We start from the raw sequence: 56939 nt of genomic DNA on the forward strand, positions 1-56939 counted from the left end.
CTGCACCACCCGCACCACACCACCTCCTCCAACCCGACACCCGGCAGTATCACCCCCGGCGACGCGGCCCGGCGACGCGGCCCGGCGAGGCGGCCCGGCGAGGCGGCCCGGCGAGGCGGAACAACCTGGTGGATCCCTGCAACCCGGTGGATCCCTGTCGTGCTGACGTCACCAATCCACCGGGTTGGCGGAACCGTCCCCGCCGAAGGCGCCGAACAAGCGAAGCGCTCCGCAGCAGCGCTGTTCACGCGTACCACCTGCGGCTGGCAGGACGGCCAACAGGCTGGCCGGGTTGCGCTGGGCGCGGCACGTGCCCTCCTCGGGCTTCAGCAGCCGCACGACATCGGCGACGGCGAGGCTGGCGTCCGTCGCCGATGTCGTATGGGACCGGCCGGCAGCAGGGCGGCGGTTGCGGCGATCGGGTGCTGGCCGTCTGAACGGGCGGGCGGGCGGCAGTGTCGGGCACATGATCGCGGGAGGGTGGGGTGAGGGGTTAGCGTCCCGGGCATGTTCGGATTCGGCCGGAAACCCGGCGCCAACGCGGTCACCGCTCGCGGGGAGATCGCCCACGTCGACTTCGGTCTGCAGAGTGTCGACCAGCACGGGCAGACGCGGGCGGCGAGTTACACCGTCGGGGTGCACGTGTTTCCCGACGGGGCGGCGCCGTTTCTGGCTTCGATCAGGGTGAAGCTGCGGGGGACGGCGGGGCCGATGATCGGGGAGGAGACCTGGGTGCGCTACCAGCCGAAAGACAGGGAGCGCATCGACTTCGACCGGGACCGGATCAAGCTGCGGGCATACGACCGGGTCAGGGCCAACCCGGGGCTGAAGCTGGTCGTGGACACCCTCTACACGCACGGCGACCCGCCGGTCAGCGTCATCGCGACCGCGCGCTGAAGACCCGGCGTAAGGCGGCGGCCAGCCGAAGACCGTCGGCCGGCCAGCCGCAGGCCGGAGCGCGACCGGTCACAGCCACCAAAAAAGCGAAGAACGAAGAGCGAAAACAGGCCGCTACGACAGCGACTTGGCGACCTCGGCGGCGCGGGCGGCGGCGCTGGCCTTCATGTCGCGCTTGAGCTCCTGCGGCAGGGAGAAGACCAGCTTCTCCTGGGCCGTGGTGATCTCGGCAACGTCGGTGAAGTCGCGGGCGGCCAGGTGGTCGAGGACCTCCATGACCAGCTCCTCGGGGACCGAGGCGCCGGAGGTGACGCCGACGGTGGTGGCGCCGGCGAGCCACTCGTCCTGGATCTCGGTGGCGTAGTCGATGAGGTAGCCGGCGCGGGCGCCCGCGTCGACGGCGACCTCGCGGAGGCGCTGCGAGTTGGACGAGTTCTGCGAGCCGACGACGAGGACGACGTCGCAGCTGGGGGCCATGGCCTTGACGGCGTCCTGCCGGTTGGACGTGGCGTAGCAGATGTCGTCGCTGGGCGGGGACATCAGCAGGGGCAGCTTGGTCTTGAGCCGGGCGACGGTCTCCAGGGTCTCGTCGACCGAGAGCGTGGTCTGGGAGAGCCAGACCACCTTGGACGGGTCGCGGACGGTGACCTTGTCGACGCCGTCGGGGCCGTCGACCAGCTGGATGTGGGCCGGGGCCTCGCCGGCCGTGCCGATGACCTCCTCGTGCCCCTCGTGACCGATGAGCAGGATGTCGTAGTCCTCGGCGGCGAACCGGCGGGCCTCCTGGTGGACCTTGGTGACCAGCGGGCAGGTCGCGTCGATGGCCTTGAGCGAGCGGGCGGCGGCCTGCTCGTGGACCTCGGGGGCGACGCCGTGGGCGGAGAAGACGACGGTGGCACCCTCGGGCACCTCCTCGTTCTCCTCCACGAAGATGGCACCCTTGGCCTGCAGCGTGCCGACGACGTGCTTGTTGTGCACGATCTCCTTGCGGACATAGATCGGCGCGCCGTAGAGCTTCAGCGCCTCCTCGACCGTCTGGACGGCACGGTCGACACCGGCGCAGTAGCCGCGGGGCTTGGCGAGCAGGACGCGCTTCGAACCAGTCACCCCGCCATGGTACGTGCCCCCACCGACAACATCCCCCGCCGCAGAAACGGCAGCGTGCCGGCGCAGGCCGCGAGCAGCGCGCAGCCGCCCGCCACCGCGGCCAGGGTCGCCCACGGCATGACGAGGGTCACAGGCGCGCCGATCTCGTCCTGCAGCCCGGCCCGGGCCTCGAACAGCGCCGGCACGGCCACGGCGAGGCCCAGGGCCACGCCGAGCACGACGGCGAGGAGTGACTCGACGACCACGACGCGTATGGTCTGGCCGGCCGTCGCGCCGGTGCGGTGCAGGGTGACGAGCTCCTGCCGCCGGGCGTGGGTGGCCATGAGCACCGTGTTGGCCACCGCGAGGGCCGTGTAGCCGACGGAGATCCCGAGCAGCACCGCCAGGAACAGGTCGATCAGGTCGTTCTCGGCGGATGCCTCGCGTTCGACATACGCGCGGGCGGTCATCGCGGTGGCGCCCGGCGACGGCACGAACGGCCCCGACAGGTGCACGACCGGGGTCAGGGCATTGGGGTCGTGCCGGCGGACCAGGTCCCGGGGCAGCTCCATCGCCGACAAAGGTGATGAAACCGCCGAAACCGTCAGCATGTGTACCGTGCCGTCGGCGAACCGCAGCGGCACCTCCTGGCCGGCGCGCAGACCCAGCGCCGGCGGGGCCGTGAACGCCGTGCCGGTGCCGACCGCGGAAACGGGCTCGCCGGACGGCAGGTACACGACGGTGGGCAGCGACGACGCGCCCGGCTGCAGGCGCACGGCGGCCTCCGACAGGCCCGGCACGGCGGAGGAGCCGGCCGCGACCGTGGTGGCCGGGATGGCCGCCGCGTCCTCGATGTCGACGGCCTCCGAGGCGGTCTGGAACGTGCCGACCAGCAGCACCGCGAAGCCGACCGCGGCGAGCACCGGCGCCGCGACGGAGGCCAGCCGCCGCGCGGCGACCGCCGCCGCGCCGCGCACCAGGACGCCGGTGGCGCCCCGGCCGGCCGGCAGCAGCCGTACGAGTGGCACGACGAGGACCGGGGCGAGCAGCGCGGCGGCGACCAGCAGCGTCATCGCCGACAGCAGCACGATCGTGGGCTTGTCCTGGGCGGTAGCGCCGGGCAGCAGCAGCGCGAGGCCGCCACCGCCGAGGGCGGCGAGCACGCCGGTCACCCAGCGGGTGCGGGTCATCGGGCGCTGCTCCACGGCCGCGTCGCGCAGCGCGTCCAGCGGGGACACCCGGCCGGCGCGGCGCGCGGACAGCCACACCCCGGCGGCGCCGACGACGAGCCCGGCGAGGACCGAGCCGCCGAGCGCCCACCAGGACAGGCCGACGGTGAACCCGGCCGGCTCCAGCCCGACGGCCACGAACGGGCCGGCCAGCAGCGGCGCGGTGAGCGCGCCGAGCAGCGCGCCGGGCACCCCGGCGACCAGGGCGACCAGGACGATCTCGGTCAGCAGCAGCCGCCGGACCTGCCCGGGGGTGGCGCCGACGGCGCGCAGCAGGGCGAGCTCGCGGCGGCGGGACGCGACGGCGAACGCGCACGTCGAGGACACCACGAACACGGCGACGAACCCGCCGACGAAGACGGTGGCGATGATGAGCTGCGCCCCGATCCACCGGGTCCGGGTGTCCCGCTCCCACTCCACCGCCGAACGCGCGTCACCGGTCAGGACGGTGCCCAGCGCCCCTGCGTCGAGCGCGGCCGAGGCGCCCGGAGCGAGGCGCACGCCCATCACCCGTACACCATCCGCCAGGGCGACCGCGGTGGCGTCGTCGACGTAGAGGCCCGGCCCGTCGCTCACCCCGGTGACGGTCCAGGTCACGGGGCCGGCGGCGGTGAGCACGGGCAGCGTGGACCCGACCGGCACGCCCGCCGCGACGGGCACGACGACCTCGCCGGAGGCGGCCGGTGGATTGCCGCCGCGGATGGTGTACCCCCCGAGCCCGGCCGACGACCACGACTGCCCAACGTGGACGGCGCCGGAGGGGTCACCGACCGGCTCGCCACCGACCAGCCGCTGCGCGTAGAACGTGCGGACGGGCACCGCGGACAGCACGCCGGGCGTGGCCGACAGCCGGCGCACGAGCGTGTCGAGCTCGTCCGGCGACCACGGCCGGTACACCGGGAAACCACCGTCGCGGGGCTCGAACCTCGGCGACGCGACCACGGCGTCGGCGGCCGCGAGGTGGTCGGGGACGCGCGGCTGGGCGGCGGCCCACAGGGTGAGGCTGCCGGAGATGACGGCGACGCCGAGCAGCAGCGCCACGAACGTGCCGAGGAACCCGGCCCACCGGTGCCGGATCGATGCGAGGGTCATGCCGTCACCTCCGCTGCGCTCCGGCGCCGGCCTGACCGAAGAACTGCGCCCATGATGTCCGGCTCCTCGCTCCGCTGCGGGCCGGTCATGACAGCGCCGCCATCCGGGTCGCGATCTGCTCGGCGCCGCGCGGCTCGGGCAGGTCCTCGACGATCGCGCCGTCGGCCAGGAAGAGCACCCGGTCGGCGTACGCCGCGGCGAGCGGGTCGTGGGTGACCATGACGACGGTCTGGGCGTGCCGGTCGACGGCGGCCCGCAGCAGCCGCAGCACCTCCCGCGACGCGGTCGCGTCCAGGGCGCCGGTCGGCTCGTCGGCGAACACGACGACGGGCCGGGTGGCGAGGGCGCGGGCGATCGCGACCCGCTGCTGCTGGCCGCCGGACAGCTCGCCCGGCCGGTGCCCGGCCCGGCCGGCGAGGCCGACCTCGGCGAGCATCGCCTCGACCTGCCCGGGCGCGGCGCGCCGGCCGGCCAGGCGCAGCGGCAGCTCCACGTTCTGCGCCGCGGTCAGCGCCCCGACCAGGTTGAACGCCTGGAACACGAAGCCGATCCGGTCGCGCCGCAGCCGCGTGCGGGCCTTCTCCCGCAGCGGGCCGAGCTCGACGCCGTCGACAAGGACGCGGCCCTCGCTGACCCGGTCGAGGCCGGCCGCGCAGTGCAGCAGGGTCGACTTGCCGGAGCCGGACGGGCCCATCACGGCGGTGAAGCTGGCCGGGGCGAAGCCGACGCAGATGCGGTCGAGGGCGGTCACGGCCTGCTCGCCGGTGCCGAACCGGCGGGTGACCCCGTGCAGCTCGACGGCCTGGCGGGTGTGCAATGTCGTCGTCACCCCACTGAGCCAACCGGTCCGCGGGCGCCGGCACAGTCGCGCTGCGGGGACAGTCGGAGGTAACGCCAGCCTTACCGTCCCCGGGCCGCGGTGGCGGTAGCCTCACCGGCGTGCAGGTCCGATCCGCGTTGGAGTCGCTGACGCTGCCACCGGCGAAGTTCCTGACCTCGTCGTGGCCGTGGCGGTCGCTGCTGTACCTGGGCAGCGGCGCCGTCCTGGGCATCGCCACCGGCGCGGCGCTGGTGGCGCTGATGCTGTTCGGCGTGGCCCTGACGCTGGCCGTGGTCGGCCTGGCGGCGCTGCTGGCGTTCGCGCTGTCCGGGATCGCGGTCGCGCGGATCGAGCGGTGGCGGCTGCGCCTGGTCGACACCGTCGCGCTGCCGGACCAGCACCGTCCCGTCGCCAAGCCGGGCCTGAAGGCGTGGGTCGGGACCCGGCTGCGGGAGCAGGCGACCTGGCGGGAGCTGGGGTACACGATCGTGCTCACGTCGATCCTGACCTGGCTGGACCTGATCGTGTTCGGCGGCGCCACCTGGACGGTGACCGCGCTGCTGTGCGGGCCGGTCTACATCAGCGACGAGCCGCTGTACATCACGATGGCCGGCAGCGCCGCCGGGCTCGTGCTCGGCGTGGTCGCGCTGTACCCGGTGACGGCCTGGGCGGCGGCCCGCGCGGCGATGACCCGCTCGATCCTGGCGCCGCGCGCCGAGCAGGACCCGCAGCTGGTCGAGCTGACCCGGTCCCGGGCGCGGCTCGTCGACGCGTTCGAGGTCGAGCGCCGCCGCATCGAGCGCGACCTGCACGACGGCGCGCAGCAGCGGCTCGTGGCGCTGAGCATGCAGCTGGGCCTGGCCCGCCTGGAGCTGCCGGACGGTTCGCCCGCCGCCGATCCGGTACGCCGTGCTCACGACCTCGCGAAGGAGGCGCTCGCGGAGCTGCGTGAGCTGATCCGGGGCGTACACCCGAAAATTCTCACGGACCGGGGACTCGCGGCGGCCGTCCGGGAGGTCTCCGACCGCGCGCCGCTGCCCGTCGACATCGACATCGCCCTGCCGGCGCGGCTGCCCGGGGCGGTGGAGGTGACCGCGTACTTCGTCGTGGTGGAGGCCCTGGCGAACGTCGCCAAGCACAGCGGTGCGAGCCGGGCCAGGGTCGTCGCGTCGGTCGCGTTCGACCGGCTCACCGTGCAGATCCGCGACGACGGGCGGGGCGGCGCCGACCCGGCCCGCGGCACCGGCCTGGCCGGCCTCGTCGACCGGGTCGCCGCCGTCGGTGGGACCGTCGCGCTCGCCAGCCCGCACGGAGGGCCTACGGTGGTCCACGTGGAGCTGCCGTGCGGGTCGTGATCGCCGAGGACGGAATCCTGATCCGGGAGGGGATCGCGGGCCTGCTGCGCCGCTTCGGCCATGAGGTCGTCGCGGCCGTCGGCACCGCGGACGAGCTCGTCGCGGCGGTCCGCTCGGCGCGCCCCGACCTGGTGGTGACCGACGTGCGGATGCCGCCCGCATTCACCGACGAGGGGCTGCAGGCGGCGATCACCCTGCGGGCGGAGCACCCTCTGCTGCCGGTGCTGGTGCTGAGCCAGTACGTGGAGCAGACGTACGCCGCCGAGCTGCTGGACTCCGGCCGCAACGGTTACGTCGGGTACCTGCTGAAGGACCGCATCGGTGACGTGACGGAGTTCGTGGATGCCGTCGACCGGGTCGCGGCCGGGCACACCGTCGTGGACCCGGAGGTCGTGATGCAGCTGCTGGGCCGCCGCCGGGATCCCCTGCAGCGGCTGACGCCACGGGAGCGCGACGTCCTGGCGCTCATGGCCGAGGGCCGCTCCAACGCGGCGATCGCCCGGGCCCTGGTGGTGTCGGAGGCCGCGGTGTCCAAGCACATCAACAGTCTGCTGGCGAAGCTCGACCTGCCCCCGGACGAGGATGACCACCGCCGGGTGCGGGCGGTGCTGACGTACCTGCGCGGCTAGGGTGTCTGGATGACCACGCCCGGACCGTCCTCGGCCGCCGCCGCCTCGCCGGGCGCCGCCGGGGCTGCCGCGGTCTCTTCCGCAGACGCGCCGTGGCCGGTGCGGGTGGTGTCGCAGAAGATCGGCGCCTGGATCGGCCGGCTCGGCTGGATCTGGGTCGACGGCCAGGTCGCGCAGATCACCCGCCGGCCGGGCACCAACACCGTGTTCCTGACGCTGCGCGACCCGTCCGCGGACCTGAGCCTCACCGTCACCACCAACCGCGACGTCGTCGACCTCGGCGCGCCCGGGCTCAGCGACGGCGCCCGGATCGTCGTGCACGCCAGGCCCGAGTTCTACGCCGCCCGCGGCTCGCTGAGCCTGCGCGCCGACGAGATCCGCCAGGTCGGCCTCGGCGAGCTGCTCGCCCGGCTCGAGCAACTCAAGAAGCTCCTCGCCGCCGAGGGCCTGTTCGACCGGGCCCGCAAGCGGCGGCTGCCGTTCCTGCCCGCCAAGGTGGGCCTGATCACCGGCCGGGCCAGCGCCGCCGAGCGCGACGTGCTGACCAATGCCCGGCGCCGCTGGCCGGCCGTCGAGTTCCGGGTCGTCAACGTCGCCGTGCAGGGCACGTCGGCGGTGCCGCAGATCATCGACGCGCTCGCCGTCCTCGACCGCGACGAGACGGTCGACGTCATCGTCCTGGCCCGCGGCGGCGGCTCGACCGAGGACCTGCTGCCGTTCTCCGACGAGGCGCTGTGCCGGGCCGTGTTCGCGTGCCGGACCCCGGTCGTGTCCGCTGTCGGGCACGAGACCGACGTGCCGCTGGTCGACTTCGTCGCCGACGTCCGCGCCTCGACGCCCACCGACGCGGCGAAGCGGATCGTGCCCGACCTCGCCGACGAGTTCCGCCTCATCGGGCAGGCCCGGCAGCGCCTCGACCGGGCGCTGCTCACCCGGCTCGACCGCGAGCAGCAGCGCCTCGACGCGATCCGGTCCCGCCCGTCGATCGCCCGGCCGCTGAGCATGATCGAGCAGCGGGCGGCGGACGTGACCCAGCTGCGCGACCGGGCCGCGCGCAACCTGAGCCACCGCCTCGACCGCGCCGGCACCGAGCTCGCGCACACCCTCGCCCGGCTGCGGACACTGTCGCCCGCGGCGACGTTGCAGCGCGGGTACGCGATCGTCCAGCGCGCCGACGGCGCCGTGGTCCGCGCCGCCGCCGACGTGTCCCCTGGCGAGGCGCTGCGGATCCGGCTGGCGGAGGGCGAGTTGGCCGCGACCGCTGCCGACCCGGCCGCCGGGGACGCAGAGGGCCCGGCCGCGGGAGGCCCAGGCGGCCCGGCCGCTCAGGGCGCCACCGCTCCAGCCGTCGCGGAGCAGGCCGCCGCTCCCGGAACAGCCGCAGGGCGGCCCGCCGCCGGTACAGCCGCCACCACCGGCCCGAAGCGGGCCGCGCCCAAGCGGGCCGCGCCCAAGCGGGCCGCCGACGTCTCACAGGAGTGACGTGTCCCAGCGCATCCAGGACTACATGCTCGCCAGCGCCGTCCGTGGCCGGGAGGTGGTGCGGGCGGGCCCGTTCACGGTGACCATCAGCGCCCACGACCCGCTGGTCTACATCAACTACGCGATCCCCGCCGCCGGCGCTGACCCGACCCCGCAGGACATCGCCGCGCTGGAGGAGGCGTTCACCAGCCGGTCGCGGACGCCGCGGCTGGAGTACCTGCCCGGCCTGGCCCCGCTCGTCGAGCCCGCGCTCGTCGCCGCCGGCTTCACCGTCACCGACCGCCTGCCGCTGATGGAGTGCCCGCCCGGCGCCGAGGTCAACCAGCCGCTGCCGGACGGCATCGAGCTGGTCACCCCCGCCACCGAGGACGAGTTCCGCGACATGGTCGCCGCGCAGCACGAGGCGTTCGGCGAGCCGCCGCCGTCCGCCGAGCACGTCGCCAAGGCCCGCGCGAGCGGCAACATCCACCTGTTCGCCCGCACCACCGACGGCGAGCCCGCCGGCGGTGGTGCCGCCGTTGCGGTCAGGGACGGCATCAGCGAGGTCGCCGGCATCGCGGTGCGCCCGAAGTTCGAGCGCTGCGGCGTCGGCGGCGCCATCACCCTGCACCTGACCCGGGCCGCCCGCGCCGCCGGCGCCGGCCTCGTCTACCTGACCCCGGCCGGCGACGCCCAGGAGCGCGTCTACGCCCGCGTCGGCTACCGGCGCACCGACTCGGTGCTCTTCCTGACGAAGGAGACCTCGTGACCGACCTGTCCTACGAGCAGGCCCGAGCCGAGCTTGCCACGGTCGTGGAGAAGCTCGAGTCGGGCGGCACCACGCTCGAGGAGTCCCTCGCCCTGTGGGAGCGCGGCGAGGAGCTCGCCGTCATCTGCCAGCGCTGGCTCGACAACGCCCGCGCCCGCCTCACCGCCGACCGCGGCTGACCCGCGGCGGCCCGGCCGCGCACCGCACACCGGCAACGCGACGCCCGCGAGGGCGGCCCGGGTCAGCGCAGGGACGCGGCCAGGCGCTGCAACTGCGAGTCGGTGGCGCGGCCGAAGATGATGACGGTGCGGCCGCCGGTGGTCTGGATCAGGGCGCGCTCGCCGGGGCGGCCGTCATTGTGCCGCTGCCAGTCGGTGCCGTTGATCGAGACCGGGTCACCCGCCTTGCCGCCGGCGCCGATGATCGACGGGACCAGGGTGGCGGCGGGCTGGGCGCTCTCGACGAGTTGCATCGCGCCGTCGGAGGGGGCGGTCACGCCGATGCGCAGGACGCCGTCGGTGAAGGTGGCGGAGGCGATCCGCCAGCCCTGCGGCAGGTCGGTCGGCTTGAGCGGGGTGAACTGGCCGGCGCGCCCGACCGAGCCGTACACCTCGGTCGTGTCGACGGCAGGCGGGTCCTCGTGGCCGAGGTAGCGGTAGAAGCCCACGAGCAGGAACACCGGCACCAGCAGGACCAGCATCGACAGCGCCATGTCGCGCGGGCGCCGGCCGGCGCGCTCGGAGGCGGGTGCGGCAGCGTCGGGAGCAGCGGTTTCCACCCTCCCATCGTGAACCATCCGATGGAAGATGCCACAACCGGCCGGTGCGCGCACCGCAGGGCTGTGGCGCCTGCCACGATGAAGGTGGCCCGCCCGCCCACGCAACGCCGCGCGAGGAGAGCACACATGAGTCGTGAGATGGACCGGAATCTGGCCCTCGACCTGGTACGAGTCACGGAGGCCGCAGCGATGGCCGCCGGGCGGTGGGTCGGACGGGGCGACAAGAACGGCGGTGACGGCGCGGCCGTCGACGCGATGCGCCTGCTGATCAACTCGGTGCCGATGCAGGGCGTCGTGGTGATCGGCGAGGGTGAGAAGGACAACGCGCCGATGCTGTACAACGGCGAGCAGGTCGGCGACGGCACCGGGCCGGAGGTGGACGTGGCGGTCGACCCGGTCGACGGCACCACGCTGATGAGCAAGGGGATGCCCAACGCGGTCGCGGTGCTGGCCGTCGCCGAGCGCGGGGCGATGTTCGACCCGAGTGCCGTGTTCTACATGGAGAAGCTGGCCGTCGGGCCGGACTACGCCGACGTGATCGACATCAACGCCGGCGTGGAGGAGAACCTGCGGCGCATCGCGCAGGCGAAGCGCTCCAGCGTGTCGGAGGTCACGGTCTGCGTCCTGGACCGGCCCCGGCACAAGCAGCTCATCCAGGAGGTGCGGCGGACCGGGGCACGGATCCGGTTCATCTCCGACGGCGACATCGCCGGGGCGATCAGCGCCGCCCGTGAGGGTTCGGAGACCGACGTGCTCATGGGCATCGGCGGTACACCGGAGGGCATCGTCGCCGCCGTGGCGCTGAAGTGCATGGGCGGGGCGATCCAGGCGAAGCTGTGGCCGCAGGACGACGCCGAGCGCGAGAAGGCCGTCGCCGCCGGCCACGACCTCGATCGCGTGCTGCACACCGACGACCTGGTCAGCGGCGACAACATGTTCTTCTGCGCGACCGGCGTGACCAGCGGCGACCTGCTCAAGGGCGTCCGCTACCGGCGGGGCGGCGCGGAGACGCAGTCGATCGTGATGCGCTCCCGCTCGGGCACGATCCGGGTGATCGACTCGTTCCACCGGCTGGAGAAGCTGCGCGCCTACTCGCTGGTCGACTTCGACGGCACCCTGCCGCCGCTGGCCATCGAGGCGGAGGGCGCGCTGCCCAGCACCGACTGAACGGCCTCGTCGACCGGCGTGTGGGTCAGGCCGAAGGTCGCGGTGACCCGCGAGGAGTCCAGCACGAACGGTTTGACGTGCTGGTGGCGCACCTCGCGGAACTCCTTGGCGAACCTGTCGGTGAGCCCGGCGGCCCACACGGCCGGCAGCGGGTAGGAACGCAGGCGCGGGGCGGGCAGGCCGGCGATGCGGGCGACGGTGCGCAGCAGTGACCGGCTCGTCATCGGCGGTGGCGACGGCACGTGCCACGCCCGCCCCCACGCCCGCTCGTCGGTCGCGAGGGTGATCAGGGTCTGCGCGACGTCGCCGATGTACGTGTAGCTGTGCGGCACGTCCAAGGCGCCGGGCAGCCATACGGTCTTCCCGGCCCGCAGCGCCGGCAGCGCCATCTCGATGACCGACGAGGTGGGGCTGATGTAGTCCGACGCGCGGGCCTCGAAGGTGCGGATGCCCGCGGCCAGGGCCTCCTGCCACATCGCGACACGGACCCGGCCCTTGCGCCCGGTGGCCGCGAGGGGCGTGTCCTCGGTCATGGGGCGGTCGACGCGGCCGTACCCGTACAGGTTGCCGGTGATGGCGAGGACCGCGTCGTTCGCCGCGGCGGCGTCGACCAGAGCCCGGTTGATCGGCGGCCAGTCGGTGGGCCAGGCGTGGTACTGCGGGTTGACGCAGTTGTAGATGACGCTCGCGCCGGCCGTGATCGTGCGCAGCGCGGCCGCGTCGGCGGCGTCGGCGGCGACCCGCTCGATCAGCGGGTGCGCCGGCCCGCCGCCGGAGCGGCTGACGATCTTGACGGGCTCACCGTCCGCAGCGAGCCGGGTGGCGATGATGGTGCCGACCGCGCCGGCGCCGACGATGACCTGCATGACTGCCTCCAGTACGAGAACTTCGAGAGCACTGCTCTCTCAGTAGAGCATGGGTCGCTGGCACAAGCAAGAGCAGTGCTCTCTGTTGTGAGCATGCGACCATGTACGGCATGAAGGCGACCAACATCCGGGCCCGCGTCCGCGCGGAGATGACCGAAGAGATCAAGCGCATCGCCCGCCGGCACCTGGCCACCGACGGGGCGAACCTGTCGCTGCGCGCGGTGGCCCGCGACCTCGGCGTCGTCTCCTCGGCCATCTACCGGTACTTCGCCAGCCGCGACGAGCTGCTGACGGCGCTGATCCTGGACGCGTACAACTCCCTGGGCCAGGCGGTCGAGGACCGGGAGGGCGCGGTCGCCCGCGACGACCTCACCGGGCGCTGGATGGCGGTCTGCGACGCGGTGCGGGACTGGGCACTGCAGCGGCCGCACGAGTACGCGCTGATCTACGGCAGCCCGGTCCCCGGCTACCAGGCGCCGCAGGACACCGTGGCCGCGGCCACCAGGGCGGTCACCGTGCTCGGCACGGTCATCCAGGACGCGGCCGTGGCGCGGCGGGTCCGGCACGACCCGTTGGAGACGCTGCCGGACAAGGTGGCGCAGGACGTGCGCCGGGCCGGGTCGGTGATCGCGCCGGACGTGCCCGACGCCGTGACCGCCCGCGCGCTGTCGGCCTGGGTGACGCTCTTCGGGCTGGTGAGCTTCGAGCTGTTCGGGCAGCTCAACAGGGTCGTGGAGCACCGCGACGAGTTCTTCGCCCACCAGATGCGGGCCCAGGCGAGGTTCGTGGGGATCTGACGGTCACGGGGTCGGCAGGCCGAAGCCGACGGTCGTGCCGTTGCCCTCGACCGACTCCAGGGCGATCCAGCCGCCGTGCGCCTCGACGATCGCCTTGCTGATCGCCAGGCCGAGCCCGCTGCCCTTGATGGCCCGCCTCTGGGCGTCGGCGGTGCGGAAGAAGCGGGTGAACAGCAGGCCCTGCTCGTGCTCCGGGATGCCGACCCCGGTGTCGCGGACCCACACGACGACCTCGCCGTCGCGTTCCCGGCCGGTGACGGTGATCGAGCCGCCGGGGTCGGAGAACTTGACGGCGTTGGTCAGCAGGTTGAGCACGACCCGTTCGAGCTGCTCGCCGTCGCCCTGCACGACCGGGATGTGCTCGTCGATGTCCAGGGTGACGTTGAGCCCGGCGGTCTCCACCGACGGCCGGATGGCCTCGTACGCGGCGTCGATGATGTGCCTGACCTTGACCGGGCCGACCGACAGCGTCAGCGTGCCGGACTCGATCCGGGAGAACGTGAGCAGGTCCTCGATCAGGTCGAGCAGCCGGCGGCCGTTGCGGTCGATGATGCCGACGATCTTGCGTTCGGTCGCGCCGAGGGAGCTGGCGTGCGCGTCGGCGAGGATCTCGGTGTACCCGCGGATGCTGGTCAGCGGGGTGCGCAGCTCGTGGGAGACGGTGGCGACGAACTCGCTCTTGAGCCGGTCGAGCTCCTGCAGGTCGCTGTTGGTGCGGGCGAGCTTCGCCGCCTGCCGCTGCAGCGCCTCCTCGGCGCGGCGGCGGTCGGTGACGTCGGCGATCTGGTGCACGACGTGGTGCGCGCCGTTGCGGGAGCCGCCGATGAGCGACGCCGAGTACTGCCCCCACAGCGCGCCGCCGCCGGCGCGGCACAGCCGCAGCTCCTTGCTGACCTTCTCCGCCTCGCCGGCGACCAGGCGTTTCATCGTGTCCGCGACGATCGCCCGGTCCTCCTCGGCGACCATGTCGGGCAGCAGCTGCGCCGGTTGCAGGCCGGTCATGCGGGCCAGCTCCTGGTTGACCTGCAGCACGCGGCCGTCGAGGTCGGTGACGGCCATGCCGACCGGGGCGTGGTCGAACGCGGCCCGGAACGTCTCCTCCGCGCGGCGCTGGTCGGCGGCGAGGCGCTGCTGCGACAGGGCGTGCTGCACGGCGGAGCCGAGCCGGCTGAGCCGGTCCTTGAGCAGGTAGTCCACCGCGCCGTGGCGCAGCGCGTCGACGCACGACTCCTCGCTCATCGCGCCGCTGACCACGATGGCCGGGATGTCGTACCCGCCGATGCGCAGCATGTGCAGCGCCTCCAGGGCGTTGAACTGCGGCAGCGAGTAGTCGGCGAGGATCACCTCGGGCCGTCCCGCCGGGTCGTCGAGCGCGGCCTGGAAGTCCTCGCCGGACTCGACCCGCCGCCACTCGGGCGCGAAGCCGGCCCGCCGCAGCTCGAAGACGAGCATCTCGGCGTCGTCCGGGCTGTCCTCCAGCAGCAGGATCCTCATGAGTGCGCGTCGGTCAGGTTCAGGCCCAGCCAGTACCCGCCGATGCTGTTGACGGCGGACATGAACTGCTCCATGTCGACGGGTTTGACGATGTAGCTGTTGGCCCCGAGCTCGTAGCAGGCATGCAGGTCACGGTCCTGCGCCGACGAGGTGAGCATGACGACGGGGATGTGCCTGGTGCGCCGGTCAGCCTTGACCCGGCGCAGCACGTCGATGCCGTCGACCAGCGGCAGCTTGATGTCGAGCAGCACGACCTGCGGCGGGTCCGCCGCGCCGGGGCCGAACAGGTAGTCCAGCGCCTCGGCGCCGTCGCGGGCGACGTCGACGCTGCGGGCGAACCTGCCCCGTTCGAACGCGAGCCGGGCCAGCTCCAGGTCGTCGGGGTTGTCCTCGACGAGCAGGACCCTGTGCGACAGCGGTTTCACCCGCCCACCTCCAACAGCGTCGGTACCGTGTGCTCGAAGGCCGGAAGGGTGAAGTAGAAGGTGGCGCCCTCGCCGGGCGCCGCGTCGGCCCAGATCTGGCCGCCGTGCCGCTGCACGATGCGGTGCGTGAGGGCCAGCCCGATGCCGGTGCCCTCGTAGTCCTCGGCCCGGTGCAGCCGCTGGAACACCTTGAACAGCTTGTCGGCGTAGCGCATGTCGAAGCCGGCGCCGTTGTCCTTGACGAAGTAGGTGGCCTCGCCGCCGGCGGTCACCCGGTGCCCGACCTCGATGCGGGCCGGGGACACGTCCCGGGTGTACTTCACCGCGTTGCCGACGAGGTTGGCCACGACGTGCCGGATCAGCCGCGGGTCGCCCTGCGCGTCGGGCAGGTCCCCGACGGTGAGGACGATGTCGCGGGTACCGCGGTCGACGCTGAGCTCGTCCCACACGTCGGCGACCAGCTGGTCGACGTGCACGCGCAGGCTGGCCAGCTCCTGCCGCTGCAGCCTGGAGAAGGCGAGCAGCCCGTCGATCAGGTCGCCCATGTGCTGGGCGCCCGCGCGGATGCGGCCGAGGTACCGCCGCCCCTGCTCGTCCAGCGCGTCGCCGTGGTCCAGGGCGAGCATCTTGGCGAAGCCGTCGACGGCCCGCAGCGGCGCCCGCAGGTCGTGCGAGACGCTGTAGGAGAAGGACTCCAGCTCGGCGTTGGCCTCGCGCAGGTCTGCGGTGCGCTCCGCGACGCGCAGTTCCAGCTCGGCGTTGAGCTGCTCGACGGCCAGCTCGGCCGCCTTGCGGTCGCTGACGTCCTGGCTGACCTTGACGAAGCCGCGGACCGAGCCGTCGGGGTTGCGCACGGCGGTGAGCAGGCCGTGCGCCCAGAAGCGGCTGTCGTCGCGGCGCACCCGGGGGCCGTCGATCTCGACCCGGCCCCGCTGCGCCGCCTCGGCCAGGATGCGCTGCGGCAGGCCGGCGGCGGCGTCCTCGGCGGTGAAGAACTTCGCGTACGAGTGGCCGATGACCTCCTCGGCGCGGTACCCCTTGAGCCGCTCCGCGTTGGCCGACCAGCTGACGATCAGCCCCTGCCGGTCGAGCATGTAGATGGCGTAGTCGCGGGCGCCGTCCAGCAGCAGCTGCAGCAGCTCCTCCGAGGCGCGGACCTTCTCATCGGCGTCGTGCAGCTCGGTGATGTCGCGCAGGACGGCGACCGCGCCGTCGGGGCCGTCGTGCCGGGCCAGGTTGCGCAGCCGCACGTCGAGCCGGCGCCCGCGCACCCCCAGCTCGGCCTGCGCCTCCTGGTGCCGGCGGACCAGGTCGTACAGCGGGAACGGGGTGGTGCCGCCGGCCTCGTGCACCTCCAGCAGCTGCGGCCACCACCCCGGCGGGTGCCGGTCGATGTCGGGGCCGAGCAGCTCGCGGGCGGTCGGGTTGACCCACATGGCGGCGCCGCCGGCGTCGAAGACGACCACGCCGTCGCCGATCGTGTTCATCACCGCGGACAGCAGGGTCGCCTGGCGCCGCAGGTCGGCGGTGGCCTGGGCGACCCGGTCCTCGGCCCGGCGGCGCGACGTCGCGAGGGTGTAGACGAGCAGCGCGGTGACGAGCGTGAGCGCGAGCCCGCCGAAGAGCATGCCCTCGTCGAGGTGGCCGTCGGCGCCGATCAGCGCCGTGCCGTCGGTGCCGGCCGCCAGCTGCCACTGCTGGTCGGCGACCTGCACCAGGACGGTCCGGCGCAGGTCGCCCGGGCCGGCGCCGCGCCGTTCGAGGCGGGCCATGGGCCGCCACGCGTTGTCCTCGACCGCGGACAGCGTCACGTGCTGCAGCTCGCGGGACGGCTGCAGCATCGTGTCGGTGAAGAAGTCCTGCATCCGCACCGCCATCTCGACGAAGCCGCGCAGCTCGCCGGTGTCGCGGGCGAGGACCCGCTGCAGGAGCACCACCGCCTGCTGCTGCCGCTGCGCCGGCAGGCCCGCGTCGCGCAGCAGCACGTACGGGTCGGAGATGGCGGGCAGGCCGACGCGCTGCGCGCGCTCCAGCGCCGCGGTCGCCGCCGGCGCCGAGGTCAGGTCCTGCCCGACGGCGTCGTCGACCGCGTCGCCGGTGAGCGGGCGCTGCAGCACGGTGAAGTAGTGCCTGGTGTCGCCGGCGCCGGGGCGCAGGGTCAGCCCCGTCGCGCCGCGGGCCCGCCAGTCGGCCTGCGCGGCCGCGACGGACGGGTCCGGCACCGCGACGACGAAGTCGATCGAGGCGGCACCCGGCAGCCACAGCCGGCCGAGCGGGGCGGTGGCCGTGGCGAACGACGCGGCGTCGATCTCCGGCAGGGCCTCCAGGCTGCCGGCGATCAGCTGGACCGCGTCGACGTAGCGCTGGGCGGTGGACGCCACCGACTCCTGCGCCGCGGCGACCCGCCGGTCGAGGGCCTGCCCGGCGTTGTCCAGCTCGACGCGGCGCATCAGCAGCCCCGCCCCGCCGGAGACCAGCAGGCCGAGGAGGACCACCCCGAACACCTGGAGACGGACGCCCACCACGCATCTCAGATCGGCGGTGCTCTCAAGTTATTGAGGAGTTGCTCATCCGTTGTCGGAGGAGTGCCCGGGGAAGAGATGGGCGGCCGGGTCGATGATCACGGCGGCGTTGTTGACGGCGGTCGCGGCCTCGCCGAACCCGACCGCGATCAGCCGGACCTTGCCCGGATACTCGCTGATGTCGCCGGCGGCGAACACCCGCGGCAGGTTGGTCGCGGTGGTCGAGTCGACCTTGATGTGGCGCTTGTCCAGCTCCAGGCCCCAGCCCGCGAGAGGGCCGAGGTCGGCGGTGAAGCCGAGGGCGGCCACGACCGTGTCCGCGGGCAGCGTGCGCGGCCCGGCGCCGCGGACGGTGACCTCGACGCCGGTGCAGCGCCGGGCGCCACCGTCGCCGGCCCCGTCACCGGCATGGATGCGGGTGACCTCGGCGTTGACGATGATCTCGATCGGCAGCGCCTGCACGCGGGCGACGGTGGAGGCGTGCGCGCGGAACTTCTCCCGGCGGTGCACCAGGGTCACCGACCTGGCGACGGGCTGCAGGGCGAGGGCCCAGTCGAAGGCGGAGTCGCCGCCGCCGACGATGACGACGTCGTGGCCGGCGAGGTCGGCCAGGTGCGGCACGAAGAAGACCAGGCCGGTGCCGGTGAAGCCTTCGGCGGCGGGCAGCGGGCGGGCCGTGAAGCTGCCCAGGCCGCCGGTGATGAGCACGGCACCGCAGCGCACCACGGTGCCGTCGGAGAGGGTGAGCACGGGCCGGTCGCAGTCGTAGGCGAGCCCGTCGGCGCGCACGCCCAGCAGGTACTGCGGGTGGAACGGGGCGGCCTGCTCGACCAGGTTGGCCACCAGGTCCCGGCCGCGGATGCCCGGGAAGCCCGCCACATCGAAGATCATTTTCTCCGGGTACATGGCCGTGACCTGCCCGCCGGGCTCCGGCAGGGCGTCGATCACCGCCGTGCTGAGCCCCCGGAAGCCGGCGTAGTACGCACCGAAGAGGCCGGCCGGTCCCGCGCCGACGATGGCCAGATCGACTTCCCTCATATGGGAACGCTATGCGGCATCGGTGCCGATGGCCAGAGGATCGTCGGAGCGCCGCGGGCGCCGGCGGCGGAACAGCACCGCCGCGACGAGCCCGCCGATGAACCCGCACAGGTGCCCCTGCCAGGAGACACCCTCCTCGCCGGGGAGCACGCCGAAGAGCTGCCAGCCGTACAGCAGCCCGATGAGCACCCCGACGGCGATGTGCCACCAGCTGCGCTCGACGACGCCCCGCATCAGGATCACCCCGAGGTAGCCGAAAATCACCCCGCTGGCGCCGACGACCACGGTGTCCGGGTCGCCGATGAACCACACCCCGACCCCGGCGACGAGCGCGATGAAGGCCGTGGTCAGCAGGAAGCGGGTGGTGCCGGCGGCGAGGACGAACGTGCCGAGCAGGATCAGCGGGATGCTGTTGGCCAGCACGTGCCCGAAGCCGGCGTGCAGGAACGGCGAGAACAGGATGCCGTCGAGCCCGTCGAGGTGGTGCGGCCGGATGCCGCCGTCCTGGTCGAGCCGCTCACCGGTCAGCCGGTCGAGGAACTCGATCGCGAACAGCACCGGCACGAACGCGCACATGGCGACGAAGGCCCTGCCCACGGAGGCGTAGAAGGCCTCCGTGCCGAAGCGCGTGGGGTCGGTGTGGCGGGTCTCGTCGAGAGTCACGCCACTGTGGTAACAGGTCCGCGGCGAACCCGCCACCCGTGCTCGACGCGGTGGCGGGTTTGCCGGGATATGTCAGTACCAGCCGCTGGACTGGCTGTGCGCCCAGGCGGCGCACGGCGTCTTGTAGCGGCCCTTGATGTAGTTCAGGCCCCACTTGATCTGGGTCTCGGGGTTCCACGACCAGTCGCCGGCGACCGAGGCCATCTTCGAGCCGGGCAGCGCCTGGGGGATGCCGTACGCCCCGGAGCTCTTGTTCTTCGCCGTGGTGTTCCAGTGGCTCTCCTTGTCCCAGAGCTTCTCCAGGCAGGGGCCCATCTGGTCGATACCGAAGCCGGCGACGTGCAGCAGCCCGCAGCCGCGCCACTTGTTGTCGTTCTTGCCCTTGTAGATGTCGCACGCGGCGGGGATCGGGTAGGTCGGCGGGCCCAGGGTGCGCGTGACGGACCGGCTCGCCTCCTCTTCCTTCTTCTTGCGCGCGGCGTCCTCGGCGGCCTTGGCCTGCGCGGCGGCGGCCGACGCGGCGTCCTGCGCCTTGCTCTGGGCGGCCGCTTCCGTGCTGGGCTGCGCCGAGGCACCGGGGTCCGGCGCGCTGCCGGTCGCCCGCGGCAGGGCGGCGTCGGCGGCGGTGTTGACCGGGTCGACCTTCTTGCCGCTGTCCCACGTGGCGACGACCACGCCGGCGGCGAGGGCGGCGACCAGCGCGAGGACGGCGAGGGCGCGGATCTTGCCGACCCGGCGCCACAACAGGGTCACGACGTCCATGGCTAATACCACCCTGTGCTCTGGCTATGACCCCACGCGGCGCACGGCGTCTTGTACCGGGGCTTGATGTAGCCGTTCAGGCCCCACTTGATCTGCGTTGTGGCGTCGGTCTCCCACAGTGGCCCGTAGGCGGCCATCTTCTTGCCGGGCACCGCCTGCGGGATGCCGTGCGCGCCGCTGCTGTTGTTGTGGGCCTTCGGGTTCCACCCGCTCTCTTTCGTCCACAACTTGTCCAGGCAGGGCATCTGGTCGAGGCCGAACCCGGCGGCGAGCAGCTCGGCGCAACCGGTGTTGCGGTGACCCTTGTACACGTCGCACGAGGCCGGAGCGGGGTAGGACGGCGGGCCCGCGGAACGGGTGGACCGGCTCGCCTCCTCTTCCTTCTTCTTGCGCGCGGCGTCCTCGGCGGCCTTGGCCTGCGCGGCGGCGGCCGACGCGGCGTCCTGCGCCTTCGTCTGCGCGGACGCCTGGTCGGACGAGGCCGGCGCGGCGGACGGGCTGGCGCCCGACCGCGGGAGGGAAGCGGCGTCGGCGGCCTTGACCGGCTCTGCCGTCGCGTTGTGCTGGGTCTGTCGGTCGGCGATCACGTAACCACCGGCGAGTCCCGCAACCAGTACGAGAACCGCGAGTGCCCGGACCTTGCCGACCCGCTGCCACAGCCGGATCACGAAGGTATCCATTCGTCGGGGACATGGCTCGGTGCACGGCCCGGACGGGCATCCGCTGCGCTGAGCGGACACCCCGTCCGGGCCGGTGACGCACCGTGAGCGCCTGATGCCGAGATGCTTGGAAGCTGGCCGGCGTCACGCGCTCGTCCCCCACCATCGCTTAGTGCATTCGTGGGTGAGAACCCAAACGGTACCTTCTGTGATCTTAATCACGTGACAATTGGGACTCTTTTCCTCAAGTCACCGCTCGAACGTGAGGTCCTCCAGCAGGTCTGTGACAACTTCGGCGATCGGTGAGCGCTCCGACCGGGTCAAGGTCACGTGCGCGAAGATCGGATGACCCTTGAGCGCCTCGATCACCGCGGCGATGCCGTCGTGCCGGCCGACCCGCAGGTTGTCACGCTGAGCAACGTCGTGGGTCAGCACGACCCGCGAGTTGCTGCCGATGCGCGACAGCACGGTCAGCAGGACGCCGCGCTCCAGCGACTGCGCCTCGTCGACGATCACGAACGCGTCGTGCAGGCTGCGGCCGCGGATGTGGGTCAGCGGCAGGACCTCGAGCATGCCCCGGGCCGCCACCTCCTCCATCACGTTGTCGTGCACCAGCGAGCCGAGGGTGTCGAAGACCGCCTGCGCCCAGGGCGACATCTTCTCCGCCGCGTCGCCGGGCAGGTAGCCCAGTTCCTGGCCGCCGACCGCGTACAGGGGGCGGAAGACGATGACCTTCTTGTGCTTGCGCCGCTCCATGACCTGCTCCAGGCCCGCGCAGAGGGCCAGCGCGGACTTGCCCGTGCCGGCCCGGCCGCCCAGCGAGACGATGCCGATCGACTCGTCCAGCAGCAGGTCCAGCGCGATGCGCTGCTCGGCGGAGCGGCCCCGCACGCCGAACGCCTCCCGGTCGCCGCGCACCAGCCGCACCGACTTGTCCACGCAGACCCGGCCCAGCGCGGAGCCGTTCTGCGAGGTCAGGACCAGCCCCGTGTGCACCGGCAGGTCGCCGGCGCCGTCCAGGTCGAGCGCCTCACCCGCGTACAGGCGCTTCACCTCGTCCTCGGCCACGCCCAGTTCGACCATGCCCGTGTAGCTCTGGTTGGTCGCCGGCCCGGGCTGGTACTCGTCGGCGGCCAGGCCGACCGAACCGGCCTTGACCCGCAGCGGCATGTCCTTGGTGACCAGCAGGACGTCCTTGCCCTCGGCCGCCAGCGCGAGCGCCACGGCGAGGATGCGGGCGTCGTCGGTGTCGGCCCGGAAGCCGGCCGGCAGCACGTTCTGGTTGGCGTGGTTGAGCTCGACCCAGAGGGTGCCGCCCGCGTCGGTCAGCGGCAGCGGCTGGTCGAGCCGGCCGTGCTTGGCCCGCAGGTCGTCCAGGAACCGCAGCGAACGCCGCGCGAAGTAGCCGAGCTCGGGGTGGTGCCGCTTGCCCTCCAATTCGGAGATGACGACCAGGGGCAGGACCACGTCGTGCTCCCCGAAGCGCAGGAACGCGCCGGGGTCGGCCAGCAGCACCGACGTGTCCAGCACGAACGTGCGGCGCGCGGGGGCGGCCTCCCGCTTGCGGGTGCGGCGGACCGGCGCGGCGGTCTCCGCCTGCGGGTCCTCCGGTTGGACGGCCTTGGTCGCGCGTTTGCGCGGAGCGGGGGTGGGCTCAGAGGGACTGCGGCGAACGGTCACGGGATCTCCGGGGACGGGCACCTCGCCGCCCGCACTCGCGTCCTCCGACGCCCGCACGGGGTCGGGTGCTTGGCCCCGTGGCTTCACAGTGATCGCTCGGTCCGGGCCTCGGATGGCCGGGAAAACCCCAAGCCACAGCACAGACGCTAACCGCTGCGCGCGGAATCCACTAGATCGAGTCGTCGATTGCCCCGCTTGTGAGGTACGCCCCTGCCATCCACACGGAATGCAAAATGTTCAGTACGCTGAGAACATGGCGGCCCCAGACACTGCACGCTCCCGCGCGGCCATCCTCAAGCTGACCGCTGAGCGGGCCGGGCACTGCGCCTTCTTCTTCGACTTCGACGGCACCCTCGCCCCGATCCAGGAGGACCCGGAGACGGTCCTGCCGGCCGCCGGCATCGTCGAGATCCTCGCCGAGGTCAACCGCCGCCTCGGCAAGGTGGTCATCGTCTCCGCGCGCCCCGCCGACTTCCTGCGCCAGCGCTTCGCGGCCCTGCCCGACGTGGCGGTCTTCGGCCTCTACGGCCTGGAGGTCCAGCGCCCCGGCGGCCTGGTCGAGACCGACCCGAGCGCCGCGCCCTTCGTGCAGGTCATGAGCGACCTGGCCGGCCGCGCCCGAGCCGAGCTGCCGGCAGGCACTCGGGTGGAGTACAAGCGGCTGTCCGTGGCCGTGCACTACCGCAACGCCCCGCACCTCGCCCCCGAGGTCGAGCAGTGGGGCAAGGAGCGCGCCAGCGAGCTGGGCCTGCGTCTGCAGGCGGGCCGCATGGTCCTGGAGCTCAAGCCCCCCGGCCAGCGCGACAAGGGCAGTGTCCTGCGTGAGGAGACCGAGGGCCACAGCTGCGCCTGGTACTTCGGCGACGACGTCGCCGACCTGCGGGCGTTCGACGCGCTGAAGGCCCGCCAGGAGGCCGATCCCGACTTCGTGGGGGTCCGGGTGGCGGTGGCGAACGCGGAGAGCGGCCACGCCCTGATCGACGCGGCCGACATCCACGTCGACCGCCCCGAGGACGTCCCGGCCCTGCTGCGCGCGCTCCTCGACCAGGCCCCCTGACGGACGTCGCTCCACCGACCGGCCGGCCTCGCCCCTCGACCGGGGGGCTTCCAGCGCCTCGATCACGCCTCGCGCAGCTCCAACAGCGATCGCGGCAGCCCAGCACTCCGACTGGCACGCCCGGCCGTTCATCCGGAACCGGACGCCCACCGCCGACCAACCCGGTTACGACCGCAATCCGAGCCGCCCAAACAGTGATCGCCTGACGGCGTCGATCACGATCCCCACACTGCAAACCGCGACCTCCCGGCCTCGATCGCGGCCTGCCCACCCCAAACAGCGATCGCCACACCCCGCCGACAGCAACCCGCACCCCGCCGACAGCAACCCCGAACCCCGAACCCGAGCACGACCCGCACCTCGAACCGCGGCCTCCGGTCCTGATCGCGGCCTGTGCTCCGGCCACGAACGTTCACGGTGCTGACCAGGCCGTTGCCCGGGTGGCTGTCGACGCCGGCCCACTTATGATCTTGTCCAGTTGATCGAAGTCGCGTCGTGGTCGTCCGGGCGACCGGGACGCGACTTCGATCGCCACACTGGACCGGGCGGCGACTTGGATCACCATGGTGGACCGGGCGACCACCATTGCCCGCGCTAGCGCGGAAGCTGCCGCGCCCCCGGCGCAGGCAGTGCGAGCGCAGCGAGCATGGGGGGTGCGGGGTGGGAACCCCCCGGCGCGGCGGCGTCAGCCGCCGGTGAGGAAGTACAGCTCAGGCCCCGTAGCGGCGCTGGCGGTTGGCGTACGAGCGCAGGGCGCGCAGGAAGTCCACCCTGCGGAAGCTGGGCCAGTGCACGTCGCAGAAGTAGAACTCCGAGTGGGCGCTCTGCCAGAGCAGGAAGCCCGACAGCCGCTGCTCGCCGCTGGTGCGGATGACCAGGTCGGGGTCGGGCAGGCCGCGGGTGTACAGGTGGTCGGAGATGTGGTCGACGTCGAGGATCTCGGCGAGCTCCTCGATGGAGGTGCCGGCCTTGGCGTGCTCGTGCAGCAGCGAGCGGACCGCGTCGGCGATCTCGCGCCGGCCGCCGTAGCCGACGGCGAGGCTGACCTGGGCGCCGCCGGTGCGGTTGACGGTGCGCTCCTCGGCGGCCTTCAGGGACTGGGCGCTGGCGGTGGGCAGCAGGTCCAGGGCGCCGACCATGCGCAGCTGCCAGGGGTTGCCCTCGGCGGCGAGCTCGGCGGCGAGGTTCTCGATGATCTGCAGGAGCGGGTCGAGCTCGGCGGAGGGGCGGGAGAGGTTGTCGGTCGACAGCAGCCACAGCGTGACGTGCGCGACCGTGGCGCCGTCGCACCAGCGCAGGAGCTCCTTGATCCGCTCGGCGCCGACGCGGTGGCCGTCGTTGGGGTCGACGTAGCCCATCTCGCGCGCCCAGCGCCGGTTGCCGTCGACGATGACCCCGACGTGTCGCGGCTGAGGTTTGCCGTGCAGCCGTCGGGCGAGACGCTGCTCGTACAACGAATACACCACGTCACGCAGGCCCACGGTCGAGAAGAGTAGCGACCTACCGGGCAAAGCGACACCGTCAGCCGTGCACCGGACAGTGCTGAACGGCGGGTGCGTGGGCGGCCGATCTGCCGACAGACCGGCCGCCGACCAGCCACTATGCGACGTCGAGGCGGGCCTTCAACGCGTCGAGCTCGGACCAGAGCACGCCGGGCAGTTTGTCGCCGAACCGCTCGAACCACTCCACCACCTGGGGGATCTCCTCCCGCCACTCGGCTGCGTCGACCCGCAACGCGAGCTCCAGGTCCTCGGCCGGGATGTCCAGGCCGGAGACGTCGAGCGCGCCGGGCGCCGGCACCCGGCCGATGGGGGTGTCGACCGCCTCGGCGGTGCCCTCGATGCGCTCGACGACCCACTTCAGGACGCGGGAGTTCTCGCCGAAGCCGGGCCACAGGAAGCGGCCGTCGTCGCCGCGGCGGAACCAGTTGACGTAGAAGATCCGCGGCAGCTGGGCGGCGCCGGAGGAGGCGCCCTTGCCCATCGCGATCCAGTGCGCGAAGTAGTCGCCGGCGTTGTAGCCGATGAAGGGCAGCATGGCCATCGGGTCGCGGCGGACCACGCCGACCTGGCCGGTCGCCGCGGCGGTGGTCTCGCTGGACAGGGTGGCGCCGAGGTACACCCCGTGCACCCAGTCGCGGGCCTCCGTGACCAGCGGGATCGTGGTCTTGCGGCGGCCGCCGAAGAGGATCGCGTCGATCGGGACACCGCGCGGGTCGGCGTACTCGTCGGCGAGGATCGGGCACTGCTCGATCGGGGTGCAGAAGCGGGAGTTCGGGTGCGACGACGGCTCGCTGGACGCCGGCGTCCAGTCGCGGCCCTTCCAGTCGATGAGGTGCGCGGGCGGCTCGCCCATGCCCTCCCACCAGATGTCGCCGTCGTCGGTGAGCGCGACGTTGGTGAAGATCGAGTTGCCCTGGGCGAGGGTCCGCATCGCGTTGGGGTTGGTCGTCCAGTCGGTGCCGGGCGCGACGCCGAACAGGCCGAACTCGGGGTTGACCGCGTACAGGCGGCCGTCCTCGCCGAAGCGCATCCAGGCGATGTCGTCGCCGAGCGTCTCGACCTTCCAGCCGGGGATGGTGGGCTCCAGCATGGCGAGGTTGGTCTTGCCGCAGGCGCTGGGGAACGCGGCCGCGACGTACTTCACCTGCCCGCTCGGCCCGGTCAGCTTCAGGATCAGCATGTGCTCGGCGAGCCAGCCCTCGTCGCGGCCCATGACGCTGGCGATGCGCAGCGAGTAGCACTTCTTGCCCAGCAGGGAGTTGCCGCCGTAGCCGGACCCGTAGCTCCAGATCTCGCGGGTGTCCGGGAAGTGGGAGATGTACTTGACGTCGCTGCACGGCCAGGCGACGTCCTCCTGCCCGGGGGCCAGCGGAGCGCCGATGGAGTGCAGGCACGGCACGAACGGCGCGTCGGCGCCCATGCGGTCCAGCACGTCGGCGCCCATCCGGGTCATGATCCGCATGGAGGCGACCACGTACGGCGAGTCGGTGACCTCGACGCCGAACATCGGCTCCTCGGCGGTGAGCGGGCCCATGCAGAACGGCACCACGTACATGGTGCGGCCGCGCATCGAGCCGTCGTACAGCTCGGTCATGACCCGCTTCATCTCGGCGGGGGCCATCCAGTTGTTCGTCGGGCCGGCGTCGGCCTCGTCGGCGGAGCAGATGAAGGTGCGCTCCTCGACCCGGGCCACGTCCGACGGGTCGGTGCGGGCCCAGAACGAGTTGGGCTTCGCCTGCAGCCGCACCAGCACCTGCTTGTCGACCAGTTCGTCGGTGATGCGGCGCCACTCGGCCTCGGAGCCGTCACACCAGACGACGCGGTCGGGTCTGGTGAGCTCGGCGACCTCGCGAACCCAGGCGAGGAGGCGGTGATGGGGGGTGGGTGCCTGGTCGAGACCGGGGACGGTGACCGGTGCGGACATGTTCGGTGTCTCCTTGTGGTCGGCGATGACCTGCGCGTGCGCACGGCAAAGCACGGCGCGCGATGCTGCGAGCGGCCGTGGAAACGTTCAGCTATTTCCCTCAGCCTAAACCGGCCGCCGGGGCTGGGTAGTGGGAGAGCTTGTGAAAAGCTGCACAAGGCCAGGAGAATCTCGCACCCGTTCGCAGAATCACGCGTGAACTTTTCGTCAACTGAGCACCAACGAGCAATCCGTGCGGTCTGTGGCCGAAGTGCCCGCTGGTGTCACCGGTGCCGTACCCTCTGCGACGTGACGGAACTGCAGTCGGTGACGGCCGGGTCGGGCCCGGGCGGCCTGCGCGGCCTGTTCGCGCGCTTCGAGCACCTGGTCCGCGAGCTGGGCAAGTTCGGCACGGTCGGGGTCGTGGCGTTCGTGGTCGACGTGGCCGTGTTCAACGTGCTGCTGTTCAGCGGCACGCCGACGCTGGTGGCCAAGACGATCTCCACCGTCATCGCCGCGACGGTCGCGTTCATCGGCAACCGGTTCTGGACCTGGCGCGACCGCGAGCGGACCAACCTGCGCCGCGAGTACAGCCTGTACTTCCTGTTCAACCTGGTCGGGCTGATCATCGGCCTGGCCTGCCTGTGGGCGAGCCACTACGGGCTGGGCGCGGTCTGGCCGTTCTTCCGGGGCAAGCTCGCCGACAACATCTCGGCCAACGTGGTCGGCATGGCGTTCGGAACGCTGTTCCGCTTCTGGTCGTACCGGAACATTGTTTTCCGCAAGACCGCCGAGCAGGCATGATCCGGGCCTGATCCGCTCTAGACTCGTCGACAGGTAACGACCTGGTTGCGCAGTGGTCAAGATGCGGGTGAGCTGGCCCCCACTCTGCGGTGTATCCGGGGCGATGCTTCGCGACCTACCGTAAGGTTGCACGGTGCGCCTAGCCAGGAACCTCCGCGACCGGTTCGTCCCAGAACGGCACCGTTCGCTCGCCACCGAGCTGTTCAAGTTCCTGGCGGTCGGCGGCATCAACACCGTCATCGACTTCGCGGTGCTCAACCTGCTGCTGTCGATCGGGCCGCTCAAGGCGAAGATCGTCGCGGCGGTGGTCGCGACGACCGCGTCCTACTTCTTGAACCGGCAGTGGACCTACCGGGCCAGCGACCGCAGGAGCATGCGGCGGGAGTACACGCTGTTCTTCGCGCTCAACGGCATCGGCCTGCTGATCCAGAGCGCGGTCCTGGCCGTGGCGAAGTACGGGCTGGGCTTCAGCGAGACCAACAGCGCCGACCGGCTGGCCTTCAACATCGCCAGCGCGCTCGGCATCGGCATCGCGATGGTGTTCCGCTTCTGGGCGTACCGCACGTTCGTGTTCAATCCGCCGGTGTCCGACGACCCGCAGGTGATCGCGGACGCCGAACTGGAGGCCGAGGTCGAGGCCCTGGAGGTCGCGCTGACCGACGTCGCGGTCGCGCCCGGCCCGCGGCACTCGCACGACGACGACGAGCTGATCCTCAACGAGTTGGAGTCCCCCGCGGGCCACCGCTGAGCCGCCCCGCTGAGCCGGCGTCCGAAGGGCCGGCCCAGCGAAGCACGCGCGAGCGCGGTGCTCAGGACACCGCGTCGTTCTTGATCTCGTCGACGAGGGCCTGCCGGTCGTCGTCGCCGAAAGTGTGCTTCTGCCGGTCGGCGTCGACCAGCTCGTAGAGCATGCTCTGGGTCTTCTCCACCTGCGGGATGTCGCTCAGCTGGATCTGGCCCCGCTCACCGGCCGACTCGATGGTCAGCGTCCCGCAGCCGAGCATCCGCTCGAACAGCGAGTGCGAGAACGACACGTCGTTGACCCGGCCCAGCGGGATGTCCCGGCCGCTGCGCGAGAACACGCCGCTGCGCATGATCACCCGCTCGTTGGTGAAGACGTAGTGGGTGGCCTTCCACTTGATCCACGGCCACACGGTGACCACGAGCACGACCACCAGGCCGACCCCGGCCGCGATGAGCACACCGACCGTGCCGACGCCCGCCAGCAGGGCGAAGGTCACGATCGCGGCGGCGGTGAGGACGAACCAGACCACCGGCAGGAACAGCGCCTTCCAGTGGGGGTGCAGGTGCAGCACCACCTGCTCGTCCTTGGTCAGGACGCTTTCCGGGAACCCCACGCCAACCTCCTCGTTCACGAATGTCGACGTGAGGCTAGACCCTTCCCGGCGCGCCCGACATTGGCCTACCCGGTCGTCTCTGCGCCGGGCACCGGGCGGGGGTCTGCGCCGGGGTCCGGGCGCACGTGCACCACGTCGCCGGCGGCGACCGTGTGCACCGCCCCGTGCGGGTCGGTGACCTGCAGCCGGCCGTCGGTGTCGACGCCGGTGGCGACCCCGTGCAGCGCGGCCCCACCGGGCAGCTCCACCCGCACCCGCCGCCCGATCGTCCCGCAGTGGAAGAGGTACGCCTCGCGCACGCCCGCGTCGTTGCCGGCCTGCCACCGCCCGTACACCTCCTCGAAGCCGCGCAACAGGGCGCGCAGCAGCGGGTCACGGTCGGCGCTGGCGGCCCCGGCGAGCGCGAGGGACGTCGCGTCCGGGCGGGGCAGCTCGTGCTCGCGCAGCGTGGTGTTGAGCCCGATCCCGACCACCACGGCACCGTCGCCGACGCCCTCGGCGAGGATCCCGGCGGTCTTGCGGTCGCCCTGCAGCAGCAGGTCGTTGGGCCATTTCAGGTACGCGTCGAGCCGGGCCACCCGGCGCACCGCCTCCGCGAGCGCGACCCCGGCGAGCAGCGGCAGCCAGCCCCAGCGGGCCGCCGGCACCGCCGGGCGCAGCAGGACGCTCAGCGCCAGCCCGGCGCGCGGCGGCGACTGCCACTGTCGGCCCAGCCGGCCACGCCCCGCGGTCTGCCGCTCGGCGACGATCACCAGACCCTCGGCGGCGCCGGACCGGGCCGCAGCGGCCACATCGGCGTTGGTCGAGCCGGTCTCCTCGACCACGCGCAGGTCGGTCCAGAACCCGCCGGGCACGACCAGCGCACGCCGGAGCGCGGCGGCCCGCAGCGGCGGGCGCTCCAGGTCGGTGTAAATGTTCACAGGTCGACCGTATCCCCACCGCATTACGATGCCGGACGTGACCATTGAGCAGGTTGGTGTCGGCGCGGACATCCACACGACCGCCGGGAAGCTGGCCGATCTGGGCCGGCGCACCGATGAGGCGGTGCACGCGGGCTCGGCCCGGGCGGTGGAGAAGCAGCACGCCAGGGGCAAGAAGACCGCGCGCGAGCGGATCGACATGCTGCTCGACCCGGGGTCGTTCGTCGAGCTCGACGAGCTGGCCCGGCACCGGTCCACCAACTTCGGCCTGGAGCGGAGCCGGCCCTACGGCGACGGGGTCGTCACCGGGTACGGCACCGTCGACGGGCGCCAGATCTGCGTCTTCGCGCAGGACTTCACGGTCTTCGGCGGCAGCCTCGGCGAGGTCTTCGGCGAGAAGATCGTCAAGGTCATGGACCTGGCGATGAAGATCGGCTGCCCGGTGGTCGGGATCAACGACTCCGGCGGCGCCCGCATCCAGGAGGGCGTGGTCTCCCTCGGGCTCTACGGCGAGATCTTCTTCCGCAACGTGCGGGCCTCCGGCGTGATCCCGCAGATCTCGCTGATCATGGGGCCGTGCGCGGGCGGCGCGGTGTACTCCCCCGCAGTCACCGACTTCACCGTGATGGTCGACCAGACCTCGCACATGTTCATCACCGGACCCGACGTGATCAAGACGGTGACCGGTGAGGACGTCGAGTTCGAGGAGCTGGGCGGGGCGCGGACGCACAACACGAAGTCCGGCAACGCGCACTACCTCGCCTCCGACGAGGACGACGCGATCGAGTACGTGAAGGCGCTGCTGTCCTACCTGCCGTCGAACAACATGGACGACGTGCCGGTCGTGCCCCTGCCGGCGGCACTGGAGGTGACCGACGAGGACCTGGTGCTGGACGCCGTCATCCCGGACTCGGCGAACCAGCCGTACGACATGCACACCGTGATCGAGTCGGTGGTCGAGGACTTCCTCGAGGTGCAGCCGCTGTTCGCGCAGAACATCCTGATCGGCTTCGGCCGGGTCGAGGGTCACCCGGTCGGCGTCGTGGCGAACCAGCCGATGCACTTCGCCGGCTGCCTGGACATCGACGCCTCGGAGAAGGCCGCGCGCTTCGTGCGGACCTGCGACGCGTTCAACATCCCGATCCTCACCTTCGTCGACGTGCCCGGCTTCCTGCCCGGCGCCAGCCAGGAGTGGGACGGCATCATCCGGCGCGGCGCGAAGCTGATCTACGCCTACGCCGAGGCCACCGTCCCCAAGGTCACCGTCATCACCCGCAAGGCGTACGGCGGCGCGTACGACGTCATGGGCTCCAAGCACCTCGGCGCCGACCTGAACTTCGCCTGGCCGACGGCCCAGATCGCGGTCATGGGCGCGCAGGGCGCGGTCAACATCCTGTACCGGCAGGAGCTGCGCGACGCGAAGGACCCGGCGGCGCTGCGTGCCGAGCTGATCCAGGAGTACGAGGACACCCTGGCCAACCCGTACGTGGCGGCCGAGCGCGGCTACATCGACGGGGTCATCCCGCCGTCGACCACGCGGGTGGAGATCGTGCGGGCGCTGCGGCTGCTGCGCACCAAGCGCGAGACGCTGCCGCCGAAGAAGCACGGCAACATCCCGCTGTAGCCGGGGCCCGGGGCCGCGTCCGGGCCGCCACGTCCGGCCCGCCGCGTCCGGGCCCGCGGCCCGGCCGGCGCCGGTCGGGGCCTACGGCAGCTCGCGGTAGATGTCGCGGGCGTAGTCGACGACGGCGGCCCTGATCACGGTCGCCTCGATCGGCAGCACCTCCAGGCAGCGGCGCAGCGCCTCGGTGAGGATCGGCCGGGGCACCCGCATCGACACGGTGCAGTGCGGCACCCACTCGCCCGGGTCGTACAGGGGCAGGCTCTCGATGCCGGCGTCGGTGAGGTGCCGCCACACCAGGGCCTGGTGGCGCATCAGGTCCGGGGTCGGCGCCAGCCCGAGGAACACGACCCGGCCGACGAACACCCCGGCGAACTGGAAGTTGAGCCGCAGCGGCGCGGCGACCCGCACCGGCGCGAGGGCCTCGGCGACCGCGTCGGGGTCGAGCGCACGGGCGCTGACCAGCGACACGTGCGGGCGGTGCCGGCCGTCGTGCGGCGTGCGCAGCGTCTGCACGCCGAGGTCCTCCAGCAGGTCCCACAGCACGCGGATCCGCCGGGTGGCCCGCTCGTCGAGGTGCAGCTCGAGGGCGGCGACCATCAGCGGGTCGCCTGGCACACCGGGCACCAGTACGCGTTGCGGGCGTTGAGCTCCGCGGTGCGCACCGGGGTGCCGCAGACGAGGCAGGGCAGGCCGGCGCGGCGGTACACGTAGACCTCCCCGCCGTGCCGGTCGACCCGCGGCGCGCGGCCCATCGCCTCGGGCGTGTGCAGGTCGCGGACCGTGTCGATGCGGCCGTCGGCCACCCCGCTGCGCATCAGGACCCGCAGGTCCTGCCAGATGGCGTCCCACCGGCGCCGGGTCAGCCGCCGCCCGGGGACCGTCGGGCGCAGCCCGGCCCGGAACAGCGCCTCCGTCACGTAGATGAGCCCGGCGCCGGCCACGACCGACTGGTCCATCAGCAGCGCCATGAGCGGCCGGTCCGACCGCTTGATCGCGGCGAACGCCCCGACCCCGCCGTCGTCCTCCTCGGCCAGGGGATCCGGGCCGAGCCGGGCACGCAGGGCCTCGACCTGCAGCGGGTCGAGCAGCTCGCACGCCGTCGGGCCACGCAGGTCCAGCCAGTGCGCCGGGTTCGCCATCCGCAGCCGGACCTCGCCGACGGGCGGCGGGGCGCCGCCCTCGCCGTCGGTGAACTTGCCGTAGAGCCCGAGGTGGACGTGCAGCGTCACGTCGCCCTCGTAGTGGTGCAGCAGGTGCTTGCCGTGGGCGGAGGTGTCCAGCAGCACCCGCCCGTCGACGCGGCGGGCGCCGTCGGCGAAGCGCCCCTGCGGGCTGCTGACCGCGACGGCCCGGCCGGCGAACAGCTCCCGGTGCCGCCCGGCGAGACGGTGGATGGTGTGACCTTCAGGCACCGGACGTTTATACCCGTCGCGGTGCGGCGGCCGCGCGCTATTGTCTGGGGCATGAGTCGCAGCGCACTGTCCACGACGACGCCGGGCCTTCCCCGGCGGCGCTGACAGCTCGCTGTCCACACCGTGCTCCGGGGCGTTGCGCTCCGGAGCTTTTTGCTGCATCCGAGGTGCGCGCCCCTGCCAACCACAGGGAGTCTCCTCATGCAGGACCACCGCAAACTCGGCCGTGACCTCGAACTGTTCCACTCCGACCCGCTCGTCGGCGCGGGGCTGCCGCTGTGGCTGCCCGCCGGCGCCGCCGCCCGCCGCGCGGTCGAGGACTACATCCACGCCCTCGAACGCCGCAACGGCTACCAGCACGTGTACTCGCCGCCGCTGGCCAAACAGGAGATGTACGTCAGGTCCGGGCACCTGCCGCACTTCGCCGACGACATGTTCCCGCCGATGGCGCTGAGCGAGCACGACGCGTTCGTGCTGCGCCCGAGCCTCTGCCCGCACCACGCGGCCGTGTTCGGCGCGCGCGGCCGCTCGTACCGGGAGCTGCCGCTGCGCATCGGGGAGATCGGCGGGCAGTACCGCGCCGAACGCTCCGGCGTCCTCGGCGGGCTGTCGCGGGTCCGGGCGATCTCCCTCAACGACGGCCACGTCTTCTGCGCCGAGGAGCAGGTGCGCGCCGAGGTCGTCGAGTCGCTGCGGCTCATGCGGGTCGCGCACGCGGCGCTGGGCTTCCAGCCGGCGTCGTTCCGCCTGTCGCTGCGCGGCGACGGCGGCAAGTACGTCGACGACCCCGCTATGTGGGACAAGGCGTCCGCGGTCCTGCGCGAGGCCTTGCAGGAGGCCGGCGTGTCCTACGTCGAGGCGCCGGGAGAGGCGGCCTTCTACGGCCCGAAGATCGACGTGCAGCTGCTCGACCACGCCGGCCGGGAGAGCACCCTCGCGACCGTCCAGGTCGACTACTTCCAGCCGGCCCGGTTCGACCTGTCCTATGTGGACGCCGACGGGCAGCGGCGCCGGCCGGTGATGGTGCATCGCAGCGTGGCCGGCAGCATGGAGCGGCTCTTCGCGCACCTCATCGAGGTGCACGACGGGGCGTTCCCGGCCTGGTACGCGCCACTGCAGGTGGCCGTGCTGCCCGTCGCGGACGCCTTCGCGGGCGGGGCGTTCCTGCGCGCCTGCCGCGCTGCCGACCTGCGGGTCGAGGAGTGGCCCGAGGGCAGCCTCGGCGCTCGCATCCGCCAGGCGGCGGCGCGCAAGGTGCCGTACGTCGCCGTCGTCGGGGAGCGCGAGGCCGCCGCGGGCGCCGTGTCGCTGCGCCCGCGGGACCCGGGGGCGGTGTCGGGGGTGCTGCCGGTCGCGGCGGCGGTCGCCGCGCTGGCACAGGACTGCTCGGCGCCATGAACAGCGCGTCGGGGGTGTTGCCGGTCGCGGCGGCGGTCACGTTCCCGCTGAGCCCGCCCGCCGAGGGCGCCGCCGGCCCGCCGGACCTGCGGCTGGCCGCGGGCCTGCCGACGCTCAGCCTGCCGATGCCGGGCGCGCCCGGCGTCACCGCCACGCTGACGGCGAGCCCTTCGCGCCCCGGCGTCCTCGCCGCCGCGACCGGCATCACCCCGCTGGCCGTCCGCGGCGTCCAGGGCGCGGCCGTCACGTGGTCCCACGCCGGCGAGCCGGAGCTGTCCCTCGTGTGGCAGGAGGGCCCCGGGCAGTGGCTCGAGCTGCGGGCGTTTCCCCGGGTGCCGGCGGAGCACCTGGCCGGCCTCGCGAAGAGCCTCGCGGCGGTGCCGGTGACCGCCCCGGCGCCCTTCGAGTTCACGCTCGTCCCCGCCGGCGCCACGATCGACAACATCAGCGCCTCGGCCGTCACCTTCTGCCCGCCGGGCACCACCCCCGACGAGTCCTTCATCGGCAAGATCACGGTGATGCTGGGCGTGACCGCCGACCGGTCCCCGGGCCGCGCCGTCGACGCCGGCGGCCGCCCCGCCACGCTGCACACCTCTGGCGAGTACACCGCGCTGCAGGTCGACCTGGGCGACGGCCGGTTGCTCGTGGTGCAGTCGGCGACGGCGGTGCCGCTGCCGGAGCCCGACCTGCTCCGTTTCGCCGCAGGAATCACCGTCACCCCCGCCGCCACCCCGGGGCAAGGCTGAGGTGGTTCCCGCTAGATGCACCCTAAACCGTACATATGTGCATACGATTTATTTGTGCTGGTTGTAACGACTGAGGGTTTACCCGGGTACGAGATCACCACGGTGCTCGGCGAGGTGCTGGGCGTGTGCGCGACGTCGCGGAACCCGTTCGCCGCCGGCCTGCGGTCCACCGAGGGCGGCCCTGGCCTGGACATGTCCCAGTTCCTGGTGCAGACCAGGGCGAAGGCGGTCGGCCAGATGGTCCACGTCGCCGAGCAGCGGGGCGCCAACGCCGTGGTCGGGATGCGCTTCGACCACCGCGACTTCACCAACACGTGGGCCGAGCTGTGCGCGTACGGCACCGCGGTGGTCGCCGTCCCGCTGCACGTCAGCTCAGGCGCCCACGCCGCCGACCGCCACCACGCAAGCTCCCGCTGACGCGGCGCGACCGGCCCAGCGTCTGGCAGGCCGAGGCAGAGCTGTGGCCGGGTCTGGCCGGGGCTCGGGCGGCCGGGCCGGGGGTGGCCGGGGCTGAGGCCGGCCCGAGCTGGGGCCACCCGGGGCTGAGGCCGGCCCGAGCTGGGGCCACCCGGGGCTGAGGCCGGCCAGAGCTGGGGCCGCTCGGACCGGGCCGACCAGGGCCGACCAGGACCGACCAGGGCCGACCCGGGGCCGACCGGCCGGCGGGCTACTTCAACGTCGCGATGACGGCGCCCGAGGAGACGACCTCGCCGACCTTGGCGGACAGGTCGGTGACGACGCCGGCCTTGTGGGCGTTGAGGGGCTGCTCCATCTTCATCGCCTCCAGCACAACGATCAGATCCCCCTCGGCGACCGTGTCACCCTCAGAGACTGCGATCTTCACGATGGTGCCCTGCATGGGGCTGGTGAGGGCGTCGCCGCCGCCGGCGGCGCCGGCCTGCTTCTTGGCGCCGGCGCGGCGGCGCGGCGCGGCACCGGCACCAGCCGCGGCGCCCGCGGCCGGGCCTGCGGCGGCCGTGCCGAAGCCGGCCGGCAGGGAGACCTCCAGGCGCTTGCCGCCGACCTCGACCACGACCGTCGAGCGCTCCTCGGCGGCGGGCAGGTCACCGGCGGGCGCGGCGAACGGCGGCACCGTGTTGACCCACTCGGTCTCGATCCAGCGGGTGTGCACGCGGAACGGCGCCGCGGTGAAGGCCTCGTCGCGCAGGACGGCGCGGTGGAAGGGCAGCGCGGTGGCCATGCCGTCGACGACCATCTCGTCCAGGGCCCGGCGGGCCCGCTCGATGGCCTGCTCCCGGGTCTCGCCGGTGACGATGACCTTCGCCAGGAGGGAGTCGAAGTTGCCGCCGATGACGCTGCCGGACTCGATGCCGGTGTCGACGCGCACGCCCGGGCCGGTCGGCAGGCGCAGCTCGGTGACAGTGCCGGGGGCGGGCAGGAAGCCGCGGCCCGGGTCCTCGCCGTTGATGCGGAACTCGATGGAGTGCCCGCGCGGCTCGGGGTCGGTGTCGAAACGCAGCTTCTCGCCGTCGGCGACGCGGAACTGCTCGCGGACCAGGTCGATGCCGGCGGTCTCCTCGCTGACCGGGTGCTCGACCTGCAGCCGGGTGTTGACCTCCAGGAAGGAGATGGTGCCGTCGTTGCCGACCAGGTATTCCACGGTGCCGGCGCCGTGGTAGCCCGCCTCGCGGCAGATGGCCTTCGCCGACTCGTGGATCTGCGCGCGCTGGGCGTCGGTGAGGAACGGCGCGGGCGCCTCCTCGACGAGCTTCTGGTGGCGCCGCTGCAGGGAGCAGTCGCGGGTGCCCACGACGATCACGTTGCCGTGCTGGTCGGCGAGGACCTGGGCCTCGACGTGGCGGGGCTGGTCGAGATACCGCTCGACGAAGCACTCGCCGCGGCCGAACGCCGCGACCGCCTCGCGGGTCGCGGACTCGAACAGGGCCGGGATCTCCTCGATGGTGCGGGCGACCTTCAGCCCGCGGCCGCCGCCGCCGAAGGCGGCCTTGATGGCGACCGGCAGGCCGTGCTCCCGGGCGAACGCGACGATCTCGTCGGCGTCGCGGGCGGGCTCGGCGGTGCCGGGCACGAGGGGCGCGCCGGCGCGCTGGGCGATGTGCCGCGCGGTGACCTTGTCGCCGAGGTCGCGGATCGCCTGCGGGGCGGGCCCGATCCAGGTGAGCCCCGCCTCGATGACCGCCTGGGCGAAGTCCGCGTTCTCCGAGAGGAACCCGTAGCCGGGGTGCACGGCGTCAACGCCGGCGGCGAGGGCGACCTCGATCACCCGGTCGATGCGCAGGTAGGACGCCGCGGCGGTGTCACCGCCGAGCGCATAGGCCTCGTCGGCGAGCCGGGTGTGCAGCGCGTCGCGGTCCGAGTCGGCGTAGATCGCCACGCTGGCCAGGCCGGCGTCGCGGCAGGCCCGGATGACGCGGACGGCGATCTCGCCCCGGTTGGCGATGAGAACCTTGCGCACGCTGAACGCTCCCTTGGGTAACCCTCCGCGCAGTCTAAGCGACCTGTACGACAGTCGCCGTTGCCAACAATGTCATAGTCAAACGGTGTCTAATACGCGTTTGATGATCATGGGGCTGATCTCGTACCTGCAGCCCGTCCACGGCTACGACATCCGCAAGGAGCTGGCCAGCTGGAACGTGGAGAGCTGGGCCGACGTCCAGCCCGGGTCGATCTATCACGCGTTGCGCAAGCTGACCGACGAGGGCCTGCTGGAGGCGGTCGGCACCGAGCAGGTGGGCGGCCGGCCGGCCCGCACCCGGTACCGGCTGACCAAGGCCGGCGAGGTCGAGTACCAAGCGCTGCTGCGCCGGTACTGGTGGGAGTACAAGGAGCCGATCGACCCGTTCCTCGCCGCGTTCGCGTTCCTGCCGTCGCTGCCGCGGGCCGAGGCGGCCGGCGCGCTGCGGGCCCGGGCACGGCTCCTGGAGAGCTGGGTGGCGACCTATCGCGATAGCGCGGACGAGTGGGCGGTCGGCAAGCCCCCGCACGTCGCCTGGCAGTTCGAGCTGACCACCGTGCGCGCCGAGGCGGAGGCCCGCTGGTGCCACGACGTCGCCGCCCGGGTCGAGGCTGGTGAGGGCGTGCATTTCAACGAGGTCGAGGAGGCCGGCGAGCACAGCGCCGAGGCCTGGCGCAAGGCCATCCGGGAGCAGTTCGGCGAGCCCGACGACGGGGACGAGGAGTAAACGCGATATAGAGAAGTCTTGACGACATAAACTATATCGCGTTACGTTGCCCCTGCGAACACGAGACGACAGGGGAGTCCGTCATGATCGAGACGAAGGGCCTGCGGAAGTCGTACCGCTCCAGGGCCGGTCGAGAGACCAGGGTCGTCGAGGCGGTGCGAGGGGTCGACCTCTCCGTCAAGGAGGGGGAGATCTACGGCTTCCTCGGCCCCAACGGCGCCGGCAAGACCACGACGCTGCGGATGCTGGCCACGCTCATCACACCCGACGGCGGCGAGGCCGTCATCGCCGGCGCCGACCTGCTCAAGGACCCCGGCGAGGTGCGCCGCCGTATCGGCTACGTCGCCCAGGGCGGCAGCACCTGGGACGAGAGCACCGCCCGCGAGGAGCTGGTGCTGCAGGCCCGCTTCTACGGCATCCACAAGGCCGAGGCGCAGCAGCGGGCGACCAAGGCGCTCGAGGCGTTCCAGCTGACCGAGTACGCGGACCGCAAGACCAAGACCTACTCCGGCGGCCAGCGCCGGCGGGTCGACATCGCGCTCGGCATCATCCACGGGCCGAAGGTGGTGTTCCTCGACGAGCCGACCACCGGCCTGGACCCGCAGAGCCGCGCCCACATGTGGGACGAGGTCCGCCGCCTGCGCGACGAGGGCATGACGGTCTTCATCACCACGCACTACCTCGACGAGGCCGACGCCCTCTGCGACCGGATCGCGATCATGGACCACGGCGAGATCGTCACCGAGGGCACCGTCGACGACCTCAAGCGCGAGGTCGCCGGCGACGTCGTCACCGTCGGCGTCAACGGCGCCGCCGAGGCCGCCACCGCGCTGCTGCGCGGCCAGGACTACGTCCGCAAGATCGAGCAGAGCCAGGACCACTCGCTGCGGCTGTACGTGGACGAGGGCTCCGTCGCGATCCCGCACATCCTGCGCCTGCTCGACCACGCCGGTGTCGAGCTCAAGCAGATGGAGCTGCACCGCCCCAGCCTCGACGACGTCTTCCTCACCAAGACCGGCCGTTCACTTCGGGAAAGCTGAGTAGCGATGAAATTCCTCCGCGACACCTGGCTCGTCTTCGCCCGCCAGATGCAGCTCATGCTCCGCCAGCCGGTGTGGCTGATCGTCGGGGTCGTGCAGCCGCTGTTCTACCTGCTGCTGTTCGCCCCGCTGCTCAAGCCGGCCCTGGGCGTGCGCACCGACGCCGAGGCCTACGAGCTGTTCGTCCCCGGCCTGCTGGTGCTGCTGGCGATGTTCGGCTCGCTGTTCACCGGCTTCGGCCTGATCGCCGAGCTGCGCGCCGGCGTCATCGAGCGCAGCCGGGTCACCCCGGTCAGCCGCCTGGCCCTGCTGGTCGGCCGGTCGCTGCGCGACGTCGTGTCGCTGCTGTTCCAGGCGGCGCTCATCGTCGTCGTCGCGGTCGGGTTCGGCCTGAGCGTCGGCGTGCTGGACGTGCTCGGCGCGTTCGCCCTCATGGCGGTCATCTCGCTGATGCTGTCCGCGTTCTCGTACGCGATCTCGCTGAAGCTGCGCAGCGAGGACGCCCTCGCGCCGCTGCTCAACACGATCTCGCAGCCGCTGCTGCTGACCGCCGGCATCCTGCTGCCGCTCACGTTCGCGCCCGGCTGGCTCAGGCGCGTCGCCGACTGGAACCCGTTCTCCTGGGCCACCGACGGCGTCCGGGCCCTGTTCGCCGGCGACCCGGGCGCCGACTCGGTGTGGCAGGCCGGGGCGGTCATCGGCGGCCTGACCCTGGTCACCGTCGTCTGGGCGTCCCGCGCCTTCGCCAGGGGCGTGCGCTAGCTGTACCGGTAACGACCATCACCGTCACGGCCCCTTCCACCCCGGGAGGGGCCGTGACACCGTCAGGTGGTGCCGCGACTCGTCCGTGACCGCCTGACCTGGGTCATCTATGTGCAGCTCTCCCTGTGGTGCTACTTCCTCTACGGGTTCGGGCCGGTGGCCCCGCTGCTGCGCGACGAGCTGCACATCAGCCGCACGCTCGCGAGCCTGCACGGCACCGGCTTCGCGGTCGGCGGCATCATCGGCGGCGCCGTCATCCCCGCGCTGACCCGGCGGTACGGCCGCAACCGCCTCATCTGGGCCGGCCTGACGCTGGTCAGCGCCGCCGCGATGGGCATGTTCGCCGCGCACCACCTGGCGCTGACCCTGACCTTCGCGACCCTTGCGTCGTTCGGCGGGTCGCTGCTGGTCAACGGGGTCGTCGCGGCCCTCACCGAGCACCACGGCACCGCCGGCCCGGCCGCGATCAGCGAGGCCAACGCCGCGGCCGCCGCCGTCGGCCTGGTCGCCCCGCTGGTCGTGGGGCTCGCCTACGGCCTCGGTCTCGGGTGGCGCACCGGCCTGGTGCTCGTGGTGGTCCCGACCGTCCTGCTGGCGGTGTTCGCGGGTGTACGGGCACCGGAACCCCTCCCGCACGGCGACCCGCACGGCGCGGGCGCGGGACGGCTGCCGGCCGCGTACTGGCTGGCCGCGACGAGCCTGTTCGCGACCGGTTCGGTCGAGGTCTGCCTGACGCTGTGGGGCAGCGACGTGCTGCGCGCCCACGCGGGCGTGTCGCCGGGGGTCGCCACGGCCGCGGTGTCGACGATGATCGCCGGCATGGTGACCGGCAGGATCGCCGGTGGGCGGCTGCTGCTGCGGCACCGCCCCACCCGCGTGCTCCTGGCCGCGCTGGGCGTGTCGGCGGCCGGGTTCGCGCTGTTCTGGGCGGCGACGGTGCCGTGGCCGGCGATGCTCGGCCTGTTCGTCTGCGGGCTCGGCGTCGGCCTGCACTACCCGCTCGGCATCGGCCTGGCCCTGGCGCACTCCGGCGGCCGGCCGGACCTCGCCGCGGCCCGGGCCTCCTTCGCCGTCGGGATCTCCTTCGCGGTCGCCCCGTTCGCGCTGGGCTCGCTCGCCGACGCGGTCGGCCCGCACCCCGCGTTTCTGCTCGTGCCCGCGTTCCTGCTGCTCAGCGCGGTGGTGGTGACGCAGCTGGAGCGCGCCGGCCAGCCCGTGGCGCCGCGCCGAGCCGTCGAGCCGTCGAGCCGGTGTGAGCCCGCCGGCCGCCGGGCCGGACGCGGGCACGAGCGCCGGCGCTCCGGTGCGCGCCGGCGTCCGTCCCGTCATGACCCGGTCCTGTCCGACCAGTAGTCGGTCAGCCGCACGCCCAGGATCGTCATGAGCGTCCGCAGCGTCGGCAGCGACAGCCCGACCACGTTGCCGTGGTCGCCCTCGATGCGCTCGACGAACACGCCGCCGAGCCCGTCGATGGTGAACGCGCCGGCCACATGCAGCGGCTCGCCGGTCGCCACGTAGGCCGCCACCTCCTCGTCGTCGGGCTCGGCGAAGTGCACGACCGTCTCGACGGTCTTCGCGGCATTGTTGCCGGTCGCCGTGTCGATCAGGCAGTGCCCGGTCTGCAGCACGCCGGAGCGCCCCCGCATCGCCTTCCACCGGGCCACCGCCTCGGCGGCGTCGGCGGGCTTGCCGAGCACCTCGCCGTCGAAGGCCAGCATCGAGTCGCAGCCCAGCACGAGCGCCCCGGCGAGGTCCGGCGGGAGCGCGCCGGCGACCGCAAAAGCCTTGCGCTCGGCGAGCGTGCCGGGCAGGCCGGCGCCGCCTTCGGCCTCCACCGCGGCCTCGTCGACGCCGCTGACGATGACCCGGGGCTCGATCCCGGCGGACCGCAGCAGGTTGCGACGGGCGGGGCTGGCCGAGGCGAGGATGAACGTCTTCACGGGACGGACGTTAGTACCATCGCGGCCATGCGGAAGCTCTGGGCGGAGTTCAAGGCGATCGCGATCGGCGGCACCGTCCTGGACCTGGCCCTGGGCTTCATCATCGGAGCCGCGTTCGCCACGCTCGTGCAGTCGTTCGTGACGAACCTGTTCCTGCAGGTCGTCGCGGCGGTGGTGGGCGAGCCGGACTTCCAGAAGCTGCAGATCACGCTGCACCGCACCCCGATCAAGTACGGCGTGTTCCTCAACGACCTGCTGCAGTTCATGCTGCTGGCGGTCGCCATGTTCGTGATCATCAAGTTCATGGCCTGGGTCGGCGTCGAGCGCGGCCGGTCCCTGGACCAGCGGCAGTGCCCCTTCTGCTACGACCGGGTCCCGGGCGCCGCGCTGATCTGCCGCTCCTGCGGCCAGCAGCTCGTCGCGGACCTGCCGACCCTCGCCGAGGCCGAGCGCCTGCTCGACGAGCGGGAGGCGCGCCGCTGGCCGACCCTGCCCGCCCTGCCGCCGATCGCGATCCCGCGCCGGCGACCCCCGACGACCCCACCACCCGCCGACGGGCCGCGCGCCGACGAGGCCCCGGCCGCCGACCCGCGCACCGAACCACTGGCCGATCCCACTGCCGGCCCCACGGCAGGTCAACCGCCGGTGGGCGAACCGTCGGCGACGGGCGGACCGGATGGCGGCGGACCCGGGCATCCGTCCGCGGGCGCTACCGCCAGCGGGGACGGGACCCCGGCCGGGCGCTCTGCCGCCAGCGCGACACCGGCGCCGGAGCCGCCACCGGCGCGGCCCGCCGGCTGAGCAACACGCCGACGATCGCCGCGACCTCCTCGGCCGTCGGCGTGCCGCGAACGACCTTGAACAGCGGTTCCTCGGGCACCGTGACCCCCTGAAAGTGTGCGAAACGTTGCCGTCCTGCGAGCATACGCATGCATCGGCGGCGCATACTCAAGCGGAACGGGAGTCGATGGCGAGTTTGGGGGGCGCATTGACAAACGTCCCATTCCGGGTGGCATCGGCGCTCTTCGTCGGCGTGCTGCTCGCGACGCTGCTGCCCGCGGCGCCCGCCGGGGCCCGCGAGGGCGAGCAGCCGGCCGCCGTCTCCGCATCGCTGCGCTACCGGATCACGTTCGCGGCGCGCTCCTGCGACTCGTACGCCGACGTCATGGCCAACCGCGTCCGCGACGACCGGATCGAGGCGGCGTCGGCACCTGGCCGCGGCAGCGCCTACAAGGACGGCCAGGCGGTCGACCCGGCGATCGAGGCGGCCAACGGCGCGGGCTGCACGGCGCTGCCCGGCTGGCACTTCTCGCTGGGGCCGGGCCAGGAGAAGAAGGGCGCGCTGTCGACGGTGACCGCCCCCGCCGTCGACTCCGGCGAGACCACGGCGCAGGTGCCGCTGCTGGACGCGACCGGGCGCAGGACCGACAAGCTCATCGACGGCGCGGTCACCCTGCAGCTGTCCCCGGAGCAGGCGAGCGCGGCCACGCACCGGCAGCTGTGGGTGCAGGGCGGCACGCCCGGCGACCCGCTGCTGGCCGCGAGCCGCCCGGGGTACGGCTTCGGCGTCCTGCGCTGCGCCGCCGACGGTCACGCCGGCGGCAACGTGCAGTGGCTCGGCTTCCCCGCGGGCGTGCGGCACGTGTTCTGCTTCGCGTACTACGTGAAGTCCGCGCAGGCCCCGGGCACGCTGGTGGTGAGGGCCCGCACCGCGACGCCGGTCGGCTACCCGCAGCGCTTCGCCTTCGACGCCAGCGCCAGCTACGCCGCCGACCAGCGCATCCACGCCGACGCGAGCACCGACGCGACCCTGGTGCGCAGCTCCGGCGGGGCGCCCGGCACGGTCGTGTCGCGCACCCCGGCCGGCTGGACGCTCACCGACCTGAGCTGCGCGAAGAGCGGCGCCGGGCGCAGCCTCTCCACGACCGACGTGCCGACCGGCACCGCCACCGTGACCCTCGCCGCCGGTGAGGTCGTCACCTGCACGTTCACCTACACCCCGCCGGCGTCGCCGCCCGGGCTGACGCTGCGGCTCTTCGGCGACGCGCCCGGCGGCGCGTTCAACCTGTCCGTCGCCTCCGGCGGCGGCGCCGACCCGCCACGCCTGCTGCAGGCCGCGCCGGCCGGGGACGGCTCCGCGGTCGTCGCGACCGGGGCCGACCTGTCCACGTTGCTGCCGGGCGCGTACCCGGTGACGCTGACCGCCCCGGCCGGCGAGGCCGCCGCGTGGAGCCTCACGGGGGCCGCGTGCGGCGGGACCGAGGTCAAGCCCGAGGGGCTCTCCGTCACGGTCCTGGTGGCCGCCGGTGCCCCGACCGACTGCACGCTGCGGGTCACCCGCAAGGGCGGCAGCATCCAGCTGCGCTCGGTGACCGTCGGCGGCGTCGGCGCGGCGTCGTTCGTGATCACGCCGCGCACCCAGGGCGTGCCCGGCTGGTCGGGCGTCGCGACCACCACCGCGTTCGGCGAGGCCGCGATCGCCCAGGGCGTGCCCGGCGCGCTGCCGCTCGGGGAGTACCTGGTGACGCCGCTGCCGCCGCTCGCGACGGTCGACGGCAGCTGGCGGCTCAGCTCGTTCGCCTGCGACCCGGGCGAGTCGCAGGACGTGCCGAACGTCGGCGCCGACGTCGTGCCGCTCACCGCCGCCGAGCCGGCCGCGAAGTGCACCGCGACCTACCTGTTCGAGGAGGCGCACCAGCTGCAGGTCACGGTGCGGTTCGCGGGCAGCACCAGCGGCCGCGGCGGGCCCGTCGTGCTCGACCTGGAGTGCACCGACGGCTCGACCGGCCGGGTCGTGCTCCCGGAGGGCGACAACAGCGAGGCCACGCTGCCCACGCCGCTGGGTTTCCTCGACCCGGCGCGGTGCACGGTGCAGCGCCCGTCGGCCCCGGTCGCGGGCGGTGCCACGGTCACCGTCGGCGCGACCCTCGACCCGGCGCCCGGCAACGCGCCGCTGGCCATCCCGGGCACCGTCGCCATCGGCGAGGACGCCGGCAAGGACGTCGACCTGTACACGGTGACCGTGACGGTGACCTTCACCGCCGACGACGCGGCGCCGACCCAGCAGAAGGTGCTCGACACGTTCCGCATCCTGCCCGTGGCCCTGATCGGCGCCGGTCTGGTCGGTATCGGGCTGGTCATCCTGCTGGTCATGGTGCTGCGGTCCCGCACCGACTGAGAAGAGTGACCTGAGCAGGATCCGGGCTGTCTGCAACATGCCCCCGTTGGGTAGCGTCTGCGGTGATGACGCCGTCCAGATCCCTGATCGCCGAGCGCTACCGATTGATCGAGTCGCTCGGCGCCGGTGGCATGGGCCGGGTGTGGCTCGCCCGCGACGAGATGCTGCGCCGCGACGTCGCGATCAAGGAGGTCGTCCCGCCCGAGGGGCTGACCGCCGAGGAGCGCGAGGAGCTGCGGCTGCGCACCCTGCGCGAGGCCCGCGCCGCCGCCCGGCTCAACGACGCCAACGTGGTGCGCATCTACGACGTCGTGCAGAGCGAGCAGGCACCGTGGATCGTGATGGAGTACGTGCCGTCGCGCTCGCTGCACCAGGTCATCACCGACGACGGGCCGCTGCCGCCGGAGCGGGCCGCGCAGATCGGCCTCGCGGTGCTCAACGCGTTGAAGGCCGCGCACGCCGCCGGGGTGCTGCACCGCGACGTCAAGCCCGGCAACGTGCTGCTCGCCGACACCGGCCGGGTGGTGCTCACCGACTTCGGGCTCGCCGTCTTCGAGGGCGGCGACGGCGCGGTCACCCGCCCGGGGCTGATCCTCGGCTCCCCGCAGTACATCTCGCCGGAGCGGGCCCGCGAGGGCACCTCCGGGCCCGAGTCCGACCTGTGGTCGCTCGGCGCCACGCTGTACGCCGCCGTCGAGGGCCGCTCCCCGTATGCGCGCTCCACGACGTACGCGACGCTGACCGCCCTGGCGACGGAGGACCCCGACCCGGCGACCCGGGCGGGCGTGCTCAAGCCGGTCCTCAACGCGCTGCTGCGCAAGGACCCGCGCGCCCGCGCCGGCGTCGCCGAGACGGAGCGGCTGCTGCAGCGCGCCGCGGCCGGCGAGGGCCGGGCCTGGTCGTGGAGCCTGCCCCGGCCGCGCCGCTCCCGGGAGGGCCACCCGGCCGGGCTGCGCGGCCTCTCCGGCGGCTCCTCACGCGGCCCGTCGTCGCGCGGCCCCGCACGCGGCCCGTCGTCCCAGGGTCCGTCCTCGCGCGGCTCGTCGCAGCCGCTCGGCGGGGGCTCCCCCGAGCAGGACGCACCGGTCAGCTCGCCGCCCGCGGGCCTGGAGCAGACCAGCCCGCCGCCGACCGACGCCCCGCGGTGGGACCAGGGGCCGTCCGCCGGCGCCCCCGCGCAGACCGGCTTCCCCAGCAAGGCCCGCGGCAGCGCGGAGGTGCCGGAGTCCCCGCCGGTCGGGGCGGGCCTGTACTCCCGCCCGACCCGGCCGGACGCCCCCGCCGGGACGGGCGAGGACGGCGGCGCCGTCGACACCGTCCCGGGCGGGCAGCACCGCGGCCGCTGGATCGCCGCGGTCGTCGTCGCGCTGGCCCTGCTCGTCGGGGCCAGCGTCATGATCGCCGGCTCCGGTGACGACGACCGGCCGCAGACCGGTCCGACCGGCGCGCAGGCCACCAACCTGCCGGCCGGGCCGGCGACGTCCGGCGCGACCAGCCCCACCCCGAGCGAGTCGCCGCAGGTCCGGGGCACCATCGGGGGCACCGTCATGGACCTGCCGGCGGGCTTCCACTGGGAGACCGACGCCACGTACGGCTGGGCGGTGGCCGTACCGAACGGCTGGGTGCGCTCGGTGAAGCGGCCCAGCTACCCGTCGATGATCTCCTTCACCGACCCCCTCGACGGGCGGTGGGAGATGGCGATCGACACGTCGTTCACGCCGCCGCAGGGCGACCCGGTCGACGACTGGCGCGGCCAGGAGCAGACCCGGCTCAGAAACCAGCTCTACCCCGCCTACGAGCGGGTGATGATCGTGCCGGTCGCCTTCCGCGACGGCTGGGCCTGCGCCGACTGGCAGTGGCGGTACACGGCGACGAACGGCCGCCTGCACATCTCCAACCTGGGCTGCCGGGTCCACCCGGGCCGGGGCCACGCCATCTACTGGCAGACCCCGGACGCGCAGTGGGACGACTCCGCCACCGTCAACAAGCTCAACATCATCAAGCTGTCGTTCCGGGTGACGGCCTAATCCTCGGCGTGCAGCATCAGCTGCCGGGCGGCCTCGGCGACCGAGCCCGAGATCGACGGATAGATCGTGATGGTGTGCGCGAGCTGGTCGACGCTCAGGTGGTTCTCCACCGCCATGGCGATCGGCATGATCAGCTCGCTCGCCTTGGGCGCGACGACGACCCCGCCGACGACCAGGCCGGACGCCGGCCGGCAGAAGATCTTCACGAACCCGTCGTCGAGCCCGTCCATCTTGGCCCGGGCGTTGCCCGCGAGAGGCAGCATGACCGAGCGGGCCGGGACGCGGCCGCTGTCGATGTCGGACTGGGTGATGCCGACGGAGGCGAGCTCGGGGTCGGTGAACACGTTCGCGGCGACGGTGCTCAGCTTCAGCGGGGCGACCGCCTCGCCGAGCGCGTGCCACATGGCGATCCGTCCCTGCATGGCGGCGACGCTGGCCAGGGGCAGCAGGCCGGTGCAGTCACCGGCCGCGTAGATGCCGGGGACGTTGGTCCGGGAGACCCGGTCGACGGTGACATAGCCGCCGGGGGCGACCTCGACACCGTACTCGGTGAGCCCGAGCGCGGCCGTCTGCGGCACCGAGCCGACCGCCATCAGCACGTGCGAGCCCTCGACGGACCTGCCGTCGGCGAGCTCGACCACCACCCCGCCGTCGACCCGCCGGGCGGCGGCGGCGCGGGAGTTGTTGAGGATCGTCATGCCCCGCGCCCGGAACACCCGCTCGATCGCCATCGCGGCGTCGGGGTCCTCGTGCGGCATGACCCGGTCCCGGCTGGAGACGAGCGTCACGTCGATGCCCATGGCCAGGTACGCCGAGGCGAACTCCGCGCCCGTCACCCCGGACCCGACGACGATGAGGCGCTCGGGCAGCTGCGGCAGGTCGTACACCTGCCGCCAGTCCAGGATGCGCTCGCCGTCCGGCGCCGCCGTCGGCAGCACCCGCGGCGTCGCGCCGGAGGCCAGCAGTACCGTTGAGGCCGCAATCACATACGGAGCGTCACCGCCGGCCGGTGTGATCTGCACCGCATGGGTGTGACCGAGCGTATCCTCACCGAGGCGCGCAGTGCCCGTGACGAACTCGACCCCCGCCTTGACGAGCTTCGAGTGGATGTCGCTGGACTGCGCCGCCGCCAGGCGCTTCACCCGCCGGTGCACGGCCGGGCCGTCGACACGCACGTCGTCGCCGGGCGGCCCCATGACCCCGAACTCCTCGGTGTCCAGGTGCGCGGTCACCACGCTTGAGCTGGCGATGAAGGTCTTGGACGGCACGCAGTCGTGCAGCACGCACGCACCGCCAGCACCTTCGGCCTCGATCACGGTGACCTCGGCACCGAGCTGCGCGGCGACCAGGGCCGCCTCGTAGCCCGCCGGGCCCCCTCCGATGATCACGATCCGGCCCACGCACGCCACCCCTTCTCGGCCTTGTCGCCACATTGTCCCTCGTCCGCGCACGGCTCAGGCAGCGACCCAGCCGAACGGCGGCGGCGCGCCGACGAGTGGATCCGAATCCGACACGCTCTGCAGTATTCTCTCCTGCACCCTGACGGGTTTATCGTCATCGCCGTGCGCCATTACGCCGCGTATGGCTCGAACCTGGACCCAGCCCGCATGCGGGCCTACTGTCCGTATTCGCCGATGATCGGCACCGGCTGGCTGGAAGGCTGGCGGCTGACGTTTGCCGGTGAGGACGTCCTCGGCTGGGAGGGCTCGGTCACCACGATCGTCGAGTCGCCCGGCGACCGGGTCTTCGTCGCGCTCTACGACGTCCACCCCAACGACGAGAAGCAGCTCGACGAGGTCGAGGGCGCGCTCGCCGGCACGTACCAGAAGCTGCACCTGCGCGTCGCCACCCTCGACGGTGACGCTACCGCGTGGGTCTACGTCTTCAACGGGTACGAGGGCGGCCTGCCGACGGCCTGGTATCTCGCCGAGATCGCCAACGCCGCCGCGAAGGCCGGGGCGCCCGCCGACTACCTCGACGCGCTGCGGGCCCGCCCCACGAAGACCGCCATGCCCTAGACGTCGAGGGTGCGCTCGTAGACGTCGGCGGCGAAGACCACGGTCATGCCGACCCCGGCGTAGAGGTGGTACGCGCCGGTCGGGTTGGTCAGGTCGACGCCCAGGCCGGCGCCGGCGCGGCCCTTCGCCGCGTAGGCCGCGAAGGCCGTGCGCAGCAGCGCCCCGCCGATGCCGGACTTGCGGTGCGCGCGCAGCACGGCCAGGTTCTTGATCCAGCCCTCGCCGCGCTCGACGGCCTGGTCGGCGGACTGCAGCACGCCGACGATCTCGCCGTCGACGAGCGCCACGAACCACTCGTCCCAGCTGATCGATGGCAGGCCGGCCACGGCCTCGCGCCAGGCGTCGTACGGGGTCGGCTGGAAGTCCGGGGTGTCGGCGAACGCCGACTCCAGCACCTCGTGGAAGCGGGGCAGCTCCTCCTGCCGGACAGGGCGGATGTCGAAGCCCGAGGGGGCGCGCTCGTCGCCGGTCAGCGGCCGGGTCATCCGGGCGTGCCGCTTGACGAACGCGAAGCCGTCCGCCTCCAGTACCGACACCAGCGCCGTCTCCGACGCGAGCGTCCCGGCGCGCAGCACGGCTCGCGCGAAGCCGTTGCGGCGGGCCCGCTCGGCGGCCCGGGCCACGGCCAGTCGCAGCAGCGGGCCGTAGGCCGGCTCGCCGCGGCCGGGCCACGCGTAGAGCTCGACGTTGTCGCGGACGCCGCGCTGCGGATTGTCGACATACGCCCACGCGACCGGCTCACCGTCGGGCCCGGCCGCGAGCCAGGTGTCGACGGCGGGGTCCTCGGTCGGGGCGGTGAGCGTCGCCACGATCTCGTCCTCGGACCAGTCGGGCTCACCGAGCGCCGCGATATCGCTCGCCCGGGTGATCGCCAGGATCGCCGGCACGTCGCGCAGCGTGCAGCCGCGGACGGTCCAGCCCTCCAGGCCGGCCAGAGCTGTCATACGGGTGCCGCCTCCTGGACGGTTGTGACCGCCGCGTCGAGCAGGTTGACCAGCTCGACGCGCTCGGTGGGGGCCAGTGCCCGGAACGCCTCGCCGGCGATCCGGTCGGTCAGGGCCTCGGCCCAGCTGCGCCGCCGCACGAGCGGCTCGAACGGCGGGAACGGCGGCTGCCAGCCGAACGCCGTCGCACCCGCCTCCCCCTCGGGGCCGGCGATGATCGCCTCCAGGGGGCTCAGCCCGCTGGCGCGGATCGCGAGCAGGTGCGCGGCGCCGCGGTGCTCGCGCAGCAGGTGCGCCAGGACGGCGGCGCGGGCGCCGGGTGAGTCGTCGGGCAGCGGCATCGCCCGCCATGCCGCGAACAGCGGCATGCCGGCGGTCTCGGCACTGACCACGATCCGCTCGGCGAGCTCGACGAGCTTGGGCAGCGCGTAGAAGCTCTCCAGGTGCTCGCGGCCCCACCGGCAGCACTCGTCGAGGTTGTCGGCGGCGATCTGCTCGGGCGGGGCGACCTTGCGGGCGGCGTCCCAGCCGTCCTGCACGGCCTCGGGCGCGATGAACCCGAGCGCCGCGGCCACCGTGTCGGCCCGCACGTCGCCGAGGGCGCCGCCGCGGCCGGCGACGTAGAACGCCCAGCCGGTCAGGCCGATCTGCCGAGCCCGGCGCATGGTCTTGGGGTCGTCGCTGAACGCACCGCCCAGCATCAGGACGGCCTGCTTCGCCGCCGCTGCCGCCTGCTCGGGAGTCACCCGGCTCATTCTGCCTGCTCCGGTCGATCACCGTGTAGGCACACGTTCGTGGCGGTGTCCCCGGGTCGGGTTCAGGACAGGTCGGCGAGGGCGTCCTGGGCGAGTTTGACCCGCTTCTCCGCCGACGCGATGGCCTTCTGCGCGGCGGCGACGGCGCGCTCCGCCTCGGCCTTCGCGGTCTCGGCGTCGCTGAGCTGCTGCAGCGCCGTCATCAGCTCGCGCCGGGCCTGCCGGACCGCCCTGGACCGCTCCTCCTCCTCGCGGCGGCGCTCCTCCTCGCGGCGGCGGGCCTCGGCACGCTCCTGGCGGTCGTCCTGCGTCGGCGCGGACCGTTTCGCGGTCACGGTGCTCAGCCGGGGCGCGTCCTCGCCGCCCTGCACGAGCCGCAGCTGCGGCCGCGGGGGCTCCCCGAAGCCGGTGTACTCCAGCGACTTCGTCAACGCCCCCTGCTGTACCGCGGCGGCGACCGCCTCGTCGGCGAGCGCTGCCGCGAGCGTGCCCTCGACCTCCGGCAGCGGCAGGTTGCCCCGGTCGGGGCCGGCGAGCCGGGCGGCCTCCTTGGCGAGGGCGGCGACGATCGAGCGCCGGCGGGTGGACAGCTCGCGCAGCTCACCGCCGCGCAGCTCGCGCTGGGCGTCGCGCAGTTGCGCGCCCAGCTGCAGCAGCTCCCCCACCAGGTCGGGCCGCTCGTGGGCGAGCAGGTTGACCAGCCACGCCGCGACGGTCGGCTTGCGCAGCTTGCCGATCGCGGCGGCGAGCCGGGTGTCGCGCGCCTGGCGGGCCCTGGCGACCTCCTCGGCGCGCACCGCCACGAACTCCTCCGGCGGCACCGCGTAGAGCCTGGCCACCACGGCGGCGAGCGCATCGTCCACCCCCCGATCGTAGGATCAGCGGATGCGCGCGGACGTCTATTTCTCCCTCGATGTCGAGGCCGACGGCCCGATCCCGGGGCCCTACTCGATGGTGAGCGTCGGGCTGGCGGTCGCGGGAAGGTTTGCCGGAACGTCCGACGGGGTGTTCGCCGCGGCCGACCCGACCGCCGACACGTTCTACCGGGAGCTGCGCCCGATCAGCGACGACTTCGTCCCGGCGGCGCTCGCGGTGTCCGGGCTGGACCGGGCGGCGCTGCTGCGCGACGGCGCCGACCCGGCCACCGCCATGGGCGAGCTCAGCGACTGGGTGACCCGCACGGCCGGCGCCGGGCGGCCGGTCATCGTCGCCTACCCGGCCGTGTTCGACTGGATGTTCCTGTACTGGTACCTGCTGCGCTTCACCGGCGCCAGCGTCTTCGGCCACTCCGGCTGCCTGGACATCAAGACCCTCTACGCGGTGCGGGCCGGCGTGCCGATCGGCGCGGCGGTGAAGGGGCGCATGCCGGCGCACCTGCTCTCCAAGCGCCGGCACACGCACCACGCCCTCGACGACGCCGTCGAGCAGGCGGAGCTCTTCGCCAACCTGATGGCCTGGCCGGGCCCTCAGTAGGGCCCTCAGATCGACTCGCCGGGCTCCAGGCGGGCGTAGCGGGTGCCGGACAGCCGGGTCATGTGCCCGGTGACCATCTGCTGACCGGCCTCCACCAGCAGGCTGTCGTGCAGCGCGAACGCGCGCTCCGGCGCGACCTCGCGGGTGAAGTCGATCGCCTCGGCGAGCTTCAGCCACGGCGCGGACACCGGCACGAACAGGGTGGCGATCGGCTCGTCCGGCACATGGAACGCGTCGCCGGGGTGGTACAGCGCGCCGCCGGGCGTGTCGATCACGAAGCCGACGTTGACGATCCGCGGGATGTCGGGGTGGATGATCGCGTGCCGGCCGCCGTGGGCGCGCACCGTCATGCCGGCCGCGACGAACGTGTCGCCGGGCGCGACGGCGTACACGTCGGCGTCCAGATCGGCCAGCTGCGCCTCCACGTCGGCGTGGGTGTGCACGGTGAGCTCGGGCTGCTTCAGCGCCCGCAGCGCCTCGATGTCGACGTGGTCCATGTGCTCGTGCGTGATGAGCACCGCGTCGGCGCCGTCGAGCGCCTCCGGCTCGCTGAACACCCCCGGGTCGATCACCAGCACCCCGCCGTCGTGCTCGATGCGCAGACAGGCGTGCGTGAACTTGGTGACGCGCATGCTTTCCGGTCCCCTCTCGAGTGCTGCTGCCGCTGATGCCGTGCTCTGGCCGTGGCCCTGCCGTGTCGCAACCGTGACGCTGGGGCGGGAACCGGGGCGGCGCCCGGGTGCGTCCCAGGGTGCAGTTCGATCGCTCGGATCGACCCTACCCAGGAGGCGTCATGTCAGTCAGGCGCACCAGACTGTTCCTCACGGCGGTGGGTGCCGCGCTGCTCGTCGCGGTGAGCGGCTGCGGCGCCGACAGCAGCGACTCCGCCGTCCCCAGCTCGGCCGACCGCGGTGCGGTGGCGCCCGGCGCGGTACCGGCCGAGGGTGGCGCAGGTCCCGCCAAGGAGGAGCAGCCGGCCCAGAACCCCGGCCAGAACCCCGGCCAGGACACCGGTCAGAAGGCCCCCGGCAACCTCGACGTCGAGAACCGCTCGATCATCTACGCCGGCACGATGACGGTCCGCGTGGACGACGTCAACGCCGCGGCCGCCAAGGCGATCTCGTTCGCCACCGCCGCGGGCGGCTTCGTCGGCGGCGACAACCGCCGCAGCGACGACCGCCGCTCCACCGGCACCCTGGTGCTGCGGATCCCGGCGGCGAAGTTCACCCCGACGCTGGAGCAGCTCAAGGAGCTCGGCGACGAGGAGGACCGCACCGTCACCGCGCAGGACGTGACCGACCAGGTCGTGGACGTGCAGGCGCGGCTGGACAACGCCGAGGCGAGCGTCGACCGTATCCGGGCGCTGCTGGCGAGGGCGACCACGATCGGCGAGATCACCTCGCTGGAGTCGGAGCTGTCGCGCCGCCTGTCCGACCTCGAGTCGCTGCAGGCGCGCAAGCGCAAGCTCGACGGCCTGACCGCGCTGTCGACCATCACGCTGCGGCTGCTCGGCCCGGAGGCCGCGGTCACCCGCGACAAGGACGAGATCGGCATCGTGGCCGGCTTCAAGGAGGGCATGCAGGCGTTCCTGGCCTCGCTGCAGGTGGCGCTGACGGTGCTGGGCTGGCTCGCCCCGTGGGTCCTGCTGCTGGGTGTGCCGGTGTACCTGCTGGTCCGGCTGTACCGCCGCTTCGGCCCGAAGCGCCCGGCGCTGGTCGCCGCGGGTGCGCAGCCGGCGGGTCCGCTGCCGGGCTGGAGCCCGCCGGCGTTCCCGGCCGCGCCGCGGCCCGGCACCGTGCCGCCCGCCCGCGGTCCGGTCTCGGCGCCGCCCGCCACCCGCCCGGTCCCCACCGGCGGCCCTACTGGTGGTCCTGTTGGTGGTCCCGCCGGTGGTCCCGGTCCCGTCGGTGGTCCTGGTTCCGCCGGGGGTCCCGGCTCCGCACCGACTGCCCACGGTGCGGTCTCCGCGCCGCCCGCCGCCGATGCGGCGCCGGCGGGCGCGGCCGGCCCCGTCTCCGCGCCGCCTGCCGGCGGTCCGGCTGACGGCGGCGGTGCCGGTCCGGTCCCCGAGCCGCCTGCCGGCGACCGGGGGCCGGACCGCACACCGCCCGCGGCGCGGCGCGGCGAGGACGACCCCAAGGACCGGTGACCGGCCGGTCAGGTGGCGGGGTCCGCCGGCGGGTTCGACGCCGTCGGCGGCTCCGCCGAGGTGCCCGACAGGATCTGCACGAGTCCGGCCACGGCCGCGCCGAACGCGGGCCGCAGCTGGTAGCCGGAGTGACCGTCAACCTTGGGGAACACCGTGTCACCCGGGGCGATGTCGAAGCCCGGCGGGTCCACCAGCCGCACATCCCGTGCGGTGGGCGACTGCACCGGGCCGCCGATCGGATCGGTGTCCCGCCAGAGGTTGACCCAACGGGGGCCGTGCTGACCCGCGTCGAGGACGCCATCCTCGGGGCGGGCCAGCACCGCGCCGACGCGCTGCAGGACCGCGTCGTTGACGTAGGCCGGGAAGAACCGCGCGTACAGGCGGCGCAGGGGCGAGCCGTAGGTCAGCAGCGTGGTGCGGGCCTGCGCCTCGGGGGGCAGCTGCAGGACGGTCGCGGCGGCCAGGACGGTGCCCTGGCTGTGCCCGGACAGGATCACCCCGCCCTGCTCGGCGGCGAGCCACCCGGCACGGCGGGCGAGCTCCGGGACGACCCGTTCGGCGTAGCAGGGCGGCGCCAGCGGATGGGCGGCCCGCGGCCAGAACGTACCGAGGTCCCACAGTACGCCGACGATCCGGCGGAAGCGCTGGTAGCGGTACGCGAGGATGCCGATGAACACGAGCGCGAACGCTGACAGGCCGATGAGATAGGTGCCCAGGGTGACGACGGCCGACATCACCTCGGCCGCGGCCGAGCCCGACGCCGCCAGCCGGATCGGCCGCCGCCCCAGCAGGGCGAACCCGGTCGCGACGACGGCCGCCGCGGCGGCCGGCACGAACACCCACACGAGCAGCCGGCCAATGTGGTCGGTGACCAGGGAGTCGGCGACGGCGGTGTCGATCTGCCGGGCCCGGCGCCCGTCGCGCTGCCGCCCGCCGCGGAAGTCGGCGTCGGTGACGACCCGGGCGTAGCGGCGCAGGCGGCGCACCAGCGGCAGCCCCATGCTCAGCCCGACCAGCACCGCGAGCACCAGCAGCAGGACGAAGCCGGCCGCGGCCCACTCGTACGCGGGCGGCGGCTCGATGAGCTGGCGGGCCTCGCCGTAGTCGGCGGTGGACGGCTCGGCCCGCCGGTCGAGGAAGTCGGCCACCCGGTACGCCATCCCGGCGGCGAACGCGACCGCGACGCCGAGGCCGGTGCTGGCGATCAGCGGCCCCGCGAGGCCCTGCAGGAACGTGCCCCTCGGCCGGGTGGCCAGGACCACCGCGCCGAGCCCGAGCATCAGCACGACCTGCACCGCGAACAGCACGGTGATGGTGCCGCCGAAGACCGGCATCCGGCCGGTGGCGGTCCACTCGTCGCGCTTGAGGCAGGCGTACGCGAGCACCAGGCCGGTCAGCCCGACGGCGGCGTGGCTGAGCAGCCGGGTGAACGGCTTCGCCCAGCCGGCCGGCACGTCGCGGTCCACGACGGCGCGCACGGTCACCGCCGCGAACCCGAGCAGCAGGATCAGCGCGGTGACCGCGGCGAGGGCGTAGCCGGCCGGGTGGCGGTCGTGCGGGACGAGCACCCCGAGCAGCACCGCGTCGAGGGTGCCGAACGCGACCGCGATGTGCAGCGAGCGGAGCCGGCCGACGAGCGGGCGGCCGTTCCAGAAGCACGGGTGGGCCAGGCCGTCGCCGTCGCCGTCGGTGGTGACCGGGTAGCCCTCGTACCGGGCCCAGGTGCGCCGGCCCAGGAACCACAGGAACGCGATCGCGAGGACCGGCACCAGGGCGGTCACGGCGAGCCGCCGGCTGGTGGTGGCGAACGTGCCGTCGGCGAGCACCGACAGGTACCCGCGGTCCTGCAGGCAGCGGGGCAGCGCCGCGCACTGCCAGCCGACGAGGTCCATCGAGATCTCGACGAACGACAGCACGAACGACGCGGTCAGGGTCAGCGCGAACACCCTGGTCAGCGCGCGGATCACGGCCCTGGCCCGGGTGCCGACGTCGGGGCGCAGCCAGATCGCGACGTTGGCGAACATGAACGGCAGCAGGAGCAGCCACAGCGCCCGGGCGGCGGCTCCGGCGGTGAGGTTGCCCCAGCGGTAGGCCTCCAGGGCCACTCCGCCGGGGCCGGTGACCGCGCCGTACTCCGCGCGGGGGCGGAAGAACCCGGCGTCGGTGTCGCCCGCGACCCGCCGCAGCAGCGGCCGGTCGAGGACGTCCTCCGCCGGGGTGCCCGTGACGCCGTGCACACGCAACTCAGTGACCACGGCCCATGGCTATCAGACCGGTGACGCTTTTCGATAGAGGTGTCGTCCCCGCAGGTGGTGCGGTGCTCGCGGGGCCCGGGTCAGAACGCGCCGGCGCTCAGGGCGGCGAGCGCCGTGTGCACCATCACCCGGACGCCGTGGCCGATCGCACGCTCGTCGACGTCGAACGCCGACTGGTGGATGTCCACCTTGTGGTCGGAGCCGGGCACGCCGACGCCGAGGCGGATCATCGAGCCGGGCACGCCTTCGAGGTAGAACGCGAAGTCCTCGCCGCCCATGCTGATCTCGGCCTCGACGACGCGGTCCGGGCCCAGTGCGGCA

The 56939-nt window shown here is 73.2% G+C and carries 53 protein-coding genes and 1 pseudogene (1 of these 54 running past the window's edge); 25 read left to right on the forward strand and 29 right to left on the reverse strand.

The annotated features are described in order from the left end of the window. The first annotated feature begins 507 nt into the window (after positions 1-507). Complete coding sequence (locus AB0H83_RS26295; RefSeq protein ID WP_360098884.1) at positions 508-897, forward strand: hypothetical protein; 390 nt, start codon at positions 508-510, stop codon at positions 895-897. Positions 898-1011: 114 nt separating this feature from the next. On the opposite strand, the gene AB0H83_RS26300 is transcribed toward AB0H83_RS26295, so the two are convergent. From AB0H83_RS26300 to AB0H83_RS26310, 3 genes are all read right to left on the reverse strand, one after another. Further along, complete coding sequence (locus tag AB0H83_RS26300; RefSeq protein WP_360098886.1) at positions 1012-2004, reverse strand: 4-hydroxy-3-methylbut-2-enyl diphosphate reductase; 993 nt, start codon at positions 2002-2004, stop codon at positions 1012-1014. Then, complete coding sequence (locus tag AB0H83_RS26305; RefSeq protein WP_360098888.1) at positions 2001-4304, reverse strand: ABC transporter permease; 2304 nt, start codon at positions 4302-4304, stop codon at positions 2001-2003. The genes AB0H83_RS26300 and AB0H83_RS26305 overlap by 4 nt, the downstream gene beginning before the upstream one ends. 85 nt (positions 4305-4389) lie before the next feature. After that, positions 4390-5133 carry an ABC transporter ATP-binding protein gene (locus AB0H83_RS26310; protein ID WP_360098890.1) on the reverse strand — a complete coding sequence of 248 codons (744 nt, stop codon included), beginning with the start codon at positions 5131-5133 and terminating at the stop codon, positions 4390-4392. Between the two features lie 110 nt (positions 5134-5243). On the opposite strand from AB0H83_RS26310, the gene AB0H83_RS26315 reads away from it, so the two are divergent. The 5 genes and pseudogenes from AB0H83_RS26315 (at position 5244) to AB0H83_RS26335 (ending at position 9517) form a co-directional block, all read left to right on the forward strand. Then, positions 5244-6479 (forward strand): sensor domain-containing protein, encoded by a 1236-nt coding sequence (locus AB0H83_RS26315; RefSeq protein ID WP_360098892.1) that lies wholly within the window; start codon positions 5244-5246, stop codon positions 6477-6479. Beyond that, positions 6467-7108 carry a response regulator transcription factor gene (locus tag AB0H83_RS26320; RefSeq protein WP_360098894.1) on the forward strand — a complete coding sequence of 214 codons (642 nt, stop codon included), beginning with the start codon at positions 6467-6469 and terminating at the stop codon, positions 7106-7108. The genes AB0H83_RS26315 and AB0H83_RS26320 overlap by 13 nt, the downstream gene beginning before the upstream one ends. Positions 7109-7117: 9 nt before the next feature. Next, positions 7118-8368, forward strand: a pseudogene (xseA, locus tag AB0H83_RS26325) (exodeoxyribonuclease VII large subunit); the annotation flags it as partial. A gap of 223 nt (positions 8369-8591) precedes the next feature. Continuing rightward, complete coding sequence (locus AB0H83_RS26330; RefSeq protein WP_360098896.1) at positions 8592-9338, forward strand: GNAT family N-acetyltransferase; 747 nt, start codon at positions 8592-8594, stop codon at positions 9336-9338. Next, positions 9335-9517, forward strand: coding sequence for an exodeoxyribonuclease VII small subunit (locus AB0H83_RS26335; RefSeq protein WP_033358379.1), 183 nt, complete (start codon positions 9335-9337; stop codon positions 9515-9517). Before AB0H83_RS26330 ends, AB0H83_RS26335 begins: the two co-directional genes overlap by 4 nt. A 62-nt stretch (positions 9518-9579) precedes the next feature. On the opposite strand, the gene AB0H83_RS26340 is transcribed toward AB0H83_RS26335, so the two are convergent. Beyond that, positions 9580-10116 carry a DUF4245 domain-containing protein gene (locus tag AB0H83_RS26340; RefSeq protein ID WP_360098898.1) on the reverse strand — a complete coding sequence of 179 codons (537 nt, stop codon included), beginning with the start codon at positions 10114-10116 and terminating at the stop codon, positions 9580-9582. 126 nt (positions 10117-10242) lie between these two features. Here AB0H83_RS26340 and glpX point away from each other — a divergent pair, with 126 nt between their 5' ends. Beyond that, on the forward strand, positions 10243-11283 hold the full coding sequence (glpX, locus tag AB0H83_RS26345) for a class II fructose-bisphosphatase (RefSeq protein WP_360098900.1): 1041 nt from the start codon (positions 10243-10245) through the stop codon (positions 11281-11283). On the opposite strand, the gene AB0H83_RS26350 is transcribed toward glpX, so the two are convergent. Further along, positions 11205-12149 (reverse strand): NAD-dependent epimerase/dehydratase family protein, encoded by a 945-nt coding sequence (locus AB0H83_RS26350; protein WP_360098902.1) that lies wholly within the window; start codon positions 12147-12149, stop codon positions 11205-11207. The two genes, glpX and AB0H83_RS26350, sit on opposite strands and share 79 nt — an antisense overlap. 110 nt (positions 12150-12259) lie before the next feature. Here AB0H83_RS26350 and AB0H83_RS26355 point away from each other — a divergent pair, with 110 nt between their 5' ends. Further along, entirely contained in the window at positions 12260-12946 is a 687-nt protein-coding gene (locus AB0H83_RS26355) for a TetR/AcrR family transcriptional regulator (protein WP_360098904.1), read from the forward strand. Between the two features lie 3 nt (positions 12947-12949). On the opposite strand, the gene AB0H83_RS26360 is transcribed toward AB0H83_RS26355, so the two are convergent. The 8 genes from AB0H83_RS26360 to AB0H83_RS26395 all read right to left on the reverse strand — a co-directional run bounded on the left by AB0H83_RS26360 (position 12950) and on the right by AB0H83_RS26395 (position 22189). Continuing rightward, entirely contained in the window at positions 12950-14440 is a 1491-nt protein-coding gene (locus tag AB0H83_RS26360; protein WP_360098906.1) for an ATP-binding protein, read from the reverse strand. Then, complete coding sequence (locus tag AB0H83_RS26365; protein ID WP_360098908.1) at positions 14437-14865, reverse strand: response regulator; 429 nt, start codon at positions 14863-14865, stop codon at positions 14437-14439. The genes AB0H83_RS26360 and AB0H83_RS26365 overlap by 4 nt, the downstream gene beginning before the upstream one ends. Further along, positions 14862-17387, reverse strand: coding sequence for a PAS domain S-box protein (locus tag AB0H83_RS26370; RefSeq protein WP_360098910.1), 2526 nt, complete (start codon positions 17385-17387; stop codon positions 14862-14864). The genes AB0H83_RS26365 and AB0H83_RS26370 overlap by 4 nt, the downstream gene beginning before the upstream one ends. A 45-nt stretch (positions 17388-17432) precedes the next feature. Further along, on the reverse strand, positions 17433-18425 hold the full coding sequence (locus tag AB0H83_RS26375) for an NAD(P)/FAD-dependent oxidoreductase (RefSeq protein ID WP_360098912.1): 993 nt from the start codon (positions 18423-18425) through the stop codon (positions 17433-17435). 9 nt (positions 18426-18434) lie between these two features. Then, complete coding sequence (locus AB0H83_RS26380) at positions 18435-19088, reverse strand: rhomboid family intramembrane serine protease (protein WP_360098914.1); 654 nt, start codon at positions 19086-19088, stop codon at positions 18435-18437. A 72-nt stretch (positions 19089-19160) separates the two neighbouring features. Beyond that, positions 19161-19850 carry a lytic transglycosylase domain-containing protein gene (locus AB0H83_RS26385; protein ID WP_360098916.1) on the reverse strand — a complete coding sequence of 230 codons (690 nt, stop codon included), beginning with the start codon at positions 19848-19850 and terminating at the stop codon, positions 19161-19163. A 2-nt stretch (positions 19851-19852) separates the two neighbouring features. Further along, complete coding sequence (locus AB0H83_RS26390; RefSeq protein WP_360098918.1) at positions 19853-20518, reverse strand: lytic transglycosylase domain-containing protein; 666 nt, start codon at positions 20516-20518, stop codon at positions 19853-19855. Positions 20519-20758: 240 nt separating this feature from the next. Beyond that, complete coding sequence (locus tag AB0H83_RS26395; protein WP_360098920.1) at positions 20759-22189, reverse strand: PhoH family protein; 1431 nt, start codon at positions 22187-22189, stop codon at positions 20759-20761. Positions 22190-22442: 253 nt separating this feature from the next. Here AB0H83_RS26395 and otsB point away from each other — a divergent pair, with 253 nt between their 5' ends. Continuing rightward, positions 22443-23246, forward strand: a complete 804-nt coding sequence (otsB, locus tag AB0H83_RS26400) for a trehalose-phosphatase (RefSeq protein WP_360098922.1) — start codon at positions 22443-22445, stop codon at positions 23244-23246. A 710-nt stretch (positions 23247-23956) separates the two neighbouring features. Here otsB and AB0H83_RS26405 read toward each other — a convergent pair. Together AB0H83_RS26405 and AB0H83_RS26410 are read right to left on the reverse strand one after the other, a co-directional pair. After that, the gene (locus tag AB0H83_RS26405) at positions 23957-24727 is read right to left on the reverse strand and encodes an isoprenyl transferase (protein ID WP_360098924.1); all 771 of its coding nucleotides are present in this window, start codon (positions 24725-24727) and stop codon (positions 23957-23959) included. Between the two features lie 118 nt (positions 24728-24845). Further along, complete coding sequence (locus tag AB0H83_RS26410; protein ID WP_360098926.1) at positions 24846-26672, reverse strand: phosphoenolpyruvate carboxykinase (GTP); 1827 nt, start codon at positions 26670-26672, stop codon at positions 24846-24848. 288 nt (positions 26673-26960) lie between these two features. Here AB0H83_RS26410 and AB0H83_RS26415 point away from each other — a divergent pair, with 288 nt between their 5' ends. Then, positions 26961-27455, forward strand: a complete 495-nt coding sequence (locus AB0H83_RS26415; RefSeq protein ID WP_360098928.1) for a GtrA family protein — start codon at positions 26961-26963, stop codon at positions 27453-27455. A gap of 133 nt (positions 27456-27588) precedes the next feature. Then, positions 27589-28203: a GtrA family protein gene (locus tag AB0H83_RS26420; RefSeq protein ID WP_360098930.1), complete on the forward strand. Its 615-nt coding sequence runs from the start codon at positions 27589-27591 to the stop codon at positions 28201-28203. Between the two features lie 61 nt (positions 28204-28264). Here AB0H83_RS26420 and AB0H83_RS26425 read toward each other — a convergent pair whose 3' ends face one another. Together AB0H83_RS26425 and AB0H83_RS26430 are read right to left on the reverse strand one after the other, a co-directional pair. Next, on the reverse strand, positions 28265-28813 hold the full coding sequence (locus AB0H83_RS26425; protein WP_360098932.1) for a PH domain-containing protein: 549 nt from the start codon (positions 28811-28813) through the stop codon (positions 28265-28267). Positions 28814-28878: 65 nt separating this feature from the next. After that, positions 28879-29757, reverse strand: coding sequence for a biotin--[acetyl-CoA-carboxylase] ligase (locus tag AB0H83_RS26430; protein WP_360098934.1), 879 nt, complete (start codon positions 29755-29757; stop codon positions 28879-28881). A gap of 19 nt (positions 29758-29776) precedes the next feature. Here AB0H83_RS26430 and AB0H83_RS26435 point away from each other — a divergent pair, with 19 nt between their 5' ends. After that, positions 29777-31357 (forward strand): acyl-CoA carboxylase subunit beta, encoded by a 1581-nt coding sequence (locus tag AB0H83_RS26435; protein WP_360099077.1) that lies wholly within the window; start codon positions 29777-29779, stop codon positions 31355-31357. A gap of 81 nt (positions 31358-31438) precedes the next feature. Here the strand turns inward: AB0H83_RS26435 and AB0H83_RS26440 are convergent, their stop codons facing one another. Together AB0H83_RS26440 and AB0H83_RS26445 are read right to left on the reverse strand one after the other, a co-directional pair. Further along, positions 31439-31972, reverse strand: a complete 534-nt coding sequence (locus tag AB0H83_RS26440; RefSeq protein WP_360098936.1) for a 2'-5' RNA ligase family protein — start codon at positions 31970-31972, stop codon at positions 31439-31441. Beyond that, positions 31954-32769, reverse strand: coding sequence for a DNA-formamidopyrimidine glycosylase family protein (locus tag AB0H83_RS26445; RefSeq protein ID WP_360098938.1), 816 nt, complete (start codon positions 32767-32769; stop codon positions 31954-31956). Before AB0H83_RS26445 ends, AB0H83_RS26440 begins: the two co-directional genes overlap by 19 nt. Before the next feature lie 201 nt (positions 32770-32970). Here AB0H83_RS26445 and thrS point away from each other — a divergent pair, with 201 nt between their 5' ends. The 3 genes from thrS to AB0H83_RS26460 are packed head-to-tail and all read left to right on the forward strand — an operon-like array spanning position 32971 to position 35330. Then, complete coding sequence (gene thrS / locus AB0H83_RS26450) at positions 32971-34167, forward strand: threonine--tRNA ligase (RefSeq protein ID WP_360098940.1); 1197 nt, start codon at positions 32971-32973, stop codon at positions 34165-34167. After that, positions 34164-34913 carry a hypothetical protein gene (locus AB0H83_RS26455; protein ID WP_360098942.1) on the forward strand — a complete coding sequence of 250 codons (750 nt, stop codon included), beginning with the start codon at positions 34164-34166 and terminating at the stop codon, positions 34911-34913. The genes thrS and AB0H83_RS26455 overlap by 4 nt, the downstream gene beginning before the upstream one ends. A 54-nt stretch (positions 34914-34967) precedes the next feature. Continuing rightward, complete coding sequence (locus AB0H83_RS26460; RefSeq protein ID WP_360098944.1) at positions 34968-35330, forward strand: YbjQ family protein; 363 nt, start codon at positions 34968-34970, stop codon at positions 35328-35330. A 250-nt stretch (positions 35331-35580) separates the two neighbouring features. Here the strand turns inward: AB0H83_RS26460 and AB0H83_RS26465 are convergent, their stop codons facing one another. After that, positions 35581-37350, reverse strand: a complete 1770-nt coding sequence (locus tag AB0H83_RS26465; protein ID WP_360098946.1) for a biotin carboxylase N-terminal domain-containing protein — start codon at positions 37348-37350, stop codon at positions 35581-35583. Between the two features lie 85 nt (positions 37351-37435). Between AB0H83_RS26465 and AB0H83_RS26470 the strand changes: the two genes are divergently transcribed. From AB0H83_RS26470 to AB0H83_RS26485, 4 genes are all read left to right on the forward strand, one after another. Next, positions 37436-38077, forward strand: coding sequence for a PadR family transcriptional regulator (locus tag AB0H83_RS26470; protein WP_360098948.1), 642 nt, complete (start codon positions 37436-37438; stop codon positions 38075-38077). An 83-nt stretch (positions 38078-38160) separates the two neighbouring features. Then, the gene (locus AB0H83_RS26475) at positions 38161-39117 is read left to right on the forward strand and encodes an ATP-binding cassette domain-containing protein (RefSeq protein ID WP_360098950.1); all 957 of its coding nucleotides are present in this window, start codon (positions 38161-38163) and stop codon (positions 39115-39117) included. 6 nt (positions 39118-39123) lie between these two features. Beyond that, entirely contained in the window at positions 39124-39879 is a 756-nt protein-coding gene (locus AB0H83_RS26480; protein WP_360098952.1) for an ABC transporter permease, read from the forward strand. A 69-nt stretch (positions 39880-39948) separates the two neighbouring features. Further along, positions 39949-41232, forward strand: coding sequence for an MFS transporter (locus AB0H83_RS26485; RefSeq protein WP_360098954.1), 1284 nt, complete (start codon positions 39949-39951; stop codon positions 41230-41232). Here AB0H83_RS26485 and AB0H83_RS26490 read toward each other — a convergent pair. Beyond that, a complete protein-coding gene (locus AB0H83_RS26490; RefSeq protein ID WP_360098956.1) occupies positions 41205-41819 on the reverse strand; it encodes a nucleoside triphosphate pyrophosphatase in 615 nt (204 codons plus the stop codon). The two genes, AB0H83_RS26485 and AB0H83_RS26490, sit on opposite strands and share 28 nt — an antisense overlap. 27 nt (positions 41820-41846) lie before the next feature. Between AB0H83_RS26490 and mscL the strand changes: the two genes are divergently transcribed. Continuing rightward, the gene (gene mscL / locus AB0H83_RS26495; protein WP_360098958.1) at positions 41847-42620 is read left to right on the forward strand and encodes a large conductance mechanosensitive channel protein MscL; all 774 of its coding nucleotides are present in this window, start codon (positions 41847-41849) and stop codon (positions 42618-42620) included. On the opposite strand, the gene AB0H83_RS26500 is transcribed toward mscL, so the two are convergent. After that, positions 42529-42744 carry an acyl-CoA carboxylase subunit epsilon gene (locus tag AB0H83_RS26500; protein ID WP_360099079.1) on the reverse strand — a complete coding sequence of 72 codons (216 nt, stop codon included), beginning with the start codon at positions 42742-42744 and terminating at the stop codon, positions 42529-42531. The genes mscL and AB0H83_RS26500 overlap by 92 nt on opposite strands. An 84-nt stretch (positions 42745-42828) precedes the next feature. On the opposite strand from AB0H83_RS26500, the gene AB0H83_RS26505 reads away from it, so the two are divergent. Beyond that, complete coding sequence (locus AB0H83_RS26505; RefSeq protein ID WP_360098960.1) at positions 42829-44997, forward strand: hypothetical protein; 2169 nt, start codon at positions 42829-42831, stop codon at positions 44995-44997. 65 nt (positions 44998-45062) lie between these two features. Then, positions 45063-47024: a protein kinase gene (locus AB0H83_RS26510; RefSeq protein WP_360098962.1), complete on the forward strand. Its 1962-nt coding sequence runs from the start codon at positions 45063-45065 to the stop codon at positions 47022-47024. Here the strand turns inward: AB0H83_RS26510 and AB0H83_RS26515 are convergent. After that, positions 47021-48424, reverse strand: a complete 1404-nt coding sequence (locus AB0H83_RS26515) for an NAD(P)H-quinone dehydrogenase (protein ID WP_360098964.1) — start codon at positions 48422-48424, stop codon at positions 47021-47023. The genes AB0H83_RS26510 and AB0H83_RS26515 overlap by 4 nt on opposite strands. A gap of 162 nt (positions 48425-48586) precedes the next feature. On the opposite strand from AB0H83_RS26515, the gene AB0H83_RS26520 reads away from it, so the two are divergent. After that, the gene (locus AB0H83_RS26520) at positions 48587-49042 is read left to right on the forward strand and encodes a gamma-glutamylcyclotransferase family protein (RefSeq protein WP_033358353.1); all 456 of its coding nucleotides are present in this window, start codon (positions 48587-48589) and stop codon (positions 49040-49042) included. Here the strand turns inward: AB0H83_RS26520 and AB0H83_RS26525 are convergent. The 3 genes from AB0H83_RS26525 to AB0H83_RS26535 form a co-directional block, all read right to left on the reverse strand. After that, positions 49039-49986, reverse strand: a complete 948-nt coding sequence (locus tag AB0H83_RS26525) for a GNAT family N-acetyltransferase (protein ID WP_360098966.1) — start codon at positions 49984-49986, stop codon at positions 49039-49041. The genes AB0H83_RS26520 and AB0H83_RS26525 overlap by 4 nt on opposite strands. Beyond that, positions 49983-50732 (reverse strand): hypothetical protein, encoded by a 750-nt coding sequence (locus tag AB0H83_RS26530; RefSeq protein WP_360098968.1) that lies wholly within the window; start codon positions 50730-50732, stop codon positions 49983-49985. Before AB0H83_RS26530 ends, AB0H83_RS26525 begins: the two co-directional genes overlap by 4 nt. A 71-nt stretch (positions 50733-50803) precedes the next feature. Further along, complete coding sequence (locus AB0H83_RS26535; protein WP_360098970.1) at positions 50804-51604, reverse strand: TolC family protein; 801 nt, start codon at positions 51602-51604, stop codon at positions 50804-50806. A gap of 22 nt (positions 51605-51626) precedes the next feature. On the opposite strand from AB0H83_RS26535, the gene AB0H83_RS26540 reads away from it, so the two are divergent. Continuing rightward, a complete protein-coding gene (locus AB0H83_RS26540) occupies positions 51627-52214 on the forward strand; it encodes an exonuclease (protein WP_360098972.1) in 588 nt (195 codons plus the stop codon). A gap of 5 nt (positions 52215-52219) precedes the next feature. On the opposite strand, the gene AB0H83_RS26545 is transcribed toward AB0H83_RS26540, so the two are convergent. Beyond that, complete coding sequence (locus AB0H83_RS26545) at positions 52220-52846, reverse strand: MBL fold metallo-hydrolase (protein WP_360098974.1); 627 nt, start codon at positions 52844-52846, stop codon at positions 52220-52222. 161 nt (positions 52847-53007) lie between these two features. Between AB0H83_RS26545 and AB0H83_RS26550 the strand changes: the two genes are divergently transcribed. After that, positions 53008-54363 (forward strand): DUF4349 domain-containing protein, encoded by a 1356-nt coding sequence (locus AB0H83_RS26550; protein ID WP_360098976.1) that lies wholly within the window; start codon positions 53008-53010, stop codon positions 54361-54363. 8 nt (positions 54364-54371) lie between these two features. On the opposite strand, the gene AB0H83_RS26555 is transcribed toward AB0H83_RS26550, so the two are convergent. Both AB0H83_RS26555 and AB0H83_RS26560 read right to left on the reverse strand, forming a co-directional pair. After that, positions 54372-56618, reverse strand: a complete 2247-nt coding sequence (locus AB0H83_RS26555) for a hypothetical protein (RefSeq protein ID WP_360098978.1) — start codon at positions 56616-56618, stop codon at positions 54372-54374. Between the two features lie 80 nt (positions 56619-56698). Beyond that, on the reverse strand, positions 56699-56939 hold the 3' end of the coding sequence (locus AB0H83_RS26560; RefSeq protein ID WP_360099081.1) for an amidohydrolase. 1085 nt of this gene lie beyond the right edge of the window; 241 of the gene's 1326 nt are visible here — the last part of the coding sequence; its start codon lies beyond the right edge, outside the window; it ends in the stop codon at positions 56699-56701.

This window comes from Dactylosporangium sp. NPDC050688, from assembly GCF_040654515.1.
Classification (GTDB): Bacteria; Actinomycetota; Actinomycetes; order Mycobacteriales; family Micromonosporaceae; genus Dactylosporangium.

Excerpts from the sequence above, each read along its gene's own strand:
- AB0H83_RS26295 (WP_360098884.1), top strand. The coding sequence starts at position 508 with ATGTTCGGATTCGGCCGGAAACCCGGCGCCAACGCGGTCACCGCTCGC.
- AB0H83_RS26305 (WP_360098888.1), bottom strand. The coding sequence starts at position 4,304 with ATGACCCTCGCATCGATCCGGCACCGGTGGGCCGGGTTCCTCGGCACG.
- glpX (WP_360098900.1), top strand. The coding sequence starts at position 10,243 with ATGAGTCGTGAGATGGACCGGAATCTGGCCCTCGACCTGGTACGAGTC.
- AB0H83_RS26350 (WP_360098902.1), bottom strand. The coding sequence starts at position 12,149 with ATGCAGGTCATCGTCGGCGCCGGCGCGGTCGGCACCATCATCGCCACC.
- AB0H83_RS26355 (WP_360098904.1), top strand. The coding sequence starts at position 12,260 with ATGAAGGCGACCAACATCCGGGCCCGCGTCCGCGCGGAGATGACCGAA.
- AB0H83_RS26360 (WP_360098906.1), bottom strand. The coding sequence starts at position 14,440 with ATGAGGATCCTGCTGCTGGAGGACAGCCCGGACGACGCCGAGATGCTC.
- AB0H83_RS26375 (WP_360098912.1), bottom strand. The coding sequence starts at position 18,425 with ATGAGGGAAGTCGATCTGGCCATCGTCGGCGCGGGACCGGCCGGCCTC.
- AB0H83_RS26385 (WP_360098916.1), bottom strand. The coding sequence starts at position 19,850 with ATGGACGTCGTGACCCTGTTGTGGCGCCGGGTCGGCAAGATCCGCGCC.
- otsB (WP_360098922.1), top strand. The coding sequence starts at position 22,443 with ATGGCGGCCCCAGACACTGCACGCTCCCGCGCGGCCATCCTCAAGCTG.
- AB0H83_RS26410 (WP_360098926.1), bottom strand. The coding sequence starts at position 26,672 with ATGTCCGCACCGGTCACCGTCCCCGGTCTCGACCAGGCACCCACCCCC.
- AB0H83_RS26430 (WP_360098934.1), bottom strand. The coding sequence starts at position 29,757 with ATGCGGTGGGGATACGGTCGACCTGTGAACATTTACACCGACCTGGAG.
- thrS (WP_360098940.1), top strand. The coding sequence starts at position 32,971 with ATGCAGGACCACCGCAAACTCGGCCGTGACCTCGAACTGTTCCACTCC.
- AB0H83_RS26455 (WP_360098942.1), top strand. The coding sequence starts at position 34,164 with ATGAACAGCGCGTCGGGGGTGTTGCCGGTCGCGGCGGCGGTCACGTTC.
- AB0H83_RS26475 (WP_360098950.1), top strand. The coding sequence starts at position 38,161 with ATGATCGAGACGAAGGGCCTGCGGAAGTCGTACCGCTCCAGGGCCGGT.
- AB0H83_RS26480 (WP_360098952.1), top strand. The coding sequence starts at position 39,124 with ATGAAATTCCTCCGCGACACCTGGCTCGTCTTCGCCCGCCAGATGCAG.
- mscL (WP_360098958.1), top strand. The coding sequence starts at position 41,847 with ATGCGGAAGCTCTGGGCGGAGTTCAAGGCGATCGCGATCGGCGGCACC.
- AB0H83_RS26500 (WP_360099079.1), bottom strand. The coding sequence starts at position 42,744 with ATGCTCGCAGGACGGCAACGTTTCGCACACTTTCAGGGGGTCACGGTG.
- AB0H83_RS26510 (WP_360098962.1), top strand. The coding sequence starts at position 45,063 with ATGACGCCGTCCAGATCCCTGATCGCCGAGCGCTACCGATTGATCGAG.
- AB0H83_RS26525 (WP_360098966.1), bottom strand. The coding sequence starts at position 49,986 with ATGACAGCTCTGGCCGGCCTGGAGGGCTGGACCGTCCGCGGCTGCACG.
- AB0H83_RS26540 (WP_360098972.1), top strand. The coding sequence starts at position 51,627 with ATGCGCGCGGACGTCTATTTCTCCCTCGATGTCGAGGCCGACGGCCCG.
- AB0H83_RS26545 (WP_360098974.1), bottom strand. The coding sequence starts at position 52,846 with ATGCGCGTCACCAAGTTCACGCACGCCTGTCTGCGCATCGAGCACGAC.
- AB0H83_RS26550 (WP_360098976.1), top strand. The coding sequence starts at position 53,008 with ATGTCAGTCAGGCGCACCAGACTGTTCCTCACGGCGGTGGGTGCCGCG.